Source organism: Modestobacter sp. SYSU DS0875, assembly GCF_054050915.1.
This window is the reverse complement of the sequence record NZ_JBJHAH010000007.1, coordinates 108878-155938: the sequence shown is the minus strand read 5'-3', so window position 1 is coordinate 155938 and position 47061 is coordinate 108878. Positions and strand designations below refer to the sequence as shown.

The 47061-nt window shown below is 74.5% G+C and carries 46 protein-coding genes (1 of these 46 running past the window's edge); 14 read left to right on the top strand and 32 right to left on the bottom strand.

The genetic code is table 11. The features are described from left to right. Positions 1 to 48 precede the first annotated feature (48 nt). Positions 49 to 1269, bottom strand: coding sequence for an acetyl-CoA C-acetyltransferase (locus ACI79Y_RS06280; protein ID WP_457157644.1), 1221 nt, complete (start codon positions 1267 to 1269; stop codon positions 49 to 51). 99 nt (positions 1270 to 1368) lie between these two features. Then, entirely contained in the window at positions 1369 to 2376 is a 1008-nt protein-coding gene (locus ACI79Y_RS06275) for an SGNH/GDSL hydrolase family protein (protein ID WP_457157643.1), read from the bottom strand. Positions 2377 to 2461: 85 nt separating this feature from the next. On the opposite strand from ACI79Y_RS06275, the gene ACI79Y_RS06270 reads away from it, so the two are divergent. Continuing rightward, on the top strand, positions 2462 to 3814 hold the full coding sequence (locus tag ACI79Y_RS06270) for a DUF2252 domain-containing protein (RefSeq protein ID WP_457157642.1): 1353 nt from the start codon (positions 2462 to 2464) through the stop codon (positions 3812 to 3814). A 22-nt stretch (positions 3815 to 3836) separates the two neighbouring features. Here ACI79Y_RS06270 and ACI79Y_RS06265 read toward each other — a convergent pair whose 3' ends face one another. The 3 genes from ACI79Y_RS06265 to ACI79Y_RS06255 form a co-directional block, all read right to left on the bottom strand. Then, entirely contained in the window at positions 3837 to 4301 is a 465-nt protein-coding gene (locus ACI79Y_RS06265) for a GNAT family N-acetyltransferase (protein ID WP_457157641.1), read from the bottom strand. Between the two features lie 291 nt (positions 4302 to 4592). Further along, the gene (locus ACI79Y_RS06260; protein WP_457157640.1) at positions 4593 to 6587 is read right to left on the bottom strand and encodes a VWA domain-containing protein; all 1995 of its coding nucleotides are present in this window, start codon (positions 6585 to 6587) and stop codon (positions 4593 to 4595) included. Between the two features lie 2 nt (positions 6588 to 6589). Beyond that, positions 6590 to 8056, bottom strand: coding sequence for a sigma 54-interacting transcriptional regulator (locus ACI79Y_RS06255; protein WP_457157639.1), 1467 nt, complete (start codon positions 8054 to 8056; stop codon positions 6590 to 6592). Positions 8057 to 8134: 78 nt separating this feature from the next. On the opposite strand from ACI79Y_RS06255, the gene ilvA reads away from it, so the two are divergent. The 4 genes from ilvA to ACI79Y_RS06235 all read left to right on the top strand — a co-directional run bounded on the left by ilvA (position 8135) and on the right by ACI79Y_RS06235 (position 13563). After that, positions 8135 to 9361, top strand: coding sequence for a threonine ammonia-lyase (ilvA, locus tag ACI79Y_RS06250; protein WP_457157638.1), 1227 nt, complete (start codon positions 8135 to 8137; stop codon positions 9359 to 9361). A 176-nt stretch (positions 9362 to 9537) separates the two neighbouring features. Next, positions 9538 to 10554 (top strand): ATP-binding cassette domain-containing protein, encoded by a 1017-nt coding sequence (locus tag ACI79Y_RS06245; RefSeq protein WP_457157637.1) that lies wholly within the window; start codon positions 9538 to 9540, stop codon positions 10552 to 10554. Then, positions 10551 to 11363: an ABC transporter permease gene (locus ACI79Y_RS06240; protein ID WP_457157636.1), complete on the top strand. Its 813-nt coding sequence runs from the start codon at positions 10551 to 10553 to the stop codon at positions 11361 to 11363. Before ACI79Y_RS06245 ends, ACI79Y_RS06240 begins: the two co-directional genes overlap by 4 nt. A 118-nt stretch (positions 11364 to 11481) precedes the next feature. After that, the gene (locus tag ACI79Y_RS06235) at positions 11482 to 13563 is read left to right on the top strand and encodes a M3 family metallopeptidase (RefSeq protein ID WP_457157635.1); all 2082 of its coding nucleotides are present in this window, start codon (positions 11482 to 11484) and stop codon (positions 13561 to 13563) included. 159 nt (positions 13564 to 13722) lie between these two features. Here ACI79Y_RS06235 and ACI79Y_RS06230 read toward each other — a convergent pair whose 3' ends face one another. Further along, positions 13723 to 14067 carry an RNHCP domain-containing protein gene (locus tag ACI79Y_RS06230; protein WP_457141093.1) on the bottom strand — a complete coding sequence of 115 codons (345 nt, stop codon included), beginning with the start codon at positions 14065 to 14067 and terminating at the stop codon, positions 13723 to 13725. Positions 14068 to 14074: 7 nt separating this feature from the next. Next, the gene (gene greA / locus ACI79Y_RS06225; protein WP_457084756.1) at positions 14075 to 14581 is read right to left on the bottom strand and encodes a transcription elongation factor GreA; all 507 of its coding nucleotides are present in this window, start codon (positions 14579 to 14581) and stop codon (positions 14075 to 14077) included. Positions 14582 to 14732: 151 nt separating this feature from the next. Here greA and mca point away from each other — a divergent pair, with 151 nt between their 5' ends. Together mca and ACI79Y_RS06215 are read left to right on the top strand one after the other, a co-directional pair. Next, positions 14733 to 15620, top strand: coding sequence for a mycothiol conjugate amidase Mca (mca, locus tag ACI79Y_RS06220; protein ID WP_457157634.1), 888 nt, complete (start codon positions 14733 to 14735; stop codon positions 15618 to 15620). Next, positions 15617 to 15922, top strand: coding sequence for a hypothetical protein (locus tag ACI79Y_RS06215; RefSeq protein WP_457157633.1), 306 nt, complete (start codon positions 15617 to 15619; stop codon positions 15920 to 15922). The genes mca and ACI79Y_RS06215 overlap by 4 nt, the downstream gene beginning before the upstream one ends. 70 nt (positions 15923 to 15992) lie before the next feature. Here the strand turns inward: ACI79Y_RS06215 and ACI79Y_RS06210 are convergent, their stop codons facing one another. After that, positions 15993 to 16565: an AMIN-like domain-containing (lipo)protein gene (locus ACI79Y_RS06210; protein ID WP_457157632.1), complete on the bottom strand. Its 573-nt coding sequence runs from the start codon at positions 16563 to 16565 to the stop codon at positions 15993 to 15995. 122 nt (positions 16566 to 16687) lie between these two features. On the opposite strand from ACI79Y_RS06210, the gene ACI79Y_RS06205 reads away from it, so the two are divergent. The 3 genes from ACI79Y_RS06205 (at position 16688) to ACI79Y_RS06195 (ending at position 20715) form a co-directional block, all read left to right on the top strand. Beyond that, on the top strand, positions 16688 to 18694 hold the full coding sequence (locus ACI79Y_RS06205) for a thioredoxin domain-containing protein (protein WP_457157631.1): 2007 nt from the start codon (positions 16688 to 16690) through the stop codon (positions 18692 to 18694). 16 nt (positions 18695 to 18710) lie between these two features. After that, the gene (locus ACI79Y_RS06200) at positions 18711 to 19328 is read left to right on the top strand and encodes a hypothetical protein (protein WP_457157630.1); all 618 of its coding nucleotides are present in this window, start codon (positions 18711 to 18713) and stop codon (positions 19326 to 19328) included. Between the two features lie 136 nt (positions 19329 to 19464). Further along, complete coding sequence (locus ACI79Y_RS06195) at positions 19465 to 20715, top strand: geranylgeranyl reductase family protein (RefSeq protein WP_457157629.1); 1251 nt, start codon at positions 19465 to 19467, stop codon at positions 20713 to 20715. A 5-nt stretch (positions 20716 to 20720) separates the two neighbouring features. Here ACI79Y_RS06195 and trhA read toward each other — a convergent pair whose 3' ends face one another. Next, positions 20721 to 21548 carry a PAQR family membrane homeostasis protein TrhA gene (trhA, locus tag ACI79Y_RS06190; protein WP_457157628.1) on the bottom strand — a complete coding sequence of 276 codons (828 nt, stop codon included), beginning with the start codon at positions 21546 to 21548 and terminating at the stop codon, positions 20721 to 20723. Positions 21549 to 21663: 115 nt separating this feature from the next. Between trhA and ACI79Y_RS06185 the strand changes: the two genes are divergently transcribed. From ACI79Y_RS06185 to ACI79Y_RS06170, 4 genes are all read left to right on the top strand, one after another. Beyond that, positions 21664 to 22443 (top strand): isoprenyl transferase, encoded by a 780-nt coding sequence (locus tag ACI79Y_RS06185; protein WP_457084764.1) that lies wholly within the window; start codon positions 21664 to 21666, stop codon positions 22441 to 22443. A gap of 26 nt (positions 22444 to 22469) precedes the next feature. Next, positions 22470 to 23687 carry a DUF885 domain-containing protein gene (locus tag ACI79Y_RS06180; RefSeq protein ID WP_457157627.1) on the top strand — a complete coding sequence of 406 codons (1218 nt, stop codon included), beginning with the start codon at positions 22470 to 22472 and terminating at the stop codon, positions 23685 to 23687. A gap of 2 nt (positions 23688 to 23689) precedes the next feature. Beyond that, a complete protein-coding gene (locus tag ACI79Y_RS06175) occupies positions 23690 to 23869 on the top strand; it encodes a hypothetical protein (RefSeq protein ID WP_457157626.1) in 180 nt (59 codons plus the stop codon). Between the two features lie 268 nt (positions 23870 to 24137). Beyond that, positions 24138 to 25436: a PhoH family protein gene (locus tag ACI79Y_RS06170; RefSeq protein WP_457157625.1), complete on the top strand. Its 1299-nt coding sequence runs from the start codon at positions 24138 to 24140 to the stop codon at positions 25434 to 25436. 97 nt (positions 25437 to 25533) lie between these two features. Here ACI79Y_RS06170 and ACI79Y_RS06165 read toward each other — a convergent pair whose 3' ends face one another. From ACI79Y_RS06165 to fliG, 23 genes are all read right to left on the bottom strand, one after another. Further along, positions 25534 to 26460: a type IV toxin-antitoxin system AbiEi family antitoxin domain-containing protein gene (locus tag ACI79Y_RS06165; protein ID WP_457157624.1), complete on the bottom strand. Its 927-nt coding sequence runs from the start codon at positions 26458 to 26460 to the stop codon at positions 25534 to 25536. A 180-nt stretch (positions 26461 to 26640) separates the two neighbouring features. Beyond that, the gene (locus ACI79Y_RS06160; protein ID WP_457157623.1) at positions 26641 to 26889 is read right to left on the bottom strand and encodes a hypothetical protein; all 249 of its coding nucleotides are present in this window, start codon (positions 26887 to 26889) and stop codon (positions 26641 to 26643) included. After that, on the bottom strand, positions 26886 to 29786 hold the full coding sequence (locus tag ACI79Y_RS06155; RefSeq protein ID WP_457157622.1) for a hypothetical protein: 2901 nt from the start codon (positions 29784 to 29786) through the stop codon (positions 26886 to 26888). The genes ACI79Y_RS06160 and ACI79Y_RS06155 overlap by 4 nt, the downstream gene beginning before the upstream one ends. Further along, the gene (gene flhA, locus ACI79Y_RS06150; protein ID WP_457157621.1) at positions 29767 to 31812 is read right to left on the bottom strand and encodes a flagellar biosynthesis protein FlhA; all 2046 of its coding nucleotides are present in this window, start codon (positions 31810 to 31812) and stop codon (positions 29767 to 29769) included. The genes ACI79Y_RS06155 and flhA overlap by 20 nt, the downstream gene beginning before the upstream one ends. Positions 31813 to 32020: 208 nt before the next feature. Continuing rightward, positions 32021 to 33154 carry an EscU/YscU/HrcU family type III secretion system export apparatus switch protein gene (locus ACI79Y_RS06145; RefSeq protein WP_457157620.1) on the bottom strand — a complete coding sequence of 378 codons (1134 nt, stop codon included), beginning with the start codon at positions 33152 to 33154 and terminating at the stop codon, positions 32021 to 32023. Positions 33155 to 33179: 25 nt separating this feature from the next. After that, positions 33180 to 33944: a flagellar biosynthetic protein FliR gene (gene fliR, locus ACI79Y_RS06140; protein ID WP_457157619.1), complete on the bottom strand. Its 765-nt coding sequence runs from the start codon at positions 33942 to 33944 to the stop codon at positions 33180 to 33182. Between the two features lie 8 nt (positions 33945 to 33952). Next, the gene (gene fliQ, locus ACI79Y_RS06135; RefSeq protein WP_457084774.1) at positions 33953 to 34228 is read right to left on the bottom strand and encodes a flagellar biosynthesis protein FliQ; all 276 of its coding nucleotides are present in this window, start codon (positions 34226 to 34228) and stop codon (positions 33953 to 33955) included. A 36-nt stretch (positions 34229 to 34264) separates the two neighbouring features. Then, the gene (fliP, locus tag ACI79Y_RS06130; RefSeq protein ID WP_457157618.1) at positions 34265 to 35092 is read right to left on the bottom strand and encodes a flagellar type III secretion system pore protein FliP; all 828 of its coding nucleotides are present in this window, start codon (positions 35090 to 35092) and stop codon (positions 34265 to 34267) included. Beyond that, positions 35089 to 35526, bottom strand: coding sequence for a FliO/MopB family protein (locus ACI79Y_RS06125; protein WP_457157617.1), 438 nt, complete (start codon positions 35524 to 35526; stop codon positions 35089 to 35091). Before ACI79Y_RS06125 ends, fliP begins: the two co-directional genes overlap by 4 nt. Positions 35527 to 35554: 28 nt before the next feature. Next, positions 35555 to 36298, bottom strand: a complete 744-nt coding sequence (gene fliN, locus ACI79Y_RS06120) for a flagellar motor switch protein FliN (protein ID WP_457157616.1) — start codon at positions 36296 to 36298, stop codon at positions 35555 to 35557. Beyond that, positions 36295 to 37266, bottom strand: coding sequence for a flagellar motor switch protein FliM (locus ACI79Y_RS06115; protein ID WP_457157615.1), 972 nt, complete (start codon positions 37264 to 37266; stop codon positions 36295 to 36297). Before ACI79Y_RS06115 ends, fliN begins: the two co-directional genes overlap by 4 nt. 188 nt (positions 37267 to 37454) lie before the next feature. After that, the gene (locus tag ACI79Y_RS06110) at positions 37455 to 37928 is read right to left on the bottom strand and encodes a flagellar basal body-associated FliL family protein (protein WP_457157614.1); all 474 of its coding nucleotides are present in this window, start codon (positions 37926 to 37928) and stop codon (positions 37455 to 37457) included. A 52-nt stretch (positions 37929 to 37980) separates the two neighbouring features. Next, on the bottom strand, positions 37981 to 38919 hold the full coding sequence (locus ACI79Y_RS06105) for a flagellar motor protein MotB (RefSeq protein WP_457157613.1): 939 nt from the start codon (positions 38917 to 38919) through the stop codon (positions 37981 to 37983). Then, positions 38916 to 39686, bottom strand: a complete 771-nt coding sequence (locus ACI79Y_RS06100) for a motility protein A (protein ID WP_457157612.1) — start codon at positions 39684 to 39686, stop codon at positions 38916 to 38918. The genes ACI79Y_RS06105 and ACI79Y_RS06100 overlap by 4 nt, the downstream gene beginning before the upstream one ends. 3 nt (positions 39687 to 39689) lie before the next feature. Continuing rightward, on the bottom strand, positions 39690 to 39977 hold the full coding sequence (locus ACI79Y_RS06095; protein ID WP_457157611.1) for a flagellar FlbD family protein: 288 nt from the start codon (positions 39975 to 39977) through the stop codon (positions 39690 to 39692). 190 nt (positions 39978 to 40167) lie between these two features. Beyond that, complete coding sequence (locus tag ACI79Y_RS06090) at positions 40168 to 41403, bottom strand: flagellar hook protein FlgE (protein ID WP_457157610.1); 1236 nt, start codon at positions 41401 to 41403, stop codon at positions 40168 to 40170. Positions 41404 to 41430: 27 nt separating this feature from the next. Further along, the gene (locus ACI79Y_RS06085; RefSeq protein WP_457157609.1) at positions 41431 to 41898 is read right to left on the bottom strand and encodes a flagellar hook assembly protein FlgD; all 468 of its coding nucleotides are present in this window, start codon (positions 41896 to 41898) and stop codon (positions 41431 to 41433) included. 12 nt (positions 41899 to 41910) lie between these two features. Continuing rightward, the gene (locus ACI79Y_RS06080; RefSeq protein ID WP_457157608.1) at positions 41911 to 43206 is read right to left on the bottom strand and encodes a flagellar hook-length control protein FliK; all 1296 of its coding nucleotides are present in this window, start codon (positions 43204 to 43206) and stop codon (positions 41911 to 41913) included. Beyond that, complete coding sequence (locus ACI79Y_RS06075) at positions 43203 to 44159, bottom strand: NlpC/P60 family protein (protein WP_457157607.1); 957 nt, start codon at positions 44157 to 44159, stop codon at positions 43203 to 43205. Before ACI79Y_RS06075 ends, ACI79Y_RS06080 begins: the two co-directional genes overlap by 4 nt. Continuing rightward, complete coding sequence (locus ACI79Y_RS06070) at positions 44147 to 44599, bottom strand: flagellar FliJ family protein (RefSeq protein WP_457157606.1); 453 nt, start codon at positions 44597 to 44599, stop codon at positions 44147 to 44149. Before ACI79Y_RS06070 ends, ACI79Y_RS06075 begins: the two co-directional genes overlap by 13 nt. Next, positions 44596 to 45921 (bottom strand): FliI/YscN family ATPase, encoded by a 1326-nt coding sequence (locus tag ACI79Y_RS06065; protein WP_457157605.1) that lies wholly within the window; start codon positions 45919 to 45921, stop codon positions 44596 to 44598. The genes ACI79Y_RS06070 and ACI79Y_RS06065 overlap by 4 nt, the downstream gene beginning before the upstream one ends. Further along, on the bottom strand, positions 45918 to 46874 hold the full coding sequence (locus ACI79Y_RS06060; RefSeq protein ID WP_457157604.1) for a FliH/SctL family protein: 957 nt from the start codon (positions 46872 to 46874) through the stop codon (positions 45918 to 45920). The genes ACI79Y_RS06065 and ACI79Y_RS06060 overlap by 4 nt, the downstream gene beginning before the upstream one ends. Next, on the bottom strand, positions 46852 to 47061 hold the final stretch of the coding sequence (gene fliG / locus ACI79Y_RS06055) for a flagellar motor switch protein FliG (protein ID WP_457157603.1). The gene runs 864 nt beyond the window's last position; 210 of the gene's 1074 nt are visible here — the last part of the coding sequence; the start codon falls outside the window, past its right edge; it ends in the stop codon at positions 46852 to 46854. Before fliG ends, ACI79Y_RS06060 begins: the two co-directional genes overlap by 23 nt.

Genomic DNA, 47061 nt, shown 5'->3' with positions numbered 1-47061 from the left:
TGGTCGCGGGAAACCGGGTGCGGTTTCCCGCGAACAAGCGCACCTGTGTCAGCTGAGGCGCTCGACCACCATCGCCATGCCCTGGCCGCCGCCGACGCACATCGTCTCCAGCCCGAACTGGCCGTCGCGGGCACGCAGCCCGTTGAGCAGCGTGGTGGTGATCCGGGCGCCGGTCATGCCGAACGGGTGGCCGACGGCGATCGCCCCGCCGTGCACGTTCAGCCGGTCGATGTCGATGCCCAGGTCCCGGTAGCTCGGGATGACCTGCGCGGCGAACGCCTCGTTGATCTCCACCAGGTCCATGTCCGAGATCGACATGCCCGCCCGCGCCAGCGCCTGCTGCGTGGCCTCCACCGGGCCGTAGCCCATGATCTCCGGCGAGAGGCCGGTGACGCCGGTGGAGACGATCCGGGCCAGCGGGGTGATGCCGAGGTCCTGTGCCTTGCGGTCGCTCATGACGACCAGGGCGGCGGCGCCGTCGTTGAGCGGGCAGGCGTTGCCGGCGGTGACCCGGCCGTCGGGGCGGAACACCGGCTTCAGGGAGCTGATGCCCTCCAGGGTGGTGCCGGCACGGGGCCCGTCGTCGGCGGAGACCACCGTGCCGTCGGGCAGCGTCACCGGGGTGATCTCCCGGGCCCAGAAGCCGTCGGCGATCGCTTGCTCGGCGAGGTTCTGGCTGCGGACGGCGAACTCGTCCATCTCCTGCCGGGAGACGTCCTTGAGCAGCGCCAGGTTCTCCGCGGTCTGCCCCATCGCGATGTAGGCGTCGGGCAGCTCGCCGTCCTCGCGAGGGTCGTGCCAGGACTCCGCGCCGCTCTCGGCGGTCTTCGCGACCCGGGCCTTGGCGTCGGCGAACACCGGGTTCTCGGTGTCCGGGATGGCGTCGGAGCTGCCCTTGACGAAGCGGGAGACCATCTCGACCCCGGCGGAGACGAACACGTCGCCCTCCCCGGCCCGGATCGCGTGCAGCGCCATCCGGGTGGTCTGCAGCGAGGACGAGCAGTACCGGGTGACCGTCGTCCCGGGCAGGTGGTCCATGCCCATCAGGACCGCGACGATGCGGCCCATGTTGAAGCCCTGCTCACCGCCGGGCAGGCCGCAGCCGAGCATCAGGTCGTCGATGTCGGTCGGGTCCAGCTGCGGCACCTGGTCCAGGGCGGCGCGGACGATGGTCGCGGTCAGGTCGTCCGGGCGCAGGTCCTTCAGCGACCCCTTGAAGGCGCGGCCGATCGGGGACCGGGTGGCGGCGACGATGACGGCTTCGGGCATGGGTCCTCCACACTGAGGATCGCCACCACGGGCGGCGACGGACGTCGGGTCGCCCCCGAACCTACTCCCGAGTAGGACGCGGTGAACCCGGACCGGTGGTCAGGAGCCGACCGCCTCGCGGGCCTCGTCGGCCTGCGCCGAGGTGGGCATCTCCGGTGGGCGCCGGCGGCGCAGCCGCGCCCACGGCCCGCGCTCCTCGCCGCGCACCTCGGTCGGCTGGACCTCGGTGCCAGGGCGTCCCGCGGCCCGGGCAGCGGCCTGGGCGATCGGCCGGACGCTGTCCCGGCGCAGGCGCAGGCCCCGGTCGGCCGCGGCCGGCCAGACGCCGACCGCGTCGGCGACCGAGGGCAGGATCACCGAGGCCGCGGCGGCGTACCCGGCGGCCGACGGGTGGAACTCGTCGATGCTGAACAGCGTCCGGTCGCTGGCGAACGAGGGGCCGAGGACCGAACCGAGGGATACGGTGCGGCCGCCCTCGGCGACGACGGCGATCGTCTGCGCTGCGGCCAGCTGCCGGCTCCAGCGCCGGGCGAGCAGGCGCAGCGGCTGCGCGATCGGCCGGATGGTGCCCAGGTCCGGGCAGGTGGCGACGACGACCTGGCAGCCGGCGCCCACCAGGGCCCGCACCGCCTCGGCCAGGTGCCGCACCGAGACGGCGGGCTTGGTCCGGCTGGTGACGTCGTTGGCGCCGATCATGATCAGCGCGACGTCGGGCTTCGCGGTGAGCGCCTGCTCGACCTGCGCGGCGAGGTTCCGGGAGACGGCGCCGGAGACGGCGACCCGCGCCAGCCGCACCGGCCGCTCGGCGAGCTCGGCCAGGGCTGCGGCGATCAGCACTCCGGGGGTCTCCGCGGCGCGGTGCACGCCGAGGCCGACCGCGCTGGAGTCGCCGAGGACGGTGAACACCAGCGGCTTGCCGCGGCCGCGGCCGTAGACGCCGTTGCCGGTGGGCGGGTCGGCCTTCGCCGTCCGGGCGACGACCCTCTTGCGGGCGGAGCGGGCCTCCTGGCGCAGCAGCGTGACCAGGCCGGCGCCGGCGAGCCCGATGCCCCCGCCGCCGTAGGCCGCGCCGGTCGCCAGCCGTCGCGCCCTGCTCGCTCGCGTCACCTGGCCCGTCCTCTCGTCCCGCTCCGCGGTCGCGTCGTGCACCGGAGCACTGATCAGCAGGCTAACCACCCCTTACGGTGCATCCGTGGCCGCCCGAGCTGACCTCACCCCAGCTGACCAGACCAGGCAGCAGCAGATCGTCGACGTCCTGGTCGACGCCTTCGCGCCGCTCATGGCGGCCGACGCGGACGCCTTCCGGACCAAGTTCCGGAAGATGGCGGCCGACCCCTTCGCCTTCTACCGCGGCTCGGCCTGCCTGTTCTACGCGGACATGGCGACGCTGGAGGACCGCTGGTGTGACGAGCGGACGTCGCGGGTGTGGATCCAGGGTGACCTGCACGCAGAGAACTTCGGCACCTACATGGACGGATCCGGCCGAATCGTGTTCGACGTCAACGACTTCGACGAGGCCTACCTCGGGCACGTCAGCTGGGACCTGCGCCGGTTCGCGGCCAGCTTCGCCCTGCTGTCCTGGCGCAAGGCCCTCGCCGACGACGTCATCGGCGAGCTGCTGGCCGGGTACCTCGGCAGCTGGCTGGACCAGGTCGAGGCGTTCACCCGCTCCGACAACGACCGGCTCTTCGCCCTGACCCGGCACAACACCCGCGGGGCGGTGCGCGAGGTGATCCTGCGGGCGACGACGCGCACCCGGATCGAGCTGCTCGACCGGCTGACCGTGGTCGAGGGGTACGAGCGCCGCTTCGCCGACCTGCCGCGCAACCGCCGGCTCGAGGACGACGAGCGCGCCGAGGTGCTGCGCGCCCTGGACCGGTGGCAGCAGACGGTGCACCCGCCGCACCGCCGGCGCGACGTGGCCTACGAGGTGAAGGACCTCGTCGGCACCGGGGGGTTCGGGATCGGCAGCGCCGGTCTGCCCGCCTACAACGTGCTGATCGAGGGCTACGACGAGGCGCTGGAGAACGACGTCGTCCTCTCGATCAAGCAGGGCAACGTGGCCGCGCCCAGCCGGGTGGTCCACGACCCCGAGGTCAGCGGCTACTTCGAGCACCACGGCCACCGCACCGCGGTCAGCCAGCGGGCGCTGCAGGCCAACGCCTCACAGTTCCTGGGGCACACCGAGATCGGCGGGGTGGGCTTCGTCGTCCAGGAGCTGTCGGCCTACGAGACCGACCTGGAGTGGGACGAACTGACCGAGCCCGAGGAGATCGCCCCGGTGCTCGACCAGCTGGGCCGGGCGACGGCGAAGCTGCACTGCGTCGGCGACGCCGACAGCGACCACACCCTCGTGCCGTTCCAGACCGAGGAGGCGATCACCGCGCTGATCGGCGGGCGGCGGGCGGAGTTCGTCGCCGACATGGTCGAGTTCGCCCACGGGTACGCGCGACGCACCCAGGAGGACCACCGGCTGTTCGTCGACGCCTTCCGCGCCGGGTCGATCCCGGGGATCAGCTCCAGCGGGGCGCACCCGGTCCGCTGACCCCGCTCGCGGAGCACGCCGATCAGCGGATCGGCAGCTCGATGAGCATGCCGCGGTGCGGGCCGACCGGCCGCAGGTCGTACTCGTCGGTGACCGTGGTGAAGCCGATCCGCTCGTAGAAGCCCACGGCGGCCGCGCGGGCGTCGCACCAGACCAGGTCGCCGCCGCGGGCGGCGACCTGCACCAGCCCGTCGGCGACCAGCGCCCGGCCCGCACCGAGCCCGCGCACCCGGGGGTCGGTGGCCATGCCGCGCAGCTGCCAGGAGCCCTCGCCCTCGCGCCACGGGCAGTCCCGGGGGTGGAAGCGGACCACGCCGACGATCTCGCCGCCGTCGATCCGTGCCGCCAGGTGGATCGTGTACGGGGCGTCGTCCTCGTCGATCTCCACCGGCCGGCCCTGGCGGAGCTCCTGGGCGCGCAGCGGGTAGGTGGCGGCCGCCTCCACCTGCTCGATGGTGATCGTCCCCGTTGTCGTCTCGGTGGTCACGGCAACAGTTTCCCCCACGCGGCCCGGGTCCGCGGTCCGGTTCGCCGCGCCGCTCGGGGCGACCCGGCCCGACACGGTCCTGCCGCACCGACACAGGTACGGGGGAGGGGTGGTGGTGAGATCACCCAGTCACCCGCCGTCACCGACCACGGCGTCCCCGGCGAGCCCGCAGTGGCAGGACCTGCTCCTCCCCGACCCTCGCGAGCTCGGGCCGGGCCCCGGCCGTCGGCCCCGCTGCAGGGGCCCGCGCCGAGCCTGCGAGGCGTGGGGGGGGCAGTGGGGTCCTTCAGCTCACCGGGATCGCCGCCCCCTCCGGGCGCGCAGATAATCTGCGACCACGTACTCGCCGAGCCGCTCGGTGTCGGGAGAGAAGACCCGGCCCCCGGCCCGCGCGGTGATGTCGTGCACGAACTCGACCAGCCCCGGCTCGGGGTCGAGGGCGAAGACGTTCAGCGTCGCCCCCGAGCGGGCCACCCGCTCCACCTCGGCGACGGTGCGGGCGATCGTCTCCGGCATCGGCGGCCAGCAGAAGTACGGCGTGCCGTCGTCCTCGAGGTGAGCGGTCGGCTCCCCGTCGGTGACCACCAGGACCACTGGCTCGGCGTCCCGGTGCCGGGCCAGGAAGCGCCGGGCCAGCATCAGGCCGTGCTGCAGGTTGGTGCCCTGCAGGGTGTCCACCGACAGCTCGGCCAGGGTCTCCGGGCGGAGCACCTGGGCGGTGGAGGAGAAGCCGATGATCTCGATCGCGTCCTGCGGGAACTGTGTGGTGACCAGGGAGTGCAGCGCCATCGCCGTCGACTTGGCCGCGCCCCAGGTGCCGCGCAGCGCCATCGAGTAGGAGAGGTCGACCAGCAGGGCCACCGCGGCACCGGTGCGCCGCTCGGTCTCGACCACCTCGAAGTCCTCGACGGCGATCTGCACCCGGCGGTCGCCCGCGCCCCGGGGCGTGCCGGCGCTGCGCAGCACGGCGTTGCGCACGGTGCGGACGACGTCCAGCGGCTGCTCGTCGCCGAACCGCCACTCCCGCGAGCCGCCGGTCAGCTCCCCGGCCGCACCCGCGTCGGCGACGTCGTGCTCGCCGCGCCCGGTCGCCGAGAGCTGGGCGAACACCCGGCGCAACGCGGTGGCCCCCAGCCGGCGCACCGCCTTGGGCGAGAGCTCCAGCCGGCCCTCGCTGCGGTTGAGGTACCCCTGCCGCTCGAGCTCGCGTTCCAGCTGCCGCAACGCCTGCAGGTCGTCGACGGCCGAGCGGCCCAGCGCCTGCTCCAGCAGTTCCTCGTCGACGTCGGCCAGTGAGGCGCCGGCGTAACCCTGGGACAGCTGCTGGGAGAGCGCCTCCAGGTCGGCCAGCTCGGCGACCGCCGTGGTCGCGTCGCCCAGGCCCAGCCCCTGCTCGCCGTCGGGCACCGGACCGCGCTGCCCCCACGGCAGGTCGGGCCGGGCCTGACGCAGCGCGTCGTTGAGGTGGGCCATCTCGCTCTGCAGGCCGAGGTCGCCCATCGCCTGGCTCATCAGGTCCTGCAGCTCGGCGCGCTGCTCGGGGGAGAGGCCGGCCATCATCCGCTCCTGGGCGGCGGCGCGGCGGGCGAGGGAGTCGATCAGCTCCTCCACCGACTGCGGGTCGTCGGGGAAGAACTGGCCGTGCCGGTCCATGAAGTCGGCGAACCGCTGGTCGGTGTCCTCGCCCCGGTTGTGCGCGTCGACCAGCGCGGAGAGGTCGGCGACCATGTCCTTGACGGCCTGCATGGCGGCGCCGTCGCCGTCGGCCATCGCCTGCAGGGCCTGCTTCATCCCGGCGAAGGAGCTGTCCAGCACCTCCTGGCGGAGCAGGTCCTCGATCTGCTGGTAGGCCTGCGCGGCCTCCGGCGAGCGCCAGGCGTGGTCCTTGAGCGCGCGGACGGCCCCGGCGGTGTCCGGCGGGAGGGCGTCCAGCTCGGCCTCGGCCAGCCGGGCGGCGTCGTCCGGGTCGGGGAACAGCGCGCGCCGCTCGGCCTCGACCGCGGCGTCCAGCAGCTCGCGGACCTGCTCCAGCGTGCCGTCCATCCGCCCGGCCTGCCGCGCCTGGCGCAGCCGGTCCCGGACGTTGCGGCGCAGCGCGTCCAGCCCACGGCGCCCGTCGGCGCCCCGGCGCAGCAGGTCGCGCAGCGCCTCGCGGACGCCGCTGCCGGCCAGCACCTGGTCGCCGATCTCGTCGACGGCCGAGGCGACGTCGTAGGGCGGTGCGAGCGGGTCGGGCCCGCCGCGCCACTGGCCGTACCGGTAGCCCCTCGGGCGGCGGCCGGCCACGGTCAGGCCCCGTACACGGTGCGGCCGCCGTCGGTGTCCTTGGCCAGCCGGCGGGTCAGGTAGAGCCCCTCGAGGGCGAACTCGACCGCGGCCGCCGCCTGCTCGGCCGACTCCTCGCCCTCCGGCACCCCGAGCCGGCCCAGCAGCTGCGCCAGGTTCGGCACGGTGCCCAGCTGGCCGAGCAGGGCGGCCGCCGGCACCAGGTCACCGGACTCGACGGTGTCCCCGCCGGTGAAGTGCTCCTGCAGGCCGGTGAGGTCCAGTCCGCCGCAGCGGGCCCGGAACGTCTGCGCGGTGGCCTGGCGCAGCAGGTGCTCGAGCACCTCCAGGTCGCGCTCGTCGTCGGGGTCGCTGCCGGCGTCGGCGAACTCGACCTTGCCCCGGCTGGCCGGGACGATGCTGGGCAGGTCGACCACCCGGGCCACCGGGCGGGTCTCCCCGGCCACCGCGGCCCGGCGGACGGCGGAGGCGGCGACGGTCTCCAGCCCGGCGATGGCGAACCGGGCGCTCACCCCGGACCGCTGGTCGACGTGGCTGGACTCGCGGACCAGCCGGGTGAACCGGGCGACGATCTCCACCAGGTGCTCGGGCACGACCGGGGCGCCCAGGGCATCCCCGCCCAGCCAGCTGGTCTGCGCCTCCTGGTGCAGCAGCCGCACCTCGTCGGCGAGCTCGATCGGGTAGTGGGTGCGCACCTCGGCGCCGAACCGGTCCTTGAGCGGGGTGATGATCCGGCCGCGGTTGGTGTAGTCCTCCGGGTTCGCGCTGGCCACCAGCAGCAGGTCCAGCGGCAGCCGCACCCGGTAGCCGCGGATCTGGATGTCGCGCTCCTCCAGCACGTTGAGCAGCGCGACCTGGATCCGCTCGGCCAGGTCGGGCAGCTCGTTGACGCTGAAGATGCCGCGGTTGGTGCGCGGCACCAGGCCGTAGTGCACCGTCTCCGGGTCGCCCAGCGTGCGGCCCTCGGCCACCTTGATCGGGTCGACGTCGCCGATCAGGTCGCCGACGCTGGTGTCGGGGGTGGCCAGCTTCTCGCCGAACCGCTCGCTGCGGTGCAGCCAGCCGACCGGTGTCTCGTCGCCGTGCTCGGCGACCTGCCGGTGACCCCACACGCTGATCGGGGCCAGCGGGTGCTCGTTGAGCTCGCTGCCGACCAGCACGGGTGTCCACTCGTCGAGCAGGCCGACCAGGGTGCGGATCAGCCGGGTCTTGCCCTGGCCGCGCTCACCGAGGAGCACCAGGTCGTGCCCGGCGATCAGCGCCCGCTCGACCTCGGGGACGACGGTGTCCTCGAACCCGACGATGCCGGGGAGGGAGGGCTGCCCGGCGCCCAGCCGGGCCAGCAGGTTGTCGCGGAGCTCGGCCTTGACCGGCTTGGCGGTGGCCCCGCGAGCGCGGAGCTCGCCGAGCGTCGTGGGAGCGGGGGGAGTCGGGACCTCAGCGGTCCCCAGCGGTGCGGCGTCCGTCACCTCGACCACGGTACGACGGGGATGCGACAGCCGGGTGGTTCCCCGTCCCGGCCGCTGCCGGCTGCGAGGATCGTCGCCGTGGCGGTCCCCGGTGCAGTGCCCCTGGTCAGCGGAGCCGACGTCGAGGCGGCCGCCCGGCTGCTGGACGGCGTGGTCCGGCGCACGCCGCTGGAGCACTCCCGCGCGCTGGCCGAGCGGGTCGGCGGTCCCGTGTGGCTGAAGTGCGAGAACCTGCAGCGCACCGGCTCGTTCAAGATGCGCGGCGCCTACACGCGGATCTCCCGGCTGAGCGAGGCCGAGCGGGCCCGCGGGGTGGTCGCCGCCAGCGCCGGCAACCACGCCCAGGGCGTCGCGCTGGCCGCCCGCGAGCTGGGCACGACGGCGACGGTGTTCATGCCGGTGTCCGCGCCGCTGCCCAAGGTCGCCGCCACCCGCGGCTACGGGGCCGACGCCCGGCTGGGCGGCGCCACGCTGACCGACGCGATCGCCGCCGCGCTCGTCCACGCCGAGGAGACCGGCAAGGTCTTCATCCACCCCTTCGACCACCCCGACGTGATCGCCGGGCAGGGCACCGTCGGGCTCGAGCTGCTCGACCAGTGCCCGGACGTGGCCACCGTGGTGGTCTGCACCGGCGGGGGCGGGCTGGTCTCCGGCATCGCCGCCGCGGTGAAGGCCCGCCGCCCCGACGTCCGGGTGGTCGCCGTCCAGGCCGCCGGCGCCGCCGCGTTCCCCGCCTCGCTGGCGGCCGGGGCGCCGGTGCCGCTGACCTCGATGAGCACGATGGCCGACGGCATCGCCGTCGGCGCACCCGGCGACCTCACCCTGGCGCACGTCGCCGGCCTGGTCGACGAGGTGCGCACGGTCACCGAGGGCGACCTGTCCCGGGCGCTGCTGTTCTGCCTGGAGCGGGCCAAGCTCGTCGTCGAGCCGGCGGGGGTGGCGGCCGTCGCCGCCCTGCTGGCCGACCCGGGGGCGTTCGCCGCGCCCGTGGTCGCGGTGGTCTCCGGCGGGAACATCGACCCGGTGCTGATGATGAAGGTGGTCCAGCACGGCATGGCCGCCGCCGGCCGGTACCTCTCGCTGCGGGTGCAGGTGCCCGACCGGCCGGGGTCGCTGGCCGCCCTGCTGCACGAGCTGGCGGGGCTGGCGGCCAACGTGCTGTCGGTGGAGCACGAGCGGACGACGGCGCGGCTGGACCTGGGCGAGGTGGAGGTGGCGGTGCACCTGGAGACCCGGGGCCCCGACCACGCCACCGAGGTGCTCGCCGCGCTCGCCGCGGCCGGGTACTCCCCGCGCACCGACTGACCACCCCAGGGCTCGTCGGGCACCGATGAGTTCCGCGGACGGCGCCGGTCCGACCGGTGGGCCGCCGACGCGGTCCGTCACGGACCGCCGTCGTCCGGAGGGACCACCGTGCACGCCGCTGAGCCCGGAGCGAAAACCGATCGGATCTGTCGTACGCCCGCCCTACGGTCGCGGGCATGAGCAACGCCATCGTGGTCGAGGGGCTCGTCAAGCGGTTCGGCGAGCACACTGCGCTCGGTGGGGTCGACCTCACCGTGTCCGAGGGCACCGTCCTCGGGCTGCTCGGCCCCAACGGGGCCGGCAAGACCACCGTCGTCCGGGTGCTGAGCACGCTGCTGCGCCCCGACGGCGGCCGCGCGGAGGTGGCCGGGCTCGACGTCGCGACCCAGGCCGACCAGGCGCGCGCCACCATCGGCCTGACCGGTCAGTACGCCGCGGTCGACGAGTACCTCACCGGGCGGGAGAACCTGGAGATGGTGGGCCGGCTCTACCGGCTCGGCGGCCGGGAGGCCCGGTCGCGCGCCGGCCAGCTGCTGGAGCGATTCGACCTGACCGACGCGGCGAACCGCCCGGCGAAGACCTACTCCGGGGGCATGCGCCGCCGGCTGGACATCGCGGCCTCGCTGATCGCCCGGCCGAAGGTGCTCTTCCTCGACGAGCCCACCACCGGCCTCGACCCGCGCAGCCGGCTGGGCATGTGGGAGTTCATCGGCGACCTGGTCGGCGAGGGCACCACGATCCTGCTGACCACGCAGTACCTGGAGGAGGCCGACCGGCTGGCCGACCGGATGGTGGTCATCGACCGGGGGCAGGTGATCGCCCGCGGCACGGCCGACGAGCTGAAGGCGCAGGTGGGCGGGGAGCGGCTGGAGCTCACCGTCGCCTCGGCCGAGCAGCTGGGCACCGCCGTCGACTGCCTCACCCCGCTGGCCGCCGGCGAGCTGCACCGCGACGTGCAGACCCGCCGGCTCACCGTGCCGGTCACCGGCGGCACCGGCACCCTCGCCGAGGCGCTGCGCCGGCTCGACGGTGCCGCCGTCCGGGTGCTCGACGTCGGCCTGCGCCGCCCTGACCTGGACGACGTCTTCCTGACCCTGACCGGGCACGCCGCCGAGGACGACGCGCAGCCCGCCGACCCGACCGAGGCCGACGGCGACCGCTCGCTGGCCCGCAGCGGAGGAGCAACCCGATGAGCGCCCTGGCCGCGACCGCCTCCGACAGCTGGACGATCACCAAGCGCAACCTGATCAAGGTCAAGCGGGTGCCCGACCTGATCGTCTTCGCGACGCTGTCGCCGATCATGTTCGTGCTGCTGTTCCGCTACGTCTTCGGCGGCGCGATCGGGGGCAGCCTGCCCTCGCAGATCAGCTACGCGGAGTTCCTGCTGCCCGGGATCTTCGCCCAGACCGTGGTCTTCGGCGCCACGGTCACCGGGGCGAGCATCGCCGAGGACCTGCAGAAGGGGCTGATCGACCGGTTCCGCTCGCTGCCGATGTCCCGCTCGGCGGTGCTGATCGGCCGCACCGTTGCCGACCTGGGGCTGAACGCCATCTCGATCGCGGTGATGGCGCTGACCGGCCTCGTGGTCGGCTGGCGGATCAACACCTCGGTGGGTGAGGCGATCGCCGGCTTCCTGGTGCTCCTGCTGTTCGCCTTCGCGGTCAGCTGGGTGATGGCGCTGGTCGGGCTGCTGGTCCGCACCCCCGAGGTCGTCAACAACGCCAGCTTCATCGTGATCTTCCCGGCGACGTTCGTGGCGATCACCTTCGTGCCGCTGGAGGCCTTCCCCTCGGTGCTCCGCCCCATCGCCGAGTGGAACCCGGTGTCCGCGGTGGTGCAGGCCTCCCGCGAGCTGTTCGGCAACTCCGTCCCGGGCTTCCCGGCCACCGACGCCTGGTCGCTGCAGCACCCCGTGCTCTACACGGTCATCTGGATGGTCGTGCTGCTGGCGGTCTTCGTCCCGCTGGCCGTGCGGCAGTACCTGCGCACCTCCACCCGCTGAAAGATGGCCTCGCTGCCCCCACGGTTCGCGAGCTCGCGGCGGGCCCCTGCAGAGAGGCCGGGGCCCGCGGCGGGGCCGGAGGGCGGGGTCGCGGCGGGCAGGGCGAGGATGGTCGGTGATGAACACCGTTGACCCGGCCACCTCGCCGGCTTCCGCACCCCTGCCCGAGTCGCACCCGCTGGCGGCGCCGTCCCCGCTGCCCTACCAGCTGCCGCCGTTCGCCGACCTGACCGTCGACCAGGTGCGGGAGGCGCTGCTGGCCGGGATGGCCGAGCAGCGGGCGGAGGTCGCGGCGATCGCCGCCGACCCGGCCGAGCCCACCTTCGACAACACCGTCGTGGCGTTGGAGCGGTCCGGTCAGCTGCTCGACCGCGCCGAGCGGGTCTTCTCCAACCTGACCTCGGCCGTCTCCTCCGACCGGGTCCGTGAGGTGGAGCGGGAGATCGCCCCGCTCGCCGCGGCGCACGCCGACGCGCTCCGGCTCGACCCGGCGCTGTTCGCCCGGGTGGACGCCGTGCACGCCCGCCGTCGCGAGGCGGGCCTCGACGCCGAGGCGCTGCGGCTGGTCGAGCGGTACCACCTCGACTTCGTGCTCTCCGGCGCCGCCCTCGACGACGCCGGCCGCGACCAGCTGCGCGAGCTCAACCAGCGGCTGTCGGAGCTGTCGACGACGTTCGGGCAGAACCTGGTGGTGGCCACCGAGGCCGCGGCGGTGCTGGTCACCGACCAGGCCGAGCTGGACGGGTTGAGCCCCGCGGAGGTGCAGGCCGCGGCCGGTGCAGCCGCCGAGCGGGGCCACGAGGGCGGCTACCTGCTCACCCTGGTGCTGCCCAGCGGCCAGCCCGCGATGGCGAAGCTGCGCGACCGCGGGCTGCGCCGCCGGCTGCACGAGGCGTCGGTGACCCGCGCCTCGGCCGGGGAGCACGACAACGGCCCGATCGCCGCGGAGATGGCCCACCTGCGCGCCGTGCGCGCCGGGCTGCTGGGCTTCGACACCCACGCCGACCTGGTCGCCGCGGACCAGACCGCGCAGACCTCCGCAGCGGTCGACGCCCTGCTCGGTGAGCTGGTCGCCCCCGCCGTGGCCAACGCGCAGGCCGAGGCCGCGGTGCTGGCCGAGCTCGCCGCCGCCGACGGGATCGAGCTCGCCGCCTGGGACTGGGCCTACTACTCCGAGCGGGTGCGGGCCGAGCGCTACGCCGTCGACAGCGCCGCGCTGCGGCCGTGGTTCGAGCTCGACCGAGTGCTCGTCGACGGGGTCTTCCGGGCCGCCGAGCTGGTGTACGGCTACACGTTCTCCCCGCGCCCGGACCTGGTCGGCCACCACCCCGACGTCCGGGTGTGGGAGGTCTTCGGCGCCGACGGGCAGCCGGTCGGCCTGTACCTGGGCGACTTCCACGCCCGCGAGGGCAAGCGCGGCGGCGCCTGGATGAGCGCCTTCGTCACCCAGTCCCGGCTGCTGGGCACGAGCCCGGTGGTGTTCAACAACCTCAACGTCACCAAGCCCGCGCCCGGCGAGCCCACCCTCCTCACGCTGGACGAGGTGAACACGCTCTTCCACGAGTTCGGCCACGCGCTGCACGGCCTGTTCTCCGACGTCACCTACCCGCGGTTCTCCGGCACCAGCGTGCCGCGGGACTTCGTGGAGTACCCCAGCCAGGTCAACGAGATGTGGGCGCTGTGGCCCGAGGTGCTGGCGCACTACGCCCGGCACGTCGAGACCGGTGAGCCGCTGGGCCAGGAGGTCGTCGACGCGCTCGAGGCCGCGGCGCTGTGGGGCGAGGGGTTCGCGACGCTGGAGTACCTGGCCGCCACCCTGCTCGACCAGGCCTGGCACCGGATCACCCCGGACACCGACGTCAGCGACCCGCAGACGTTCGAGGCCCGGGCGCTGGCCGAGGCCGGGGTGGCCTCCGACCTGGTGCCGCCGCGCTACCGGACGACGTACTTCCAGCACGTCTTCGCCGGCGGCTACTCGGCCGGCTACTACTCCTACATCTGGTCGGAGGTGCTCGACGCCGACACCGTGGAGTGGTTCAAGGAGAACGGCGGCCTGCGCCGGGAGAACGGCGACGTCTTCCGTGACCGGCTGCTCTCCCGCGGCGGCTCCGTCGACCCGCTGGGCGCCTTCCGCGCCGTCCGCGGCCGGGACGCCGACACCGGCCCGCTGCTCCGCCGCCGCGGGCTGAGCGCATCGTGATCCTCCGGATCATGCCGCGGCTCAGCACCTCGTGATCCTCCGGATCGCACCGCGGCCACGCTCCGGTGCCGGCGGCGACGGGCGTGTCCCCGTGTTCCGGGCGGGAGGCCTCCGGCCTCCGCGCCCGGTCCACCGACGACTCCGTCGTCGCCCGTAGAACTACAACCAGGGGAGCGACAGCACCAGGTCCAGGTCGTCGGGGGCCGCGCCGTCACGGACCAGCCGGTTGGGCTGGCGGTGGCCGCACGCCGTGCAGCGGTGCACCACCTGCCAGCCCTTCCCGGACTTCTCCACCAGGCCGACCGGCTCCATCGGCGCCCGGCACTCGCTCGCGCGGTCGCCGGGCTTGTCGTCGACGTGCAGCGACCACAGGCACCACGGGCAGTGGTTGCGGTAGTGCCCGTCGGAGTTGGCCGGCACCGGGGTCGAGCAGTGCACGCAGACGAACGAGGTGTTCTCCGCCCGTCGTGACCGCGCGCGACCGTCGTCCACCGTGCTGGTCACCGCCGGATCAGGGGACGAACGGCTCGACGGCCAGGACCTTCACGGAGATGTCCTTGCCGTTGGGTGCGGTGTAGGTGACCGTCGCCCCGGGCTCTGCGCCCACGATGGCCGAGCCGAGCGCGGACTCGGGGGAGTAGACGGTCAGCTCCGTCGTTCCGGCGATCTCGCGCGAGCCCAGCAGGAACTTCTCGGTGTCGTCCTCGTCGCCGTCGAAGGCGATGGTGATCACGGTGCCGACCGCGGCCTTCGTGACCGTCGTGGGCGGCTCGCCGACCCGGGCCTTGCGCAGCAGGTCGGTGAGCTGGCGGATCCGGCCCTCCTGCTTGCCCTGCTCCTCGCGGGCCGCGTGGTAACCGCCGTTCTCCTTGAGGTCGCCCTCCTCGCGGCGGTCGTTGATCTCCTTGGCCATGGCCGGACGGTTCGCCACCAGCTCATCGAGCTCGGCGCGCAGCCGGTCGTGGGCCTCCTGCGTCAGCCAGACGCCCTGGTCCTGCTCGTCGGTCGGGGTGGACAAGGATGACTCCCGGTGCTCGTCATGCGACCCCCGGTCAAGGGGCCACCGTGCGGTCAATCCGAGCAACGTAACACCGGAACGTGACCGCACGCACGGTCCTGACGTCGAGGGGGCGCGTGACGACGCGCGCCGACGGGGGATGATGGTCGGCGTGAGCGAACCGGATCAGCTGCGCCTCCTCGCGGTGCACGCCCATCCCGACGACGAGTCGAGCAAGGGCGCCGCGACCATGGCCAAGTACGTCGCCGAGGGTGTCCGCGTCATGGTGGCCACCTGCACCGGGGGGGAGCGCGGCTCGGTCCTCAACCCCGCGATGGACCGCCCCGAGGTGTGGGAGCGGATGACCGAGCTCCGGATGGAGGAGATGGCCCGGGCCCGGGAGATCCTCGGGGTCGAGCAGGAGTTCCTCGGCTTCGTCGACTCCGGCCTGCCCGAGGGCGACCCGCTGCCGCCGCTGCCGGAGGGGTGCTTCGCGCTGGTTCCCATCGAGGAGGCCGCCGCCCCGCTGGTGGCGTTGATCCGCCGGTTCAAGCCGCAGGTGATCACCACCTACGACGAGCGCGGCGGGTACCCGCACCCCGACCACATCAAGACCCACGAGATCTCGGTGCACGCCTTCGAGGCCGCCGGCGACCCGGACCGCTACCCCGAGCTGGGCGAGCCGTGGCAGCCGAGCAAGCTCTACTACCACATGAGCTTCACGCTGCCCCGGTACAAGGCACTGCACGAGGCGATGCTCGCCACCGGCGCGGAGTCGCCGTACACGGAGTGGCTCGAGACCTGGGACGAGAGCCGGGACATGTCCCACCGGGTCACCACCCGGGTGCCGTGCGCGGAGTACTTCCCCGTCCGGGACGCCGCGCTGATCGCCCACGCCACGCAGATCGACCCGACCGGGCGCTGGTTCTCCGTCCCCCTGGACGTGCAGACCGACACCTGGCCCACCGAGGACTACGAACTGGCCCGCTCGCTGGTTGACTCCCCGCTGCCCGAGGACGACCTCTTCGCCGGCGTGCGCACCTCGGAGCGTGCGGCGTGACCGGGGCACTCGTGGTCCTCGCCGTCCAGCAGCAGCAGCTGCCGGAGGACGTCGGCAAGTCCGGCCCGCTGGGCCTGCTGCTGATCGTCGTCCTGCTGATCGCGATCCTGCTCCTCGTCCGGTCGATGACCACGCACCTCAAGCGTCTGCCGAACAGCTTCGACCCGGCCGACCAGGTGCCCGACAGCCCCGCCGGGCTCGTCGACGAGCGGCCGGCACAGGCGCCCGGGGAGGAGCTGCTGGACACCCTGCGACGCGCGCCGCGGGCGATCGAGCCCCCTCGGGACCGCGACCGGGGGTGACCCGGACGGGGGGGTGCCCCGGGGGCCCGGCCCCGGCCCGCCGCCGTGACCCCGGTGCTCGAGGGGCGCCTCACCAGTGGTGGGCGACGTCCACGACCAGCCGGGCGCCGTCGGGTGACCCCGGGGCGCCGTCGAGCACGAAGACCCGGAAGGGCAGGCGGGCGCGGGTGCCGACGGCCAGTGACGTCTGGCCCTCGAAGGAGCCCGCCCAGGCGACCTGCTCCAGCGTGCGTGCACCCCGGATATCGACGACCCGGGCCGGGTCGTCGGGGAGGTAGGTCGCGCCGCGGGACCCGTCGTAGGCCGGCGCCCGGACGACGACCTGCAGGACGGCGCCCCCTTCGACCGGCACCGGCGCGCCGGAGCCCTGGGCGCCGACCTGGTCGACGTAGCGCACGTCGTAGCCGGCCGCACCCCCCTCCTGCAGGTCGACGACCAGCCGGTCGAAGCAGGGGTGCCGGCCCGCCCGGACGTCGGTCACCTGTCCAGCGGCGCTCTCCGGGCCGGCCGTGGCCTCGGGCAGCGACCCCCAGTACAGCCCGCACCAGGGCTCCGGAGCCGCGGATGCGGACAGCGGGGCGCCCAGCACGGCCAGCGTCGTCGCGGCCGCCACCAGTGCGCCGCGGACCCGGGTGCGTGTCATCGTCGACCTCCTCCGTCGGTCCCTGTGGGGTGCGCCGTACGGCGGCGCACCAACCGCGCGACACCGGATCGTCATGTCCGGGCACGTGCGCGTGGCGGGAGCGGAGCGGGTAGGACGACGGGGTGCCGAACCGACTGGCCTCCGCCACCTCGCCGTACCTGCTCCAGCACGCCGAGAACCCCGTCGACTGGCGCGAGTGGGGGCCCGAGGCGTTCGCCGAGGCGCGCGAACGCGGCGTCCCGGTGCTCGTCTCGGTCGGCTATGCGGCCTGCCACTGGTGCCACGTCATGGCCCACGAGTCGTTCGAGGACCCGGCGACCGCGGCGCAGATGAACGCCGGTTTCGTCTGCGTGAAGGTCGACCGGGAGGAGCGGCCGGACGTCGACAGCGTCTACATGGCCGCCACGCAGGCGCTCACCGGGTCCGGCGGGTGGCCGATGACCGTCTTCACCACCCCGGACGGCGCCCCGTTCCACTGCGGCACCTACTTCCCGCCCCGGCCGCACCCGCAGCTGCCGGCCTTCCGGCAGGTGCTCTCGGCGGTCAGCGAGGCGTGGGCCACGCGGCGCGACCAGCTCGAGCAGGCGGGCGGGGAGATCGTCGCCGGCATCTCCGGGCGGCTGGACCTCGGCGACCCGAGCCCGCTGTCGGTCGACCTCCTCGACGACGCCGTCGCCACCCTCGCCGACGCGCACGACCCTGCCTCCGGGGGCTTTGGTGGCGCGCCGAAGTTCCCGCCGTCGATGCTGCTGGAGTTCCTGCTGCGGGCGCACGCCCGGCGGGGTGACGAGCAGACCCTGCGGATGGCCGTCGGGACGGCGGAGGCGATGGCCCGCGGTGGCGTCCACGACCAGCTGGCCGGCGGGTTCGCCCGCTACTCGGTCGACGACCGCTGGGTGGTGCCGCACTTCGAGAAGATGCTCTACGACAACGCGCTGCTGCTGCGGGTGTACTCGCACCTCTGGCGGGCCACCGGCCTGGACTGGGCGCGCCGGGTCGCCGACGAGGCCGCGGCCTTCCTGCTGCGCGACCTGGGCACCGCAGAGGGGGGCTTCGCCTCGGCGCTGGACGCCGACACCGATGGCGTCGAGGGGCTGACCTACGTCTGGACGCCGGCCCAGCTGACCGAGGTGCTCGGCGAGGAGGACGGCGCGTGGGCCGCCGCGCTGTTCTCGGTGACCCCGGGGGGCACCTTCGAGCACGGCAGCTCCACGCTGCAGCTGCGGCACGACCCCGACGACCCGGCCCGGTACACGCGGGTGCGGGCCGCGCTGACCGCGGCCCGGGCCGCCCGCCCGCAGCCGGCGCGCGACGACAAGGTGGTCACCGCCTGGAACGGCCTGGCGATCGCGGCGCTGGCCGACCACGGCGCGCTCACCGGTGACGACCGGCTGGTGGCCGCCGCCCGCCGCGCCGCCGAGCTGCTGCACCGCACCCATTGGGTGGACGGGCGGCTGCGGCGCGCCTCCCGGGACGGCGTGGCCGGCGCGCACGCCGGGGTGCTGGAGGACTACGGCGACCTCGCCGAGGGGCTGCTGGCGTTGCACGCGGCCACCGCGGAGGGGCGGTGGCTGGACTGGGCGGGGGAGCTGCTCGCCGTCGTCGCCGACCAGTTCGTCGACGACGACGGTGCGTGGCACGACACCGCGGCCGACGCCGAGGCGCTGGTGCACCGTCCGTTCGACCCCGCTGACGGGCCCACCCCGGCCGGCATCGCCGCGGCCGCCGGCGCGCTGGTCTCCTACGCCGCGCTGGCCGGCTCGCCCGAGCACCGGGCCCGCGGTGAGGAGGCCGTGGCGACGCTCGCCCGGCTGGTGGAGCACGCCCCGCAGGCGGCCGGCTGGGCGGCCGCGGTGGGGGAGGCGCTCCTCGCCGGGCCGCTGGAGGTGGCGGTGAGCGGACCGGCCGGCCCGGAGCGGGACGCGCTGGCCGCCGCGGCGCGGGCCGCCACCAGCCCGGGCGCCGTGGTGGTGGCCGGTGAGCAGGACGCGCCGGGGGTGCCGCTGCTGTCCGGCCGGCCCGTGGTGGGCGGTCGGCCGGCGGCCTACGTCTGCCGTGGGTTCGTCTGCTCCGCGCCGGTGGTCGAGGTGTCTGCTCTCAGCGCAGCGATGAACCCGCTGGTGGGCTGATTACACGATTACAGTGATGCGCGTCATCGTTCTCGAGGAGGGCACCGTGCGCGCACCCCACCACCGTCTCCCACCCGAGGGCTTCCCCGGACGCGGCCGGGCCCGTGGCCGCGGCGCCGACGCCCCGCCGCCGGTGGAGCGCGCCGAGGTGGCCGGCTGGTTCGCCGGCCGACTCCCCGACGACTGGTTCACCGGGCCCGTGGAGCTGACCATCGACCGCGACGAGATCACCGTCGTCGGCGCCGTCCCCGAACCCGACGCCGGTGACGGCGACCCGACGGCGGCCCGCGCCGGGCGGATCGCCCGCTTCCGCGAGCAGACCCGCCAGCAGCGGATGGCGATCGCCGGCTCCGCCCAGGCCCGCTACGGCCGCTCGGTGGCCTGGGGCGCCACCTGCGGCGACGTCCGCGAGGTCTTCACCACCGTCTCCGTGCCGGTGATGACCCGGCTGCGCCAGCCCGAGCGGCTGGTGTTGGACACGCTGGTCGACGCCGGCGTGGCCCGCTCCCGCTCGGAGGCCCTGGTGTGGGCCGTGCGGCTGGTCGGCGAGCACGCCGACGAGTGGCTGGCGGAGCTGCGGGCGGCGATGGCGTCGGTGGAGGAGGTTCGCGCGCGCGGCCCGCGGGTGGACTGAGCCCAGTCGCCGGCGTCCTGGCTCTCCGTGCGTGCTCCTGGCTCACGTCCTGCGCTGAGCCAGGAGCAGGCACGATCAGGTCACCTGATTCCGGGCTCGTCCCGGGTCCCCGCCGCCACCAGGGACACTGAACGGCGTGCCGACCACCGCGGAGCCCGCCGAGACCGACGTCCTCGTGGTGGGAGCCGGGCCGGCGGGCTCGGCGGCCGCCGCCTGGGCCGCGCGGTCCGGTGCCGAGGTCGTCCTCGCCGACGCCGCCGTCTTCCCGCGCGACAAGACCTGCGGCGACGGGCTGACGCCCCGCGCGATGGCCGAGCTGGACTCCCTCGGACTCGGCGACTGGGTGCGGGCCCGCGGCCGCAACCGCGGCCTGCGCGCCGCCGGGTTCGGCCAGGAGCTGCTGCTGCCCTGGCCCGGCGGGGCGCTGCCGGACCACGGCGGAGCGGTGCCCCGCACCGAGCTGGACGCCCGGATCCGCGATGTCGCCGTGGAGGCCGGCGCGGTCCCGGTGGACGGCGCCCGGGCGGTGGGCGTCGAACGGGACGGCGACCGGGTGGCCGCGGTGGTGTTCCGCCGGACCGACGACTCGACGACGACGGTCGCCTGCCGACGGCTGGTGGTCGCCGACGGGGTGCGCTCGCCGCTGGGCAAGGTGCTGGGCCGGGAGTGGCACCGGGAGACCGCCTACGGCGTGGCCGCCCGGGGGTACGTGCGCTCGGGCCGCAGCGACGACGAGTGGATCTCCTCCCACCTGGAGCTGCGCGGTACCGAGGGGGAGCTGCTGTCCGGCTACGGCTGGGTGTTCCCGCTGGGTGCGCAGGCCGGTGAGGTCAACGTCGGCGTCGGCACGCTGGCCACCGGGAAGCGCCCGGCCGACGTCCGGCTGCGCAGCCTGCTGGAGCTCTACACCGACCAGCGGCGCGAGGAGTGGCAGATCGAGGGCGCCGTCCGGGCGCCGGCGAGCGCGCTGCTGCCGATGGGCGGTGCCGTCTCCGGGGTGGCCGGGCGCAACTGGGCGCTGGTCGGGGACGCCGCCGGCTGCGTCAACCCACTCAACGGCGAGGGCATCGACTACGGCCTGGAGACCGGGCGCAGCGTGGTCGAGCTGTTCGACGAGGCCGACTGGTCGCAGGCCTGGCCGGCGACGCTGCGGCGGCACTACGGGGAGGCGTTCTCCGTCGCCCGGCGGCTGGCCGGGCTGCTCACCGTGCCCCGGCTGCTCCCGGCGGCCGGACCGGTGGGGATGCGCTCACGGGTGCTGATGACCGTGGCGCTGCGGGTGATGGGCAACCTGGTCACCGAGGCCGACCGCGACGTCGTCGCCCGGGCCTGGCGCGCCGCCGGGAAGCTCTCCCTGGGACTGGACTCCCGCCCGCCGTTCTCCTGAGCGGCTCAGGTGTACGGGCTGTTGTAGATCACGAAGTACATGGCGATGTAGTGGCAGAGGGCGGCCACGATCGTCATCGCGTGGAAGACCTCGTGGTAGCCGAAGGTGCCCGGCCAGGGGTTGGGCCGCTTGCTCGCGTAGGCGATCGCGCCGGCGCTGTAGAGCAGGCCCCCGGCGATCAGCAGCACCAGCGCGGCGACGCCGGCCAGCCGCAGGATGTCGACCAGCACGAACACCGCCGCCCAGCCCAGCGCGAGGTAGATCGGCACGCCCAGCCAGCGGGGGGCGGTCGGCCAGATCACCTTCAGCGCCACCCCGAGCGCGGCCCCGGACCACACGGTGCCCAGCAGCCACCAGCCGGTGGGCTCGGGGACGGCGAGCAGCGCGAAGGGCGTGTAGGTGCCGGCGATGAACACGAAGATCATCGAGTGGTCGGCGCGCTTCATCAGCTTCCAGCCGCGCGGTGACCACCGGCGGCGGTGGTAGAGCGCGCTCACCCCGAACAGCCCGAGGATGGTGACGCAGTACAGCGCGACCGGCCAGCCGGCGCGAGCGCCCTGGGCGGCCGCCAGCGGGATGAGCACGGCGCCGGCGACGATGGACCCGAAGAAGGCGAACAGGTGCAGCCAGCCGCGCATCCGGGGGCGGGTGTCGGGGTGGTCGAAGTCCTTGTCGCCGTAGTCGGCGACGCTCCAGCGGCCGTCCTGCTCGACCGCCTGGACGTCCTGGCCCTCGCGTTCGACGGTGTCCAGCGCCTCGTCGAGCGGGCCCTCCACCTGGGCGCCGTCGGTCTGCACCCGGGCGGGTTCGCGACGGTCCAGCGGTGCGTTCATGGGCCGAGGTTACGAAGCCGTAGGTCCGTCGGCATCTCCGGGCCGCTGGAACCTCGCTGCCGGTGCCCGGGCGCGCGTCCCGCCGTCGGGGCCGACGGGTCCTAGGGTGAGCCCCGTGGGGGTGCGAGCGAAGGTCCGGAACGTGCTCACCGCCCTGTACGAGCGCCGGCTGGCCCGCGGGCTGGTCGGTGCGGACACCCCCCGCCACGTCGGGGTGATCATCGACGGCAACCGCCGGTGGGCCAGGGCCATCGGGCTGGAGGACGTCAGCGAGGGGCACCGGCGCGGCGCGGACAAGATCGCCGACCTGCTGCGCTGGTGCGACGAGGCCGGCGTCGAGGTGGTCACCCTCTTCCTGCTCTCGACCGACAACCTGCAGCGGCCCGAGCCGGAGCTGACCCCGCTGCTGCGGATCATCGAGGGGGTCGCCTGCGACCTGGCGGGCCCGGACCGCCGCTGGCACCTGCGGGCGGTCGGCGCGCTGGAGCTCCTGCCGGCGGAGACCGTCGCGGTGCTGAAGCAGGCCGAGGAGGACACCCGCGACCGGCCGGGGGCCTCGGTCAACCTGGCGGTCGGCTACGGCGGGCGGCGGGAGATCGCCGACGCCGTCCGGTCGCTGCTGGCCGAGCACGCCGCGCGCGGGACGACGCTGGACGAGCTGGTCGAGGTGCTGGACGTGGAGCACATCGCCGAGCACCTCTACACCCGCGGCCAGCCCGACCCGGACCTGGTGATCCGCACCAGCGGGGAGCAGCGGATGTCGGGCTTCCTGCTGTGGCAGACGGCCCACTCGGAGTTCTACTTCACCGACGTCTACTGGCCGGAGTTCCGCCGCGTGGACCTGCTCCGGGCGCTGCGCGCCTACGCCGCCCGGCACCGCCGCTTCGGGAGCTGACCGGAGCGGCTGAGAGACTGCCGGGCATGACCGCCGGCGCCCTCGACCTCCCCCTCGAGTACGTCCGACTGGGGTTGCGCTTCGACCGGCTGGAGCCCGGCTTCGTCGACGCCCACACCGGCGACCCCCGGCTGCGCGCCCAGGTCGCCGACGAGCCGGCGCCCACCCCGGCCGTCCTGCGCGACCAGGCCCGTGCCCTGCTGGCCGAGCTGGACTCCGCGGCGCTGCCCGCCGCCCGCGCCGAGTTCCTCCGCGGGCAGCTCACCGGGCTGGAGTGCTCGGCCCGGAAGATGGGCGGTGAGCCGGTCGGCTACCTGGCCGAGGTGCGCGCCTACTTCCAGGTCGACGTCGCCCTCGGTGACCCGGCCGAGTACGCCGCCGCGCACGAGGCGCTCAGCGAGCTGCTGCCCGGCAGCGGCACGCTCGCCGAGCGGTACGCGGCGCACCGGCGGCGGGAGGAGTGCCCGCCGCAGCGGCTGGAGGCCGCCGTCCACGCGCTCTCCTCCGCGCTGCGCGACCGGGTGCGCGGCCGGTACGGCCTGCCCGAGGCCGAGACGGTCCGGTACGAGGTGGTCACCGACAAGCCCTGGTCGGGGTTCAACTACTACGAGGGCGGCTACCGGTCGCGGGTGGCGATCAACGCCGACCTGCCCCACCGGATGGCCCAGCTGCCGCACCTGGTCGCCCACGAGTCCTACCCCGGGCACCACACCGAGCACTGCCGCAAGGAGCGCGGCCTGGTCGAGCGCGACGCGCACCTGGAGCACACGGTGTTCCTGGTCAACACCCCGGAGTGCCTGATGGCCGAGGGCCTCGCCGACCTGGGTCTGGAGGCCGCGGTCGGCCCGGGGTGGGGGGCCTGGTCTGCGGAGGTGCTCGGCGACCTGGGACTGCGGTTCGACGGTGAGCTGGCCGAGCGGGTCGCGGCCGCCGCGGCACCGCTGAACCGGGTGCGGCAGGACGCCGCGATCCTGCTGCACGACCGGGGCGCGGACGCCGGCGAGGTGATCGACCACCTGCAGCGGTGGGCGCTGGTCAGCTCCGACCGGGCGGTCCAGCAGCTGCGCTTCCTCACCGATCCGCTGTGGCGGGCCTACATCACCACCTACGTCGAGGGCTACGACCTGCTGGCGCGGTGGCTGGCGGCGCGGCCGGCGGCGCAGCCCGTGGCCGACCGCTTCGTCCGGCTGCTGGACGAGCCCCTGACGCCGGCGGTGGTCACCGCCGAGCTCGCGGCCGCCTGACCGTGCCGGCGGAGTCGACCGCGGGGGAGCGGCGGACGCTGGGGCTGTGGACGGCGGGCTGGCTGTTCGTGCTGCTGGTGGCCGGGCTGCTGTGGCTGGGTGACCTGTCGCTGCAGTGGCCGGTGCTGCTGGTGCCGGTGCTCTGGGCCGCGGTCGCCGTCCGGCCGCGCCGCGAGGGCTGACCGGGCGCGGTGTTTCGGGCAGGCGAACAGCCGATGGCGAACGCCGCACGACTCACCCCATGGCGTGTCACGGCGGCGCTTCCGTCGGGAGGAGGGCCTAACGTCCGAAGTGGACGGGGAGCCCGCCTCGCCGTCCACGGGAGGCCCGGTTGGTGCGACAGCGATCGTCGACCAGAGGGGCCGAGTCCCGGCCCCTGCGCCGGGACCCGGTCACCTTCGAGCCGGGGCGCGCTCTGTCCGCAGGGTGGCGCCCCACGGGAGTCGATTCGTGAGCACTCGCCGTCGCACGTACGTCCTCGACACCTCCGTCCTGCTCTCCGATCCCGGAGCGCTGCTGCGCTTCGAGGAGCACGAGGTGGTGCTCCCGCTGGTGGTCATCGGGGAGCTGGAGGACAAGCGGGACCACCCGGAGCTGGGCTGGTTCGCCCGGCAGACGCTGCGCCGGCTGGACGACCTGCGCGTCCGGCACGGCCGGCTCGACGCCCCGGTCCCGGTGGGGGAGGACGGCGGCACGCTGCACGTCGAGCTCAACCACAGCGACCCCTCGGCGCTGCCGGCCGGGTTCCGCAACGACTCGAACGACAGCCGGATCATGACCGTCGCGCTCAACCTGCGGGCCGAGGGCCGGGACGTGTGCCTGGTGACCAAGGACGTGCCGCTGCGGGTGAAGGCGGCCGCCGTGGGCCTGGCCACCGAGGAGTACCGCGGCCTGGGCGTCGTGGACGCCGGCTGGACGGGCATGGCCGAGCTGTCCCTGGACGACGAGGAGATCGGCGAGCTGTACGACACCGGGTCGCTGTTCGCGCCGGCCGCCGCCGAGCTGCCGACCCACACCGGCCTGGTGCTGCTCTCCTCGCGCGGGTCCGCGCTGGGCCGGGTCACCCCGGACAAGCACGTGCGCCTGGTGCGGGGTGACCGGGAGGCGTTCGGCCTGCACGGGCGTTCGGCGGAGCAGCGGATCGCGCTGGACCTGCTGATGGACCCCGAGGTCGGGATCGTGTCCATGGGCGGGCGCGCCGGCACCGGCAAGTCGGCGCTGGCGCTGTGCGCGGGCCTGGAGTCGGTGATGGAGCGGCGGGCGCACAGAAAGGTGGTCATCTTCCGGCCGCTGTACGCCGTCGGCGGGCAGGAGCTGGGCTACCTGCCCGGCAGCGAGGGCGAGAAGATGGCCCCCTGGGCGCAGGCGGTCTTCGACACCCTGGGTGCCCTGGTCTCCGGTGACGTCGTCGAGGAGATCCTGGCCCGCGGGCTGATCGAGGTGCTGCCGCTGACGCACATCCGCGGCCGCTCGCTGCACGACTCGTTCGTGATCGTCGACGAGGCGCAGTCGCTGGAGCGCGGGGTGCTGCTGACCGTGCTGTCCCGACTGGGCACCAACTCCCGCGTGGTGCTCACCCACGACGTGGCGCAGCGGGACAACCTGCGGGTCGGCCGGCACGACGGCGTGACCGCGGTGATCGAGGCGCTGAAGGGGCACCCGCTGTTCGCGCACATGACCCTGACCCGCTCGGAGCGCTCGCCGATCGCGGCGCTGGTCACCGAGATGCTGGAGGACCTCCCGCTCTGACCCGCTCCGCGGTCGTCCGGCCGCGCTTCCCACGCTCTTCGGTCGCTTCCCACGTGCTCCAGTCCGTGGGACGCGACCGGAGAGCGTGGGAAGCAGGTCATCGGAGCTGGCGGGTGAGGGCCCGGTCGATCCGGTCGACGACGACCTGCCGGGCGTCCAGCTCGGCCCACACCCAGCGGACGACGCCCCACCGCTCGTCCCGGAGGGCGTCCTCCCGCCGCTTCTCCTCGAACACGGCATCCCCGGGTGACTGCCCGGGACGGAGCAGCCGGCCGTATTTGACGCGGCCGTCGAACTCCCCGAGCAGCCGCTGCTGCCGCCAGCCGAAGTCGCTGCGGCCGACGAACCCGCCGTCCGAACGGCGAACCTCCACCTGGAGGTCGGGCACCGGCAGCCCGGCCTCGATCATCACCGCCCGGCTGCGGCTCTCCCCGATGCTCTCGCTGCGCCGATCCGCGGCGGCCACCACCCGCCGGGCCCCTCGGCTGCCCCGGTTGCCGCTCGCCGCCGTGACGACGTCGGCGAGCTCGGCGGGCGTCGTCAGGCCGCGGTGCAGTGCGGCGTCGGCCACGGCGAGCGCCGGCCCGAAGGGCAGGGAGCGCGCGAGGTCGACCACCGTGCGGGGAACGCTGGTGACCGCCAGTCCGTCCACCACCACTGCGTCGTCCACCGCGAGACGCGCGGCGTGGGAGTGCAGGCGGCTCTCCCGGACGGCGCGTGCGGGCGGCTGCCGGGTGACGTGCACGTGACCGAGCGGGACGGCCCACAGCGGGAGGCCGTGTACGACCGCGGCCGAGGCGTGACTCACCACCGCTGGGGTGCGCAGGCCGGCCACGGTGGCTCGCACCCGGAGGAGATGCCGCTGCCGGCGGTCCAGGTCTCCCGGTTCCGGCAGGTAGGCGCCCCGCTGCAGCGTCGTCCACTCGCCGCGCCGGCGGAGCCGGCGGATCTCGTCGTCGACCAGGCCGGAGGCGAGAGCCCGGCGCCGCAGCACCAGGGCCGGTGGGCCGGTCATGGGTTCCATGCGGCCACGGTGCCGCCGTCCGGGGCGTCGGCCGACGGCCCCGGGACATCTGTGGACAACGCCGTGAGGGGTGGACGGCGGGACCCCTCGGCGCCGGGTTCCACGCTCTTCGGTCGCGACCCCCGTGCTGCGGCGCGTGGAACGCGGGTGAAGAGCGTGGAACGTGTGCGGGCGGACCGGTCAGGGGGTGGTGGGCTGATCCGACGTGGGCTCGGCGACCGGTGCGGTGGCCGGCTTGGGCTGCGGCCGGCGAGCTGGGGTGGTGGCCCAGAGCACCAGTCCGACGGCCACCCACCCCGCGCCCAGGCACCACAGCACGCGGATGAGCACCTCGTCGGTGCTCAGGTCGCCCCGGAGACCGAGCGCGAGGACGGGGATGGCCAGCACGAAGCCGGTCACCAGCACGTCCTTGCGGAACGGGCCGATCACGCCTCCAGCTCCTCCAGCCGCTCGCACAGCAGCGAGGCCCAGCGGTGGGCGGTCGCCCGGGCGCCGTCGATCAGCGCCACCGGCACCTGGAGGTGACCGAGCACGGCGGCCGGGTCAGCGGTCGAGTCGGTGTCCTGCACGACCACTGCGTCGACCCGGGGCAGCCCGCCCAGCCACGGCACCAGGTCCTCGGGCTTGCGGGTCGAGTCGAGCACGGCCCACACCGAGGTCGGCGACCAGACGGCCAGCATGTGCTCCAGCCACGGTCCGCCGGCGGTGCGCAGCGGCGCGTCGACGGCGACGATCGTGACCGTGCCGGCCGACGCGCTGGTCCGGCGACGCTCGAGGGCGGTCTCCAGGGAGCTGATCCGGCTGTGGTGGGGGGCGAGGTGCGCGAGCGCACCGGAGCTGGCCCACTGCACGGTCTCGGGGTCCAGCCGCAGCGTGAGCGCCAGGGCGCGCGCCGTCGCGAAGGTCTCCGCCCCGGGCCCGACGACCAGCAGCACCTCGCCCGGCTCGACGGGGAACCGCGGGGCCTGCGGCAGGTGGTCGGTGAAGGTCCGGGTGAGCGCCGCGTACACCCCGCGGGCGGCGACGTCGGCGAGGAAGTCCGGGCCCAGCAGCGTGTGCGGCACCCCGAGGGTGAGCAGCCGGATGACGAACTCCTCGGCGCGGCTGGCCGCGTAGGGCTCGAGCTCGGCCGACCGGGCCGGCACCAGGCGGGTCACCGTGGCCAGCCGGCCCTCGGGCTCCGCCTCGGGCGCGGGTGCGGCCGGCGGGGTGGGTGCGGCAGGCAGCTCGATGCGCACCGGCCGGGTGACCAGCGGGAGCCGGCTGCCGGCGCGGCGGGCCGGGGGCACCGGCGGACGGCCACCGCGCACCGGTGGCACGGCCGGCCGGGACCGCAACAGCGGTGGCGCGCCGTCGAGACCACCGGACCGCTGCGGGGGCAGCAGGGACAGCGGCGGGAGCACGGTGGTGGCGTCCAGCGGCAGCGGAGCCGGGTCGCTCGCGGTGCGGGCCAGGGCCGAGGAGACCACCGGTGCAGCCAGGTGGAACTCCTCGACGGGCTCGGGCCGCCGGGCGTCGTCGCGCCGCGGCGCCTCCTCGACCAGGACGGCGTCGACCACCCGCTGCGGGCCGGTGGCGGCCGGAGTCCGGTCGCCGTGGCCGTCGGCCCGGTAGGCGCCGGTGTCGTAGGCGCCGATCGCGTCGGCCGTGTCGACGTCGGCGGGGGCGTAGGCCCACGGCTGCGGGACGTCGCGGACCGGGGGCACCGCGGGCCGGGCGCCGGCCACCCCGGGCAGGGCGAACTCGGTCGTGGCCGGTTCCTCGGTCCACTCGGCTGCCTGGGGCCACTCGGCTGCGTCGGCGACCTGCTCGGGGACGCGGTGCCGGCCGCGGCCGGAGCCGTTGGCCGCCAGGACCTGCTCGAGCAGCTCGGCCAGCTCGTCGTCGGCGCTGCGTACGGAGTCGACCATGGAGAGGGGAGCTGCCCGGCGCCCGGCCTCGGCGGCTGCCTCGGCCTCCGCCGCCGCGCGGGCGGCCTCGGCCGCGGCCCGGGCGGACGCCTCGGCGGCCTCGGCCTCGGCCTGAGCACGCGCGGCCTCCAGGCGAGCCGCCTCCAGCTGGGCGGCCTCGACCCGCGCGGCCTCCAGGCGGGCGGCCTCTGCGGCGGCAGCAGCCTCCGTCTCGGCGCGGATGCGGGCGGCCTCTGCGGCGGCCTCGGCAGCCGCTGCCTCGGCCTCGGCGCGGATGCGGGCGGCCTCTGCGGCGGCCTCCGCCTCCGCCTCGGCCTTGATCCGGGCGGCCTCTGCGGCGGCCTCCGCCTCCGCCTCGGCCTTGATCCGGGCGGCCTCGGCCGCGGCGGTGGCCTCCGCCTCGGCGGTGATCCGGGCGGCTTCCAGGCGGGCGGCCTCGGCAGCGGCGGCCTCCAGCCGGGCGGCCTGCAGGCGGGCGGCCTCGGCGGCGACGGCCTGGGCGGCGGCTGCCTCGATGCGGGTGGCCTCGGCGGCGGCGGCCTCACGACGTGCGGCGTCGGCCGCCTCGGACTCCAGCCGCGCGGCCTCGGCGGCGGCGGCCTCGGCCACCGCGACGTCGGCCACCGCCGACTGCACCTGCGCGTCGCTGGACACCATCCGGGTGAGCGCGGCGGCGAACGGGGACGGAGCGGCGAACGGGGACGGGGCGGCGCCGGTGTCCCCGCTCATCGGTTCCTCGCCGGGCAGCGGGGCCTCGGCGAGCTCGTCGGGCGACAGCATGAGGGTGTGCCGGGCCGGGGTGAACGGCGTGGCGGCCGGTGCCGCCGACCGTGCGGGGCCCGTGCCCTTCGCCGACGACACGCGGCTCGTCGCGGAGGTGCGGGACGCCGCCGCGGTGCGGGAGGACGTCGCGGTGCGGGAGGGCGCCGCGTCGCGGGAGGACGCCGCGTCGCGGGAGGACGTCGCGGTGCGGGAGGGCGCCGCGTCGCGGGAGGACGTCGCGGTGCGGGAGGACGTCGCGGTGCGGGAGGACGACGCGGCGGACCGGGAGGCGGGAGCGGCGGCCTCGGCCCGGGGCGCACCGGGGCGCGAGTACAGCCCCACGGCCGGCTCGGCAGCGGAGTCCACGCCGAGCAGGTCGGAGAGCTCCTCCATCCGGTCGGCCAGCGAGGGCTGGGCGGCCTTGGCGGCGGCCGCGGCGGTGACCCGGCGGGTGGCCTCCGGGGTCGCCGGGGCGGGATCGGGCGTGCGCGGCAGCTCCACCTCGGCGACGTAGCGCTCGGAGGCGAAGAAGCCGAACATCCCACCGGTCCTGATCCGGCGCACGCCCACGATGCGCGCGGCCGGCCCGAACTCCTCGCGTGCCGCGGCGATCGCCTCGTCCCGCGTGGCGGCCTCAACGGATCGCGACGGCACCGCTCACCACTCCCAGTGACTCGATCTGGGCCGTACGGGACACCTCGTTGTACGAGATGACCGACAGCCGGGGCAGGACCTGGCGGACCAGGCGGGACAGCGCGGCGCGCACCTGCGGCGAGCACACGAGGACAGGGGAGAGGTTCATCCGGTCGGCCTCCTCGAGGAGGTCGGAGCAGCCGCGGACCAGCGCGTCGACGGTGTTGCCGTCCAGGGCGAGCACCTGGCCGCCCTCGGTCGGCCGGACCGCCTCCAGCAGTCGCTGCTCGAACGTCGGGTCCAGGGTGATCACGTGCAGCCGCTCGTCCGGGGTGACGTAGGGGTGGCTGATCGCAGCGCCGAGCGCGGCACGCACCGCCTCGACCAGCCCGTCCAGGTCGGTGGAGATCTTGGCGCGCAGCGACAGGGCCTCGAAGATGCGGACCAGGTCGCGGATCGAGACGCCCTCGTCCAGCAGCGCCTGGAGCACGCGCTGCACCTCGCCCAGGCTGAGCAGCGTCGGGGTGAGCTCCTCGACGACCGCGGGGTGGGTGCGCCGGATCATCTCCACCAGCACCTTGACGTCCTCCCGGCCCAGCAGCGACGAGGCGTTCTGCCGGACGACCTCGGCCAGGTGCGTGGTGATCACCGAGGAGCGGTCGACGACGGTGGCCCCGGCCATCTCGGCCTGCCGCTGCAGCTCGGCGGGCACCCACTTGGCGGCCAGCCCGAACACCGGCTCGCGGGTGGCCTTGCCGGGCAGCCCGTCGAGGTGGTCGCCGATCGCGAGCACCGTGCCGGCGGGGGAGGTGCCCTTGGCCGCGGGGACGCCGTTGAGCCAGATGACGTACTGCGAGGCCGGCAGGTCCAGGTTGTCCCGGGTGCGGACCAGCGGGATGACCAGCCCGGTCTCCATCGCGACCTTGCGCCGCAGGGCCTTCACCCGGTCCAGCAGGTCGCCGCCGCGGGCGGTGTCGACCAGCTCGACCAGGTCGAAGGCGACCTCCAGCTCCAGCGGGTCGACCCGCATCCGGTCGGCGATCGCCTCCGGGGAGTCCGGCTGCGGCTCGGCGGCCGCGACGTCGGTGGCGGGGGTCTCGTCGTCGTCCTCGTCCGGGGCGTCGGTCATCCGGCTGGCGGCGAAGAGGAACAGCGCACCGATGAGGAAGAACGGCAGCTTGGGCAGGCCGGGGATCAGGCACAGCGCCAGCGCGGCGATGCCGGCGATGCGAACCGGCTGCTTGTTGCGGCCCAGCTGGGTCATCAGGTCGTGACCCATGTTGCCCTCGGAGGCCGAGCGCGTGACGATCAGACCGGTCGCGGTGGAGATCAGCAGCGCCGGGATCTGCGAGACGAGGCCGTCGCCGACCGACAGCAGCGAGTAGGTCGAGACCGCCTCGGCGGGGGCGAGACCCCGCTGCATGATCCCGATCGCGAAGCCGCCGATCAGGTTGATCAGCGTGACGATGATGGCCGCGATGGCGTCGCCCTTGACGAACTTGCTGGCACCGTCCATCGAGCCGTAGAAGTCGGCCTCGGCGGTGACCTCGCGCCGGCGCTTGCGCGCTTGCGCCTCGTTGATCAGGCCGGCGTTCAGGTCGGCGTCGATCGCCATCTGCTTGCCGGGCATGGCGTCGAGGGTGAAGCGGGCGCCCACCTCGGCCACGCGGCCGGCGCCGTTGGTGATCACGACGAACTGGATGATCGTGAGGATCACGAAGATGACCAGGCCGACGATCAGCGAGCCGCCGATGACGAAGTGGCCGAAGGCCTCGATGACCTTGCCGGCGTAGCCGTCGCTGAGCACCAGCCGGGTGGAGGAGACGTTCAGCGCCAGGCGCATCAGCGTCGCGATCAGCACCAGCGACGGGAAGATCGCGAACTCCAGCGGCCGCTTGATGTTCATCGCGACCAGCAGGATCAGCAGCGACGCCGTGATGTTGAGGCCCAGCAGCAGGTCCAGCACGGCGGCCGGCAGCGGGACGACGAGCATCAGGACGATGGAGACGACCCCGATGGGGACGGCTGCCTTCGTCAGCTTGCCCACGAGACCTCGTTCCTGTGCTGCAGTGCCGGCGGTGACCGGGGCGCCGCAGCGCCCCTCCACCGCCGTTCTCGGCAGTCCCCGGAACGGCCGGTACCGCACGGCGGAGTGCCACACCGTGCGTCACAGCCGCGCCGCGCGCCTCAGGCGTGGCCCTCCTGCAGGGGCCCGCCGTGAGCGTGCGAGTGGTGGGGGGCAGGAGGGCCCTTCCTCAGCGGCGCCGTCCGGCCTTGGGCAGGCCTTCCACCTCGGGTGCCTCGAAGCCCGGCCGGTGCATCCCGCCGCGCACGCCGCGGGCGGACAGGTGCATGACGAACGCCAGCACCCGGGCGACCGCGGTGAACAGCTGGGGCGGCACCTCCTGCCCGAGCTCGCACGACCCGTGCAGGGCGCGGGCCAGCGGTACGTCCTGGACCATCGGCACCCGGCACTCCTCGGCCCGGGCGCGCAGCCGTGCGGCGACCTCGCCGGCGCCCTTGGCGACCACCCGGGGTGCGCCCTTCATCGGGTCGTACTTCAGCGCGACGGCCACGTGGGTGGGGTTGACCAGCAGCACGTCGGCGTCGGCCATCTCCGACATCATCCGGTTGCGGGACATCGACAGCTGGGTGGCCCGGCGCTGGGCCTTCATGTACGGGTCGCCCTCGGACTGCTTGTGCTCCTGCTTGATCTCGTAGGTGCTCATCTTCAGCTTGGTCATCGTCTGCTTGCGGACGACGAGGTAGTCCGCCAGCGCGATCCCCAGGCCGGTGAACCCGACCACGCGGAACATCAGCACCGCCGCGTCGGTGAACACCCGGGTGATCTCCGACAGCGGCAGGGCCCCGGAGGCGGAGACCAGGTGCTGGGCGTCGTCGGAGGTCAGCGCGATGACCGTGGCGAGCGCGATCGTCTTGATGATGGCCTTGGTCGCCTCCCAGAGGCCGTGCGTGCCGAACATCCGCTTGAAGCCGGGCAGCGGGTTGAACTTCTTCAGCGTCGGCTTCATCCCCTTGGTGGCGATGGTGACCCCGCCCTGGGCCGCGGAGGCCAGTGCGCCGATCAGCATCATGGCCAGCGCCATCGGCAGCAGGGTGGTGAGGAACGCGCTGAGCGCACGCCCCATCAGCTCCGACAGGGCAGCCTGCTCCGGCTTGTTGGCCACCGCGCCGACCTGCACGAACAGCTCCTGCACCGAGTCGAACGCACGGCCCACCAGCATCGGCAGCAGCACGCTCGCCGCGGCGGCGCCCAGCCACGTGCCCAGCTCCTGGGTCCGCGGGATCTGCCCGTCCTTGCGGGCCTGCTTGAGCTTCTGCGGTGTCGGCTTCTCTGTCTTCTCACCGCCCGGCCCGTCCTTGGCCATCAGTCCTCACCTCCCGGGACGTCCACTAGCCGCTCCGCAACGAGGTCATCGCCCGGACCGCGGTCTCCATCAGCGAGTCCAGGGCGGGCGGGAGCAGCGGGAAGGTGAGCCCGAGCAGGGCCAGGGTGGTCATGATCTTCACCGGGAAGCCGATGGCGAAGATGTTCAGCGCCGGGGCGGCGCGGGACAGCAGCGCCAGGGCGACGTCGGCGAGCAGCAGCACCGCCACCATCGGTCCGGCGATCTGCAGGGCGGCCAGGAACATCATGGAGAAGGCGGTGACCAGCGCCGACCCCAGCTGGTCGGTGGGCAACGCGCCGCCCACCGGGAGCCCCTGGTAGGACGTGACGAAGCCGCGGACCAGCAGCAGGTGCCCGCCGCTGGTGAACAGCAGGGTCACCGCCAGCAGGTAGTGCAGCTTGCCGATCGCCGCGTTGGTGGTGAGCGACAGCGGGTCGTAGGCCGGTTGCAGCGAGAAGCCGCCGGTGACGTCGATGAGGTCACCGGCCAGCTGCACGGCGGTGAAGAGCACCTGGACGACGAAGCCGAGGGCCGCCCCGATGACCGCCTCGGTGATCGTGGAGACGACGAGGAACCCCGCGGTGATCTCCGGCATCGTGCCCGTCAGCTGCGGGAACACCACCAGCGACAGCGCCACGGCGAGCGCGCCCTTGACCGCCAGCGGGATGCCGTTCGAGTTGAACGGCGGTGCCAGCACGATGAACCCGCCGGCGCGCACGGTGGCCAGCAGGAGCGCGGCCAGCGTCGCCGAGGGGACCTGGAGGTCCACCGCTTCCCTCAGCTCCTGCCGAGCAACCGCGGCAGCGACTCGAACAGGTGCTCGGTGAAGGAGACCAGCTCCGCGAGCACCCAGTTGCCGGTCACCAGCAGCGCGATGGCCACCGCGATCATCTTCGGCACGAACGACAGCGTCGGTTCCTGGATCTGGGTCGCCGCCTGGAACAGCGAGATCATGAAGCCGACCAGCAGGGCGGTCAGCAGGATGGGTGCCGCGACCTTCGCCGCGATGATCATCGTCTGGGTGGCGATCTCGGTGACGTCGGCGTCAGACATGCCGGCCCCCGGTCGTCCGGGCGCTCATCCGGGCGGTCATCCGTACGACCCGACCAGCGCGGTGGTGATCAGCGCCCAGCCGTCCACGATGACGAACAGCAGCAGCTTGAAGGGCAGCGAGACGACCGTCGGCGGCACCATCATCATGCCCATCGCCATCAGCGAGGCGCTGACCAGCATGTCCAGCACCAGGAACGGGATGAACACGACCAGCCCGATGATGAAGGCGCTCTTGAGCTCCGAGAGCACGAACGCCGGGACCAGGGTCATCATGCTGACCGCCGCGGCGTCGGCGGGCTGCTCCTCGCCGGAGAGGCCGATCATCAGCTTGAGCTCGTCGTCGCGGGTGTTGTCCAGCAGGAACGCCTTGAGCGGCTCGACGCCGGAGTCGTAGGCCGCCGAGGCGGTGATCGCGCCGTCCAGGTAGGGCTGCACCGCGACGTCGTTGATGTCGCTGAACACCGGTCCCATGACGAAGATCGTCAGGAACAGGGCGATCCCGGTGAGCACCTGGTTCGGCGGGGAGGTGGGCAGCCCCAGCGCGTTCCGGGTCAGCGCCAGGACCACCAGGATCTTGGTGAACGAGGTGACCAGCAGCAGCGCCGACGGCGCGATCGACAGCGCGGTGATCGCCAGCAGCAGGGTGACCGCGGTGCTGGGGTTGTTGCCCCCGATGTTGATGTCCAGCCCGCCGTTGTCGACCACCGGGGCGACCGGGGCGGTCGGCTCGGTGGGTGCGGTGGGGGCGGCCGACGCGGGGCCGGCCAGGAGCACCAGCCCGACCACCGCCAGCACGGCCAGCAGCGCGACCCAGCCGGCCCGGCGGCCCCAGGTGCGGGTGACCGGCGTGGCGAGCGCGCTCACGAGCGGCGCACCGTTCGGTCACGCAGCTCCTGCACCACCGTCGTCCACGCGCCGCGGTCCAGCACCGAGCCGGCCAGCGGGCCGGAGCTGCTGCGGGCCAGCGCCGGCACCCGGGTGGCGGGCAGCGCGGCGGTCTCGACGTCGGAGGCGGCCGCGTGCGGCCGGGCCTGCGCCGCCAGCGCGGTCTGCAGCTCCTCGTCCTCCAGCTCGGCGAGCAGGGTCACCTGCTCCTCGGTCGACCCGACGACCAGCACCCGGCCGGCGACGCGCAGCACCGAGACGCTGCTGGCCCGGCCCATCCGCTGCCGGCTCACCACCTCGATGACGCCGGTGCCCTGACCCAGACCGCGCTTCTTGGCGATCCGGGCCGCGAAGAGCAGCACCCCGGCGACGAAGGCCAGCGACAGCACGAGCCGGATGACCATCCACGTCATCGCCGGCTCCCGGTCGTCGCGCCTCGCGTCACTGGGGGCGCCCGTACTCGGCGGCGTCGGTCACGATCTCGCTGATCCGCAGGCCGAAGTCCTCGTCGACCACGACGATCTCGCCGCGGGCGATGAGGGTGCCGTTGACCAGCAGGTCCGCCGGGGCGCCGGCGGCGCGGTCGAGTTCGATGACCTCACCGGGGTGCAGCGACAGCAGCTCGGAGACCGTCATCCGGGTGCGGCCGATCTCGACGGTGACCTCCATGGCCACGTTGCGCAGCAGGTCCAGGCTGCCGCGCCGCTCGCGCGGCTGGGGCAGGGTGACCTGCAGGGCCAGGGTGGCCGAGATCTCCCCGCCGGCGGCCAGCGGGACGGCGAGGAAGACGCCCTTGTCCCGCAGGCCGTCCAGCGCCGCGACGACGTCCTCGGTGCGTTCGGCGGCGACCCGCACCCGGCCGAGCGCGGCCGCGGCGGCCTCCAGGGCCGGGCGCAGCGCCGTGGGCACGTCCATCGCCCCGACGGGGGAGTTGGTCAGCGCGGCGACGATCTCGGCGGAGAGCACCAGGACGATGTCACCGCTGACCTCACCGCCCAGGGCGGCGGTGACCGCGATGCCGGGCTCGGTCGGCAGCGGGACGGACTCCGGGTCGCTGACCGGGTCCCCGGCACGCAGGTCCAGCTCGGCGGGGAGGGCGGCGGCAGCAGCCTGGGCCGCCGCAGCGACCGCTGCGGCGATGGTCTCGGAGTCCGACGAGCGGTCGGTGCCGAAGGCGGTGGTCATGCTGGGTCCTTTCCGCCGGTCGCGGTGTCGGGGACGATCTCGGCGGCCAGGCGGCGCCGGTGGTTGCTGGGCAGGGCGTGCGCGAACGTGACGTCGTTGGTGGTGACCTGCAGCGGGCTGTCCTGGGCGTGCCGCAGCAGCAGGACGTCGCCCACCGCCAGGGACAGCAGGTCGCCCGACGGCACCTCGATCGGGTTGAACCGGACGCTCACGTCGACCGGGACGTCGAAGAGCCGCTCGGTCAGCGCCTCGAACGCCCGCTGCCGCTTGTGCCGCGCGGACTCCGACAGCTGCGGGGAGGCGGCGTTGCTCAGCGGGCCGGCGAAGGAGGAGAAGGGCAGCACCAGCGTGACGTCGGGCTCCCGGCTGCCCACGCGCATGCTGTAGGTGGCGACCATGACCGTCTCCGAACCGGAGGCGGCCTGGGCCAGTTGCGGGTTGTACTCGACGCCGTCCAACGCCGGGGTGATCGGCGTCACCGGGGCGAACGCCTCGCCGAGCTCGTCGAGCAGCCGGTCCAGCAGGTGGCCGGTGATCGCGCTCTCCATGCCGGTCATGGGCCGGGCGGGCTGCTCGCCCCCGCCGGACCCACCGAGCATGTGGTCGACCATCGCCATGGCGGTGTCCAGCGGCCAGGCGAGCACGCCCTTGCCGGCCAGCGGCTCCAGGGTGAAGGTCGCCACGAAGTGCGAGGTGGGCAGCGTGGCGATGTAGTCGTCGTAGGAGAACTGCTCGATGCCGACCAGCTCCACCCGGACGCCGGTGCGCAGCAGCGAGGTCAGCGTGGTGGTCGCCTGGCGGGCGAAGGACTCCTGGGTGATCTGCAGGATGCGGACGTGCTCGCGCGAGAGCTTCGTCGGCCGCCGGAAGTCGTAGGTGCGGGGCTCGCGACGACGCGTGCGGCCCTGCCCCTCGGGGCTCCGGGGGGCCGCGCTGGGGGCGTCGGCCACGGTGTCGGACAGGCTCACGCATGTCCTCATCGGCGGGGGACCGCCGGACCCTGACCAGCCGGTGCCGGAACCTCCGGCACCGGCTGGCACGGGTGTGACCCCAGGGGCTTCGTGGGGGAGGAGCGCCCCCGTGAGGTGCTGGGACGGCTCCCTTGCCGGGCCCCGGTACGAGCGTGCGAGTGCTGGGGGGCAAGGGGGTCCTTCTACTACTGGGTGACGTACTCCGTGTAGTTGATCTCGTAGACGTCACCGTGGTAGGCCTCGATGATCTTCTCCTGCAGCGCGGCCTTCATCGCCTCGCGGTTGGTCTGCACGTCGCTGAGCGCCGCGCCGGAGAAGTGGGCGATGGCGATGTCGAGGGCCTTGGACCCGTCGGGCGCCGCCGCAGCGCCGTGCCCGCCCCCGGCGCTCTCGTCGTAGGCGAGGGTGAACTGGAGCGCGATGCCCAGCTTGAGGTAGCTGCCCCCGGCCAGGTTGATCGCCACCGGGTCGATGGCGAGCACCACGCTGCCCGCCTCGGGCGCCGGCTCGGCCACGGCCTCGCCGGAGCCGCTGAACAGGAAGAAGTACGCGCCACCCCCGATCGCGAGCACCGCGACCAGGGCGATGATCATCAGCTTCCCCTTGCCGCCGCCCGAGGACTCCTCGTCCTCGACGTCGGCCTTCTTCTTCTTGGCCATGGGTGACTCCTCTCGGTGGTGCTGTGGTCGGTGTGGCGGGTGGTGGTGCGGCTCAGTTGCCGAGCGCCTGGGCGGCGGCCTGCGCGGCCGCCTCGATCCCGGGCAGCAGTGCGTTGGCCTTGGCCGAGCCGGTGGACAGCAGGATCACGTCCACCCGCCGGTTGACGGTCACGTAGCTCGGGTCGCTGTCCGGGACCAGGGGGCGGGTGCTGCTGTAGCCCGATGCGGACACCCGCTCCTCGGGCAGCCCGTCGGTCTCGGTGAGGTGCCGGAGCACCGTCGTCGCCCGGATCGCCGACAGCTCCCAGTTCGACGGCCAGGGGCCGCCCCGGGTGACCGGCAGCGAGTTGGCGTGGCCCTCGACCTCGATCTGGTTCGGCAGGGAGACGAGGGTCGGGGCCATCGCGTCGAGCACGACGACGCCCTGTGGCTGGAGCACGGCGGACTCCGGGGCGAACAGCACCGGGTCGCTGACGACGTGCACCACCAGGCCGCGCTCGTCGATGACGAACTCCGCGGCGCCGGACATGCCGGCGGCGGCGAGCGCCTGCTGCAGCGCCGCGCGGGCGGCGGCGAGCTGGTCGTAGGCGGCCTGGGCCTCGGCGGCGGTCTGCCGGGCCTGCTGCTCGGCCACCGCGGCGGCGGCTGCCTTCTCGGCCTCGGTCTGCTCGGTGCCGTCGATGGCGGCCTCCTCGGCGACCTGGACGGGCTTCAGCGGGCTGTCGTTCTCGATCGGCGCGTCGATGGCCGCGCCGTCGTTGAGGATGGTGACCGGGGCGCCGGCCCCCTCGCGGGCGCCGTTGGCGAAGGCGGTGAACTTGGCCAGGTCGATGGAGCTCATCGCGTAGAGCACCACGAAGAGCACGAACAGCAGCGTCATCATGTCGAAGCCGGACACCAGCCACCGTTCGTGGTTCTCGTGCTCCTCGTGCTCCTCGTGCTTCTTGGCGCGGCGGCCACCGTGGCCGCCGTGCCCGCCGCCCTTGCTCATGCCGCCTCGCGCTGCTGCTCACCCGGCGGCACCAGCGAGGTCAGCTTGGCGCGCACGGTGCGCGGGCTGGTGCCGGCCTGGATCTCGGCGATCCCCTCGACGAGCAGCTCCATCTGGGCGGCCTGCAGCGCGCTGACCCGGAGGATCTTGGCGCCCATCGGCAGGAACCAGAAGTTGGCCGCCATGACGCCCCACAGGGTGGCGATGAACGCCGCGGAGACCATCGGGCCCAGCAGCTCGGGGTTGCTGAGGTTGCCCATGACGTTCATCAGGCCGACGATGCAGCCGAGGATGCCGATGGTCGGCGCGTAGCCGCCCATGTTGTTCATGAACTTGGCGGCGACCTTGTCCTCGGTCTTCTTGGCCGAGATCTCCCCCTCGAGGATGCTGCGCAGGTCCTCGGGGTCGGTGCCGTCGATGCTCATCTGCAGGCCACGCTTGAGGAACGGGTCCTCGATGTCCTTGACCTGCGCCTCCAGGGCGAGCAGGCCCTCCTTGCGGGCCTTCTCGGCCAGGCTGACCAGGGTCTGGATCTGCTCGGTGGCCGCCGGCACCTTGGCCGGCAGCACGGCCATCTTGAACCAGGTGGGGATCTTCTTCAGGTCGTCCATCGTCTGGCTGGCCAGCGCGGCACCGAAGGTCGCGATGACGACCAGGACGATCGCCGGGAGGAAGATCAGCGACGTCGGGTCGGCGCCCTCCAGGATCATGAAGACGACCAGGGCGATCAGGGAGATGACGAACCCGATCAGGGTGGCGGGGTCCACGGGTCAGCGCTCTTCTCGGGTCGGGAAGGGCACGACCGAGGAGTCGTCGGCGCCCTGCAGGTGGTCGGTGTGGGGCAAGCGGTGCTCACCGCGGTCCATCCGGAAGGCCACCGCCTGGATGCTCGCCCGCCAGTCGCGGATCTCCCGGACCACCTCGTCGACGCTCTCGGTGACGACGTACTTGGTGTCGTCGGCGAGGGTGACCACGGTGTCGGGGTGGCCCTCGGCGCGCTGGATGAGGTCGGCGTTGAGCACGAAGTGCTCGCCGTTCAGGCGCGTCAGTCGGATCACGGAGGAGCTCCAGGGGTCGGCGGTGAGGGTGCTCACCGGTGCGCGCGGAGCGCGCACCGGTGTCTTCGGCGTCCCGGCGGGACTGCTTGAGCGGAGAGGGCCCGGTCACCCGTCGGGATGACCGGGCCCTCCGCCCCCTCCTCCAGGGGCCGGGCACGTGCGTGCGGGCGGCGGTGAGGAGGGGTCCTCGTCAGCGCTTCAGCTGGACCAGGTCCTGGAGGATCTCGTCGGAGGTGGTGATCACCCGGCTGTTCGCCTGGAAGCCGCGCTGGGCGACGATGAGGCCGGTGAACTCCTCGGCCAGGTCCACGTTGGACATCTCCAGCGCGCCGGCCGAGAGCTGGCCGCGGCCACCGGTGCCGGCCTGGCCGACCACCGGGTTGCCGGAGTTGTCGCCGGCGCGGAACGAGCTGTTGCCGGCCTTCTCCAGGCCACCGGGGTTGGTGAAGGTCGCCAGCGCCAGCTGACCCAGCGGCTGCCGCAGGCCGTTGGAGTACAGGCCGACGATCGTGCCGTCGTTGCTGAGCGAGTAGCTCTCCAGCGTGCCCAGGGCCGAACCGGTCAGCTCGTTGCTCTTGCCCGCCGCGGTGCTGGCCCCGCCGAACTGGGTCAGCCCGCTCAGGTCGATGGTGACCGCGCCGGTCCAGCTCGGGAACGGGGGGGTGAAGTCGGCGTCCGGGTCGAAGGTGACGGTCCCCCCGGAGGTGAGCTGGCCGGTGGTCGGCGCGGTGCCGGAGAAGGTGAGGTTGCGGGTCACCGTCCGGGTGCCCTCGCTGAAGGTGACGTCCCAGGTGTTCGTGCCGGTGTTGGTCATGACCACCGACATCTCGTGGGCGTTGCCCAGGTCGTCGAACATCCGGATCTGGGAGGTCACCTCGGTGCCCGCGGTGGCGCCGGCGGAGAGGTTGCCCTGGATCGTGGCGCCGGTGGTGGGCACCGGGGCCAGCACCTGACCCTGCGGGATCCGCAGCGGCTCCAGCGGGCCGTTGGGGTCGATGGCGCCGTTGTTCGCCATCCAGCCCTGGAGCACCAGGCCGTCGGGGGTGACCAGGTTGCCGACGCCGTCGGTGTCGAAGGAGCCGGCCCGGGTGTAGAGGTTCTCGTTGCCGGACCTGGTGATGAAGAAGCCGTCGCCGGTGATCATGAAGTCGCTGGAGCGGCCGGTGCTCTGCGCCGAGCCCTGGGTCCAGTTGGTGGTGATGCCGGCGACCTTCACGCCGAGGCCGACCGCGGCCGGGTTCGTGCCGGCGGTCTCGCCCTGCGGAGCGGCGCCGTTGCGCAGCACCTGGGAGAGGGTGTCCTCGAAGACGGTCTGGCTGCCCTTGAAGCCGACGGTGTTGACGTTGGCGATGTTGTTGCCGGCGACGTCCAGCTTGGTCTGGTGCGCCTTGAGGCCGGAGATGGCCGAGAACATGGAACGCAGCATCGGGGGAGCTCCTGAGGTCGGGGGTGGTCAGGCGGTCGGCTGGGTGGCGGGCGTGGGCGTGGTCGGCAGGGTGACGGCGGTGACCCGGCCGAGCGGGACGGTGACGCCGTCGACGACCGCCTGCGGTTCGGTCTCGGCGCCGGTGCCGGCGATCCGGACGGCGCTCACCGTTCCGGTCTTCGTCTCGCCGGTGGTGTCGGTGTACGTCACCTGGTGGCCGACCAGCGCGCCGGCGCTGAGCGACCGCTGCAGCCCGACCAGGGCCTTGTTCTGCGAGGCGATCTCCTCGAGCTTCTCCACCTGGGTGAAGGTCGCCGTCTGGGCCATGAACTCGCTGCTGCTGGTCGGGTTGCTGGGGTCCTGGTAGCGCATCTGCGCGACCAGGAGCTTGAGGAAGACGTCCTTCCCCATCTGGTCGCCGCGGTTGACCGAGGGGCTGGCGTCCGTCGTGACGACGCCGGCGGAACCAGTGGGTCCGGTGACCGGGCTGCTCATCGTTCCTCCGTCTCAGGCGAGGACGTCCACGCCGGACGACGCGGACTGCTCGGTGGCGAGGGCGGGGCTGCCCTCACCGCGGTGCTCGGGGTCGCCGCCTGCGGCCCGGGTGCCGGGCCCCTGCTGCCCGGGCTGGCCCTGCTGCCCGGAGGCGGAGCCCTGCCCCTGCTGGCCGGCGCGGGCGTCGAGCAGCTGCTGCTGCGCCGAGCGCAGCGTGCTGCCCAGGTCGGCGGTGGTGTCGTCGACGGCGAGGCGGCCCAGGGTCAGGCCCGCCCCCTCCAGTTCCCGGCGCAGCTCGGGCAGGGCGTCGGTGAGGGCGTGCCGTCCGGCGTCCGAACCGCCCTGGAGGGTCAGGTCGAGGTTGCCGTCGGTCACCGTCACCTGGATGGAGACCGGCCCCAGCTCCTCGGGGGTGATGACCAGGGTCATCGTCGAGCTGCCGTCGGGCGCGTTGCTGAGCACCGCGAGCTGGCGGCCCAGCTGCTGGGCGACGGGCGGCTCCGCAGGGGGCGGCGTGGGTCCGGCGGAACCGAGCGGGTCGGTGCGGACCGCCGTCGGCGAGGCGGTCGCCCCGCCGACGAGACCGACCGCGTCCGGCTCGGCGGTGCCGCCGCCGTGGCCCGGACCGGCGTCGGGGCCGGTTCCGGTTCCGGTGTCAGCGGTGTCGCCCGCGGCCGCGGGGAGGACGACGACGGACAGGTCGGCCGGGAGCCCGGCGGCGGTGTCGGTGGTCCCGGCCGAGGTGGTGGCCGGCTGCGCGCCGGCCGGCCCGGCCAGGCCGAGGGCGGACACCAGCGCGGCCGGCGTGCCGGGCGCGGGTGCGGACGGCGCCGCGCCGGCTGCCGCCGGATCGGTGACGGTGGGCAGCGGGAGGGCCGGGGCACCGGCGGCCGGGTCGACGCCGGGCAGCTGGCCCCCGGGCGGCTGCCCGCCGGCCGCCGCGGCGCCGGCGACCGCGCCGATGAGTGCGGCGGCGGCGGCGGTCGCCTCCGGCTGGGCGCCGGGCGTGGTGCCCAGCGACGCACCGGCGGCGAGCAGCGCCCACAACCCCGGGGGCACGTCGATCGGGACGGCGACCGGCGTCGCCGGCGTCTCGCCGCCGGTCCCCTCGCCGGGGGCGCCCCCGGACGCGTCCCCCGTGCCGTTCCCCGGTCGGCGGGAGGGGTTCCCGCCGCCGTGCAGGACGTCGTCCAGCGCGCTGGCGAAGCCGGCCGCGTTCTCGGCGGACCCGGTGGCCGGGCCGCCGGTGGAGCCGCTCGCGCGGCCGGTGGCCGGCGTCATCGGCAGGGCGGACATGGGGGCTGTCATCGGTAGGCCTCCGCGGCGCTGGTCACCTTCTGGACGTAGGACCGGGTCTCGGCGTAGGGCGGGACGCCCCCGGCGCGCTGCACCGCGCCGGGCCCGGCGTTGTAGGCCGCCAGCGCCAGCTCCGTGGAGCCGAACTGCTGGGTCAGGCTCGCCAGGTAGCGGGCAGCGCCGTCGATGGCGGACGCCGGGTCACCGGGGTCGACGCCCAGGCCGCGCGCGGTGGCCGGCATGAACTGCATGAGCCCCTGCGCGCCGGCGGGGGAGACCGCCGCGGTGTCGAAGTTCGACTCGGTCTTCGCCATCGCGGCGAGCACGGCCGGGTCGACGCCGTGCCGGCTGCCGGCAGCGCTGAACAGGTCGGCGTACGGGACGCCGCCCAGGCCGGTGCCGCGGGCGGCCCCGGACGGGGCCGACACGGCGCCGTCGGGCAGCACGCGGCGGATCACCGTCGGCCGGCCGACGTCCTGCACCTTGACGACGTCGCCCTCCTGCGGGGCGGCGATCATCTTGCCGCCGCCGATGTAGAGCCCGACGTGGTCGATGCCCGGCCGGCTGCCGGAGTTGTCGAAGAACACCAGGTCACCCGGCTGGGCCTCGGCGAGCGAGGCGACCGGTCGGCCGGCGGTGGCCTGCTGGGACGAGGTGCGGGGGATGCTGACGCCCAGGTCGGCGTACACGCGCTGGGTGAACCCGGAGCAGTCCAGGCCGCTCGTCGGGTCGGTGCCGCCCCAGCGGTAGGGCACCCCGAGGTACTTCTGCGCCGCGCCGACGACCTCGGCGCCGGTGCCGGTGGTGGCGAAGGCGCCGAGGCCGGTCGACGCCGTCGACGAGGTGCCGGTGAGCCCGGCCGCCGACGCGGCGCTGGACCAGGCGGCCTCCGAGCTCGGTGGGGTGCGCAGGAAACGGGCCTGGATCTCGCTGATCCGGCCGTGCACCGCGGTCAGTCCCTCCACGTGCCCTCCTCCTCCCTCGTCCTCGTCGTGTGGCGGCCGGTCACCAGGTCGTCGACCGCGCGCTCCTCGGCCGCCTCGGCGGCGGTGCGTGCGGCCGCCAGGTGGCGCTCGCGCAACTTCTCCAGGCCCTTGGTGCGCTGGGCCGCCGCCGTCCAGCGGGCCCGGACCAGCTCGGCCTGTTCCGCGTGGGCGACGGCGAGAGCCCGTGCAGCAGACACATCGGCAGCCGCGGCCGACGATGCGACCATCGCGGCGACGAAGGCAGCGCCGGGGACGGCCGCGGGCAGCCGGCGGGCCGACAGCGCCTCGGCGTCGTCCTCGGCCCGCCGGGCGGCCTCGGCGGCGTCGCGGGCGGCGGCGGCCGCGGCCAGCGCCGCCGTCCGCTCCTCGGTTCGGCGCAGGCGCAGCACCGGCTCCAGCCGGAAGGCGGGCTGCCTCACGCGGCGGAGACCAGGCCGTGCAGCCGGGCCCACGCCTCGGGCGGCGGGGTGGAGTCCGACGTCGCCTGACGCAGGAAGGCGTCGATGTCCGGCAGCAGGCGCCGGGCACGGTCGACCAGCGGGTCGGTGCCGGTCTGGTAGGCGCCGATCTCGATGAGCTCCCGGACGTCGCGCAGCGCCCCGAGCATCCGGCGCAGCTCCCGCGCGTCGGTCATCTGCGGCGGCGGGACGACCGCGGTGGCCACCCGTGAGATCGACTCGAGCACGTCGATCGCCGGGAAGTGGCCGGCGGTGGCCAGCCGTCGGCTGAGCACGACGTGGCCGTCGAGGATGGAGCGGGCGGTGTCGGCGATCGGCTCGTTGTGGTCGTCGCCGTCGACCAGCACGGTGTACAGCCCGGTGATCGAGCCGGTGGTGCTGGTGCCGGCCTTCTCCAGCAGCTTCGGCAGCATCGCGAAGACGCTCGGCGGGTACCCGCGGGTGGCCGGGGGCTCGCCGGCGGACAGCCCGACCTCGCGCTGGGCCATCGCGGTGCGGGTGATCGAGTCCATCATCAGCAGCACGTCGCGGCCCTGGTCGCGGAAGGCCTCGGCGATCCGGGTGGCGACGAAGGCCGCCTTCAGCCGCACCAGCGGCGGCTCGTCGGAGGTGGCGACCACGACGACGCTGTTCGCCAGGCCTTCGGGGCCGAGGTCCTCCTCGATGAACTCCCGGACCTCGCGGCCACGCTCGCCGATCAGCCCGATGACCCGGATGTCGGCGTCGGTGCCCCGGGTGATCTGCGACAGCAGGGTCGACTTGCCGACACCGGAGCCGGCGAAGATGCCCAGCCGCTGACCGCGGCCGGCGGGCACCATGGTGTCCAGCGCCCGCACCCCGGTGGCCAGCGGCCGGCGCACCCGTTCCCGGGTGAGCGCGTTGGGGGTCTCGCTGGTCAGGTCGACCCAGGACACCAGCGAACCGAGCGGGGGACCGCCGTCCATCGGCCGGCCCAGCCCGTCGAGCACCCGGCCCAGCAGCGCCTCGCCGACCGGCACCTGCAGCGGCCGCCCGGTGGGGCGGACCCGGGCGCCGGCGCGCACGCCGGAGAGGTCGCCCAGCGGCATGCAGGTCATCCGCTCCCGCTGCACCGCCACCACCTCGGCGAGCAGCGGACGGCGGCCGGAGCTGACCTCCACCAGGTCCCCGACGGCGGCGGGCACGCCCTCGACGCTGAGGGTCAGCCCCATCGCGCCGGTCACCACGCCGGACAGCTCCGGGCGGGCGGCGATCCGGGCCCGCGCGACCAGCGCGGCGGCCGGGCCGCCGGTGAGCACGCTCACGAGCGCAGCACCGACCGCACCCGCTCGAGCGCGGCGCCGAGCTGGGCGTCCACCCGCAGGGTGCCGGCCTCGGCCAGCGCGCCGGCCCGTTCGACGTCGGGGTCTCCGACGACCCGGACCGACGGGGGCAGGTCGGCCAGGGCGGCCGGGGGCACCTCGGCGAGGTCGTCGGGGTGCAGCCGGACGACGACGGGCACGTCGGCCGGGCAGAGGGTCAGCGCACGGCGCAGGGCGTCCAGCCCGGCGGCGTCGGCGGTGGCCAGCTCACGGGCCAGGAGGTCGCCGACCAGCGTGACGACGGCGTCCAGCACGTGGTCGCGGAGCTCGTCGACCACCGGCGCGGCCGTGGCGTCCAGCCGCTCCACCGCGGCGCCCATGGCCGCGGTGGCCGAGGCCAGCCGCCGCTCCCAGCGCGCCTGCACGTCGGCCAGCCGTTCCTCGGCCGCGCGCTCGGCGGCGGCGACCACCTGTTCGGCGGCGATCAGGCCTTCGGCGTGCCCGGCGGCCCAGCCCTCGCGGCGGGCCTCCTCGCGCAGCCGGGCGAGCTGCTCGGCGTAGACCTCGCCCAGGCGGGGGCCGGTGCGCGCCGCGGTCTGCTGGGCGACGGCGTCGGCCGGGGTGGGGGACGGCGCCCAGGAGCGGGCCCGCGCCGGGTCGGCGGTCAGCGGGAGCCCCGCACCGACGGGCGGGCTGGCGGGCGGGTCGGCCGGCTGGGACCGGCCGACGGCGGCGTCGACGGCCGCCGTCACCGCGGCCGTGGCGACCGGCGTGCTGTCGGCGGGCAGGGGGGCGACCGGCGCCGCCGGAGCGGGCACGACCGGGGGAGCGCCGGCCCGCTGGTCGCGGGCGCGGCGTCCCCAGGGCGCGCCGTCGGTGGCGCGCTGGTACGGGACGGCGTCCGCCGCCGACGACCCGCGCAGCAGCAGCGACTCATGCGACGAAATCGTCGTCACCGCCCCGCGAGATGGTCAGCACGCCCTGCTCCTCGAGCGTGCGGATGACCGCGACGACCTTGGCCTGCGCCTCCTCGACGGTGCGCTGGCGGACCGGGCCGAGCAGCTCCATCTCCTCGAGCAGGTTCTCCCCGGCGCGCTCGGAGAGGTTGCGGACCACCTTGTCCCGGACGTCCTGCTTCACGCC

Excerpts from the sequence above, each read along its gene's own strand:
- ACI79Y_RS06280 (WP_457157644.1), bottom strand. The coding sequence starts at position 1,269 with ATGCCCGAAGCCGTCATCGTCGCCGCCACCCGGTCCCCGATCGGCCGC.
- ACI79Y_RS06245 (WP_457157637.1), top strand. The coding sequence starts at position 9,538 with ATGAGCAACGCCATCGTGGTCGAGGGGCTCGTCAAGCGGTTCGGCGAG.
- ACI79Y_RS06240 (WP_457157636.1), top strand. The coding sequence starts at position 10,551 with ATGAGCGCCCTGGCCGCGACCGCCTCCGACAGCTGGACGATCACCAAG.
- ACI79Y_RS06235 (WP_457157635.1), top strand. The coding sequence starts at position 11,482 with ATGAACACCGTTGACCCGGCCACCTCGCCGGCTTCCGCACCCCTGCCC.
- ACI79Y_RS06210 (WP_457157632.1), bottom strand. The coding sequence starts at position 16,565 with ATGACACGCACCCGGGTCCGCGGCGCACTGGTGGCGGCCGCGACGACG.
- ACI79Y_RS06200 (WP_457157630.1), top strand. The coding sequence starts at position 18,711 with ATGCGCGTCATCGTTCTCGAGGAGGGCACCGTGCGCGCACCCCACCAC.
- trhA (WP_457157628.1), bottom strand. The coding sequence starts at position 21,548 with ATGAACGCACCGCTGGACCGTCGCGAACCCGCCCGGGTGCAGACCGAC.
- ACI79Y_RS06180 (WP_457157627.1), top strand. The coding sequence starts at position 22,470 with ATGACCGCCGGCGCCCTCGACCTCCCCCTCGAGTACGTCCGACTGGGG.
- ACI79Y_RS06165 (WP_457157624.1), bottom strand. The coding sequence starts at position 26,460 with ATGGAACCCATGACCGGCCCACCGGCCCTGGTGCTGCGGCGCCGGGCT.
- ACI79Y_RS06145 (WP_457157620.1), bottom strand. The coding sequence starts at position 33,154 with ATGGCCAAGGACGGGCCGGGCGGTGAGAAGACAGAGAAGCCGACACCG.
- fliQ (WP_457084774.1), bottom strand. The coding sequence starts at position 34,228 with ATGTCTGACGCCGACGTCACCGAGATCGCCACCCAGACGATGATCATC.
- ACI79Y_RS06125 (WP_457157617.1), bottom strand. The coding sequence starts at position 35,526 with ATGACGTGGATGGTCATCCGGCTCGTGCTGTCGCTGGCCTTCGTCGCC.
- fliN (WP_457157616.1), bottom strand. The coding sequence starts at position 36,298 with ATGACCACCGCCTTCGGCACCGACCGCTCGTCGGACTCCGAGACCATC.
- ACI79Y_RS06110 (WP_457157614.1), bottom strand. The coding sequence starts at position 37,928 with ATGGCCAAGAAGAAGAAGGCCGACGTCGAGGACGAGGAGTCCTCGGGC.
- ACI79Y_RS06105 (WP_457157613.1), bottom strand. The coding sequence starts at position 38,919 with ATGAGCAAGGGCGGCGGGCACGGCGGCCACGGTGGCCGCCGCGCCAAG.
- ACI79Y_RS06090 (WP_457157610.1), bottom strand. The coding sequence starts at position 41,403 with ATGCTGCGTTCCATGTTCTCGGCCATCTCCGGCCTCAAGGCGCACCAG.
- ACI79Y_RS06085 (WP_457157609.1), bottom strand. The coding sequence starts at position 41,898 with ATGAGCAGCCCGGTCACCGGACCCACTGGTTCCGCCGGCGTCGTCACG.
- ACI79Y_RS06080 (WP_457157608.1), bottom strand. The coding sequence starts at position 43,206 with ATGACAGCCCCCATGTCCGCCCTGCCGATGACGCCGGCCACCGGCCGC.